This window comes from Psychroserpens sp. XS_ASV72 (genome assembly GCF_041224425.1).
Lineage (GTDB): Bacteria > Bacteroidota > Bacteroidia > Flavobacteriales > Flavobacteriaceae > Psychroserpens.
Genome location: NZ_JBGFGL010000077.1, coordinates 115,344 through 173,014, shown reverse-complemented (window position 1 = coordinate 173,014; position 57,671 = coordinate 115,344). Strand labels below are relative to the sequence as shown.

Sequence of the window (57,671 nt, the reverse complement as noted above, 5' to 3'; positions counted from 1 at the left end):
TTTTCAGCATCAAAACTAGCTTGCAATTCATCAAACTTAAGGGACTTTTCCTTATTATACAGACTATCTGATAACTGCTTATAACTTTCATGTGCTTCAAGTGATTTTCTGTAGTTTCCTATAGCTTTATAAATATCACTTAGCTGTTTTTGTGAAACTATAGTTTGAGGTAAAACTTTGATTCTATTGAAAATATCAAGCGCAGCTTTAGTTCTAGATTCGGCATCTTCAAAATTTTGTTCTAAAAAAAAGATACGTCCCATACCCAATTTAATACGACCTAAACTAAATTCATCTCTAATAACATCAGTTATAAGTTCACTCTCTGAGAAGATTTGTTTTGCTTTTATTAAGTCCTTTTCTTTTAAGAGTAGTTCTCCATATTCATTTAACGATTGCACTTGTAGTAAAGGGACTTTTATTGCTTTAGAAAGGTCTATTGCTCTTTTTAAATAAAACTCAGCACTATCTCGTTCAATAGGAAATTTTCCAGAATATAAAGCACCTATATCCTTAGCTGTATTACACTCATAATAAGTATCTTCAGTAATTTTATATATCTTCATTCCCTCCTTTAAATATTGAATGGCTATATCATTATTGCCTAGCGCTTGATTATTGTTACCAATTAAAACTAAATTGTCTGCATATTGAATACTATCATTAAGTTGCTTAGAGATATCTGCAGCAATTATAGCATTGTCAAGAGATGATAAATATTTGCCTTGTTCCATATAGATTGTTGCTTTAATACTATGTAAATTAATTTCTAACAAGGTGTCATCTTTACAGCAATAGTTTTCTCTGTTCATATAGCTCTCAGACTTGTTCATGTAATGAATTGCGCTGTCATACTGAGCATTGTCCTTAAAATTTATGGCTTGATTCATAATTAAGCTACTCACAAATCTTGGTTTATTAAGCTCTTGATGTAATTTAATCGCGCTTAAATAGGCATCATTAGATTTAGAATATTCTGAAATATTCGAATAGGCAATTCCTAATCGTTCATAAGCTCTAGCAGTTTGAAGCTTTAAATTATTCTCTTGAGCTAATTTAATAGCTTGATTTGCATATTTAATTGCAGACTCTGTATTATCGTATGCTGTAATTTGCCACAATTTTTCTAAAGCCTTAAGCTTGGCTTTAGCAGTTGTAGCTTTTTCCAATTTTTGTTGTAGTTCTGTTATACGTTTCGATTCTTGTGCATAATTTGATAACGAAATTATTAAACACAGCGATACTATTAAAAGTCTCATTATCCTTAAATTTTATTGATAACTAAGTTAATTAAATATGTTAGAGGAAATACATGGTTATTAATGTAAATCTATATCTCAAAAAAGGCCTGTCTAGGCTTTGTCTATAATTTTCTTGTTTAAAACACCCTGTATATTACTGTTAATCAGTTATTTGATTCCGTTTTTCAAATGCTGTTTCTTAACCGAATATATAAAGGAAATTGAAGCTTGTCCATAGTTTGTCCATGCCAAAAATTAGATTTCAGAAGTAATCACACATAGATTTGACATGTCATAATTTATATGACAAAACTATTTTGTGGTGTCTTGCGCTGGTTAGGCTGCAGACTCAACCAGTTGTAAGTCGCTACAAAAATTAAAAACCACAAAATCTTTTTATAATGAAAACACAACTTTTTTATCGCTTAGGCATTTGTCTCTGCATTTTGCTTTTGGCTTCTTGTAGCTCAGAAGATACCGATTCAAATGATCCTCAAGACAATGTCATTACAATTAATATTGAAGAATATCCTTCCAGTGGAGACTTAATTGCAACAATTAATTCTAGTCTAGAGGGTACTTTAACTTACGGAATTGTTTCCCAAACGTCATCGCAAGCAGCAATTATCAACGGCAATGAACTTCGTGTAGGAGATTGGTTAGCCTTTGATTTTGAAACCAATGAAAATTTATTTGTTACTGTTGAAGCAAGTAACGGAACAGATACTGAGGTTTTAGAATATAAGATTGCTATTCAAAACGTTGACGACATTTGGGCTTTTTTGAACACGTCTCGTCAAGACTATGAAAATGCCAATACTGGTGATTGGGTTTGGATTACTGAAAGTGAATACAATGACTTGGCAAATTATCTGTTTGATACCACAAAAAGTGGAGCTTCAGATAATCAAATTTATAACAACACTGCGGTTGAAAGTTCTACAGGTGACAGAACCGTTGCCAATAATAATGATTTGAGTATACCTTCGAACAGTTACCTGTTTGCCTTTAAGTATTACTCATGGATTAACAATGTGTCAACAAGTAGAATAAAACTATCTCAAGGGGATGCTGGTGGCTCTTATGAGGATGTTGGTAATATGTTACCAGAACACAATGATGAATATAACCATTTCGTATTAAAAGGATCAAATAATCCAACCACTTCAGAAGGTTATATTGGGATGTATGCAGGAGGAACCGTTGGCGCTAAAGACGATAACAATAGCAGCTATAAATGGAGAAATGGAAATGTAGACAATTTAGATAATACAGCTAGCGGAAGCGTCTATCTTCATCAAGGACTTAGTACAACCTTAAAACAATGGAACTAATTCATTCATAAAATTTTAAAACCATGTATGTATCAAAAAACTTTAGAAAATCATTCCTTTTAATGGCTTTTGCTTTGACAGTTGTCAATTGTAGCAAACCAGATGATAGTGATGACACCAATGAAAACCCTAATGCATCAAACATCAACGAATATATCTACGGATTAAACTATGATCCAGACGAATTACTCAATGTTAAGGATACAGGTGGCGAACCAAGTAATCGTACACCAATCGGTACGCAAGAAGGGTATACAGATCCAGTTAATGGAACTACTAGGTTTTGTTCAACTACAGAATACTCTTTAGATTCCAATTTTGATGATGTTGCCATATTAAGACCTAATATTGATGCTATTTATCCTGGTGCTTTAGTAGTTGCCAATGATCGCATGCTGGAAGGAAATCCAGATCCGTTAGCAATAGAAAAAGGAAGTTATACAATTCGAGTCAATTTGCCTGGAATGGGACAAAATGGGGTTCTGAATATTGCAAACCCTTCAAAATCTGTAGTAGATACTAAAATTGATGATGCTTTACAATGGTGGTATGCAAACGCCAATCAAAATGTGAATCCTTCTAATTCTATTTTTTCTTCAGCTACACTGTATTCATCAACACAGTTAAGTATGGATATTGGATTAAATCTTGCTTGGGCAGATAACAATGTTGCAGCGCAATTGCAATTTACCAATAACACGGAAAGACGTGTAGCTACCATGTCTTTTAAACAAGTGTTTTTTACAGTGACTTTAGATTCACCAAACTCACCAGCATCCATGCTGGGCAATTCACTTACGGTGAATGATGTTATGGCTAGAATAAATGATGAAAATCCAGCAGCCTATGTAAGTTCAGTTTCGTATGGACGTATTGTGATGCTTCGAATGGAAACCGAATACAGTGAAGAAACAGCTGATGTCGATTTGAGTGCTGCACTAGATTACAGTGTCGATGTTAATGCAACGTTCAATTCAGATTATGAAGCGGTCTTGTCAACATCTACATTTAAATTGTTGACTATTGGAGGAAATGCTGAAGTAGCTGTAAGTCCAATAAACAACACAGACATCGATTCTGGTCCTGGAGGTGTTCGCAATATTATTGTTGGTTCTAATGCGTTGGTAAGCGCAGACAATCCAGGTGTGCCAATTGCTTATACTATGCGCTACTTAAAAGACAATTCGATTGCTAAAATGGGATACAACACATCCTATGCTGTTGAGCAATGTGATCCAAATGCACCTTATGTTCATGAGGAAGTGACAGTTAAAAATAATTCTTATCACGATACGAGATTCTTTTTTAGATACAGACCACAGGAAACCAACTATTTTTATGATGGTCCGAAGTATGAACTAAATCAAGGTTCTCAAACGTCCAAACGTCCGCCACATGGTGCTTATGATGTAAAAATTATTTTTGAAAGTCAGATTGGTTTTGGTGATTTTGATGAGATTGATTCTGAAGATCTTGGATATGTCGAATCTGATATATGTTATGAATTTGTAGGTGGCGATTGGAACGATCATGGAACCGTCAATGATGATTGTAATTAGCTTTTGACCGCCTCAACCAATTCTAATAAATCTATATTAACGTTAGTTGTGAAAATGCCATAGTTTACTATGGCTTTTCCTTTTTCTATGGAATCAATAGTCCCAATAGCTTTACCATCAAACATGCGTACTCGGTCACCTGTTTTAAGCGTTGGCTTTGGTTTTTCAACTTTGATTTCATTTTTTTTCGCCTCTTTTTTCTTCTTTCTGATGACAGCAACTTTCTTTTCGGCTTCCTGCTGAACTCTTTTTTCTTTAGCTTTTTCAGCACGTTTTTGTTTGGCGGAAACCTTTTTCCGTTTGGAATTCTCTATTTGGACCAGTTTAAATAACTCAGCCATCAGTTCCCGCTTGCGCTGATTCTCAAAATAGGTTTCAGCAATATCGTTGAATTTTTGTCCGAGATAAATCAAACGCTGATTACTATCATAAAGTTCTTGGTAGCTTTCCAACTTTTTCTGAACCTTAGCATTGATTTCCTCTAATTTATCTGCTTCAGATTGTTTCTTCTTTTCATTCTCCTTTAACGACCGCTCGGTTTTTTCCAATTTGCTGCGTTCCTTCTGGAGCTTGGCAATGGTCGCATCAAACCGTACTTTACCACGTTCAATCTTTTTCTTAGCGCGATTGATCAAACTGTATGGAATACCATTTTTTTGCGCAACTTCAAAGGTGAACGAACTTCCGGCTTGTCCTAACACCAATTTAAACATAGGTTCCAAACTACGCTCATCAAACATCATATTGGCATTTTGCATGTGAGGCATTTCATTGGCCAATACTTTTAAGTTAGAGTAGTGGGTTGTAATGATTCCATAAGCACCACGATGGTAAAACTCCTCTAGAAATGTTTCGGCTAAAGCACCACCAAGTTCGGGATCACTTCCTGTTCCGAATTCATCAATAAGAAACAAGGTGTTTTTATTGCACTTTTTCAGAAAATAGTTCATTTGCTTTAACCTGTAACTATAGGTACTCAAGTGATTTTCAATAGATTGGTTATCGCCAATATCACTAATAATACGGTCAAAAAAGCAAATGGTGCTTTTCTCATGGACAGGAATTAACAATCCAGATTGCAACATTACCTGAAGTAAGCCTATTGTTTTGAGCGTGATACTTTTTCCACCAGCATTGGGACCACTAATTACAATGATTCTATTTTCAGGATGTAGTTTTATGGTTTGTGGAAATGTCTTTTTGCCTTCCTTTTGATTGGAAATATATAATAGCGGATGGAATGCATCTCTAGCCTCGTAAACCTTGTCAGTATTGATTACAGGTAGAATGGCATTTATAGACTGTGCATATTTTGCCTTGGCATAAATAACATCCAAACGAGTTAAAAAGAGTTGATATTCTTCTAAAGTTGCAGTGTAAGGTCTCACATATTCAGTAAGCTGACGTAGGATGTTTTCTATTTCTTCCTTTTCCTCAAATTCTAAATTGTTGAGCTCTCGAGCATATTGAAAAGTTGATTCAGGTTGAATATAAACAATACTTCCTGTTTTACTGCTTCCCATGATGCTGCCCTTGACCTTTCGCCTGTACATAGCCTTAACAGCCAATACACGCTTGTTTTCAACTACAGATTCTCGGATATCATCAAGATAATCTAAGCCTTGATAGGTATTTAGTGCGGTATTAAAACTTTGGTTGATTTTACCTCTTATGGAATTAATCGATTTTCGTAGCTGAAATAACGTTTCCGTAGCATTGTCCTTTATATCTCCAAAACGATCAATAATAGAATCGATTTCAGAAACCAAATGCATAACCGTTTCCAAAGAAGATGAGTGCAACAATAACTTAGGATAATAATCTTCAAATTTTTTAAAGAATTTTTGGATGCTGTTTACCGTTATTGTGATGGATGCTATTTTTTTAAAACTGGATGTGTCCAGATAGGAGTTTTCTATCTTCAACAACTTCAATTCCTTAGAGATAGGATCAAAGCCATGATTAGGTATGCGATTGTCATTGTAAAAAGAGGATACGAATTCGTTGGTAAACTCTAAAGATTCCATTGCAGATTCCTCAGCCGAAAACGGGCGAATCTCAAGTGCTTCAAGTCTCCCCAAATTAGTAACACAGAGGTCTGACACTTGTTCTAAAACCGTGTAAAATTCTAAATCTTGTAATGTTTTATCGTGAATACGAATCATGTGTCCTGAGTCAACCCTTTTAAAGCATTGCAAAGGTACTTAAATAATGGGATAGAAATTAAACTGAAAATCGGTTTATCGTTTAACGCGTTTTCCTTCTTCATTGACGTAATGGCAAACGCAATCTTTTCGACCATAAAGACCAACACTATGAAGTTTACGCTTGATCAGTTCAGAGGATTTCATTTTAAAATTATCTAGAGGCGTAAAAGCAAAGTTGTTAGAGCTTATGGAGATGTCTAAGCCATAGACACAATGCCACCATGTTTGCGGAATGAAGAGCATTTCTCCTGGATGGATAATCGTATATTGTACATTAGCATTCTTGAACATCGGGTGAGCGGCTTCATCAAAATCTTCCATATTGACATCGCTCAATCGTGATCCTGGTTCGTATTTCTGACTTGGATACATCTTCTCAGATTCTTTTGGACTGACTAAAAATACTAATTTCCTACCTTCAATCAATGCTAGAATATTATTCGCTAAGCGATCTGTATGCCAACCTGTTAGCGTGCCACTTGGACCAATCCATAATGAGGTTGAATTTCTAACAGTATTTTTTGAGATCAATGAAAAATCGACATGTTCCAATAGCTCAGGAAACATTTTAGCAATTGGCATGTTGCCTAAATAGGTTTCCGTTTCGGTATTTCGTATTTCATCCAAATACTCCTTGAAGGCACCAAATTGCCAATTGGTATCATTTTGCCTGATATTTCCTTTGTATGTATAGGTTTCCTTATCTTTTCCGATTTTCTCAAAATAATCCAATGACCAAAGTTCTCTAGCTTTCCAATGATCCATCATTTTAGTAATCTTGACAGGAGCGTTTTTTTTGATATGTTCCTTAAAGAACACATCATGATCTATTTCTTCAATAGTTTTGATGTCTTGCAAGGGCTTATTTAAGATGCCTTGAACTTTATCTATGATTGCTTCTGCCATAGTTGTAGGATTTTGATAAAACGAATATAGTACATTTGAATATACAATTTTATGACATAATTCATATTTTAGACGATACGATTTTTTTTTAGATAAAATGAATGTTGATATACATAAAAGCTGGAAAAACCATCTAAACAACGAGTTTGACGAACCCTATTTTGAAAATTTGGTACACTTTTTAAAAAATGAGTACAAAACTTTTGATTGCTATCCACCTGGAAAGCAGATTTTTTCTGCTTTTGATTATTGCCATTTTGATGATGTAAAAGTTGTCATCATAGGTCAAGATCCATATCATGGATTTCGACAAGCAAACGGATTGTGCTTCTCAGTTAACGATGGAATTCCACATCCTCCATCATTGATTAATATTTTCAAGGAAATAGAATCCGATATTGGAAAGCCTTATCCTAAATCGGGAAACCTTGAGCGTTGGGCACAGCAAGGCGTACTACTTTTAAACGCCACCTTAACCGTTAGAGCTAATCAAGCTGGAAGTCACCAAAATAAAGGTTGGGAACAATTCACCAATGCAGTAATTAAGCTAATAAGCGAAAATAGAGAAGGTGTTGTGTTTTTGCTATGGGGAGGTTTTGCCAAACAAAAGGCTAAATTAATTGCTTCTGAAAAACATCATATTTTAACTTCTGGTCATCCATCACCATTAAGTGCCAATAGAGGATATTGGTTTGGTAATAAGCATTTCAGTAAAACGAATACTTATTTAATTGAAAAAGGATTAGAACCTATAGAATGGTAAACGTAGATTAACTTCCCGTAGGAGCTAATCTGGTACTGGTAAGCTGTTTTGTAGGAACTACACTCGTTTGGGTTTTGATTACTGTAGGTCGCTTGGTAGGTTTTCTTTTAACTGCTTTGTTGCAACTGAACTTTAAAAGTAAAAAATTAAAAGCTACAAGGAAAGCGATAATTAGCGTAATAATCATTATCATATACTTTAAGTTTTGTTAAGGTAATAGCACGATCAGGTATTAACAAATGTAATTAAATTTTTGAAAAATAGAAACTTAACTCAAAAAACATTAAAATTTTGTTAAAACCTATTTGATTATATAACAAGTACTTATTAAAATTTCCTACCTGTATTTCTTAAATTTTATGTACCAAATCCTCATAATCTACTTGCTTTGAAATTATCCCTAAATCTAGCAGTTTATGTTGCACCAAGGCAATGGTTTTCTTGTCAATAACTTCTTGCGACCATTCTGTTAAAGCAAGCCATTCTTGGACATCTTCAAGTTTTTGGTCATAGCGATTGGAAATGGTTGCATCGATACTTGGTATTGATTTGAAGTCTAGTGTCGTTGTGTTAATGATATCTAGGATTGTTTTGACATCACTTTCATTGTCTTTTAAAAATGCCTCATTAACAGCAATCACAAAGCATGGCCATGGTGTAGGGCTTTCATCGATTCTTCTAAAAACGCCACTGTCGACCAAAGGTTTCGTTGTGAACTTTTCCCACATAAAATAGTCAGCTTTGCCTTCAGTCAATCCATCAACAGCACCATCAAGATTTCTAATGACCTCAAAGTTTAGATCTTTATCTAAATCCCAATCGTTGTTTTCAGCATTGATATAAGCCATTAAATGAGAACCAGAACCATAACGGCTTATAGCAGCCTTAGTGCCTTTTAAGTCTTCAATTGTTTTATAAGGAGAATCTTTTGCAACGTGAATTCCCCAAATAAGAGGTGACTGTACAAAAGTTTGGATAATTTTACTTGGATTTCCCTCAATGATGTCTTTGATAATGCCTTCAGTTAGAATAACTGCCATATCGATCTCTCCATCGCGAAGTGCTTTGTTCATTGCACCAGTACCTCCAAAGAAGTCTTTCCATCGAAGATTAATGCCTTCTCTTTTATATTCTCCATTTTTTAGTGTTAAGTACCAAGCTAGGTTAAAATGCTCTGGAACACCTCCAATATTAATTATTTTCATGATTCTAATTTAGAAATATAAACAAACACTTAAACATTGATAATGCGATCAAGCGCATATAGAATTAGGTTTTCAACTGTTTGTTTTGGGTCTTTACTAAAATTACCGTTTGGTCTATTGGCAATTATGGCATTAAGTGAAAGCGCTTCATGACCTAGTAATTTTGACAATCCATAAATGACCGAAGTCTCCATTTCAAAATTGGTGATTCTAAAGTCCTTATATTGAAATGAATCTAATTTTGAGTTAAGCGTTGCATCTTGAAGAGGCAATCTTAAAACACGACCTTGAGGACCATAAAAACCACCAGCTGTTCCTGTCATGCCCTTATGAACTTTCTTACTATCAAAATAGTTTTCAAGATAAGAACTGTTATTGATGACAATTGGACGTGCTTTATTTTTATCCCAATTGGTATGCTTGATAAAAGCATTTTCAATATCTGGATTGCTAATATCATCTATTTGATAGAAGTGAAGCATACCGTTAATATCCAATCCGTGAGTACTTATCACAAACGAATCTACCGGAATATCCTTTTGAAGCGAACCAGAAGTACCAATACGTATAATGTTCAAGCTGGTTAGATCTGATTTTGGCTGACGCGTTTTTAGGTCAATATTCACCAAAGCATCTAGTTCATTGAGGACAATATCAATATTATCTGGGCCGATTCCAGTGGAAATAACCGTTAACAACTTATCTCTATAATATCCCGTTTGGGTTTTGAACTCACGCTTTTGGGTCGTAAATTCTATGCTGTCAAAATGTTTAGTGATTTTTTCAACTCGATCCTGATCACCTACAAAAATGATGGTATCAGAAATGTTTTCAGGCTTGAGGTTCAAATGGTAAACACTGCCATCTGGATTTAAAATTAATTCAGAATCTTTAATAGACATTAATATTGGTTTTAACGAGTTTGTTTTGGTCTTTGTTGTATTGATAGTCAAGACGTTTTAGCCCTCCGTAAGTCATATTGTTATTGATTTCCAACGACACGTTTTTAATTTTCAATAAGGCTTCATGACCAGTTCTACTCAAAGTCAGCTTCTCAACTGAAGTTTCAAAGTATACAGACAAATTATCAATCATCCGTTCCAGTTGTAAATCGCCATAACCATAATAACCTTGATAATTTAGGATGTAGCCCAACAAATGATGCTTGGACTTAATGTCTTTGTCCCGAACTATTTCTAAAATATTCTTTTCCAAAATATTGAGTCCAGATTTTGAATCAGGAAAGCGTCTTAAATGTGCTTTCAGGCAATTACTCATATACTTAAAAGACGAATTTTGAACAATGTAGGGTTTAAATAAGTTATGGTCTTTGCCACAATAAGTTCTCCAAAGTGACAAAGCTAAATCTTTATCATCTTTGGTTAATTCAATTTTATTCTGATAATGATTAAGCAACTGATCAGAAGTGAGTTCGGCTAAACCCTTGAAGTGTTTTTCACCTTCGATTCGTCCGCTACAAACTAAATAGAGTGGAAGCTTGATTTCCTTTTGATGTAGTAAACTGATCACACCCAGCATGTTGATATGACAAAACAAGTCGTATTCAAACCAAAGGACTATTTCGTCGTATTTATCAGCATCATTTAGTTTTGCAAGTTCTTGTTTGAGTTCATTTTCATTGATTTCAATGTCATAGTACTCGTTTAAAAATTCCTTTCGAATCATAAAGAATTCCTCAGAATTGATATGAGCAATAGTCGGTCCTTCGCAGAGCATTTCCTGCCAAGTAAGAAATTCGCCTTGAACATCTAATTCACGAAGGTACTTTGTTAAAACACTTCCATTGGTGATATGTAAAATCTCAGCCATGGTTATCCTCCAACACGTTTAACTGAAAATCCTTTTGCTTTGAGTATTTCCATGATTTTATCTCTGTAATCACCTTGAATGATGATTTTTTCATTTTTATAACTACCACCAACGCTAAGTTTTTGCTTGAGTTCTTTCGCTAGGGATTTAAAGTCATCTTCAGCACCATTATAACCTTCGAGAATTGTGATTGGCTTTCCCTTTCTTTTTTCATACTTACAGATAATAGGATCATCTTGAATCCAAATATCATTGGTATTATCCTGTAATTCTTCAGAAGGTTCTTCAGAAATATGGTCGGGAAACAAGTGCTTTAATTGATCTTTTAAATCCATGGATAATTAATTGACTATTTTTTTAATCCCAATTCAATTAAACGCTCATTTAAAAATTCGCCAGCAGTAATATCGTCGTACTGTTTTGGGTTGTCTTCGTCAACACAACTATCTAATACATTCAATTTCATTTCGCTTATAGGATGCATAAAGAACGGAATGGAATAACGAGAGGTTCCCCAAAGTTCTCTTGGTGGATTTACAACACGGTGAATTGTAGATTTCAATTTATTGTTAGAATGACGCGAAAGCATATCACCAACATTAATCATCAATTCGTCTGGTTCAGCAATAGCATCAATCCATTCACCTTTATGGTTTTGAACTTGCAATCCACGTCCTTGCGCTCCCATTAGTAAAGTAATGAGGTTAATGTCGCCATGGGCTGCAGCGCGAACCGCATTCTTTGGTTCTTCAGTAATTGGTGGATAATGGATTGGCCTTAGAATGGAGTTGCCATTATGGATATAATGATCAAAATAAGTTTCTTCTAAACCAAGATGCAAAGCCAAAGCCCTTAGGACATACTTCGCCGTTTTTTCAAGCATTTTATAGGTTTCCTTTCCAACTTTGTTGAACTCAGGAACTTCTTTAACCTCTACATTTTCAGGATATTCTTTAGCACGTTCTGGGTCATCATCAACATATTGGCCAAAATGCCAAAACTCTTTCAAGTCACCTTCTTTTTTTCCTTTAGCACTTTCTTTTCCAAAAGACACATAGCCACGTTGTCCACCAATGCCCTCAATTTCATATTTACGCTTGGTTTCAACCGGTAGGTCGAAAAAATTCTTAACCTCCGCGTAGAGCTTATCTACTAAAGCATCATCGAGGAAATGACCTTTAAGGGCAACAAAGCCAATCTCTTCATAAGCTTTACCAATTTCATTAATAAATTTTTGCTTTCTATTTGGGTCTCCAGAAATAAAATCTTCAAGGTTGACACTAGGTATTCTATCCATATTAAAATAGTTTGATATTACTGTATACTACAAAAATAACGAAAATAGCGGTAAAATCATATTGATACTTTAGTTCAAAAAAAAATGGGTTTGCAGGCAATTCATTCAAATTTTAGCTACATTTGATTCTCTATATCTAATTTGAATACTATGTTAACTTCAATGCGAAGTACAATAACTTACGATAAAAAAAATCTAGACGACCAAACCCTTCTCAAGCTTTATAAAAACATGCTCAAACCTCGTCTTATTGAGGAGAAGATGTTGATTTTATTGAGACAAGGCAAGATTTCCAAATGGTTTTCTGGAATTGGTCAAGAAGCCATCGCTGTAGGCGTAACCATGGCATTAAAACCAGAAGAATACATCTTACCAATGCATAGGAATTTAGGGGTTTTTACCACTCGAGAGATCCCATTACATAGATTATTCGGTCAATGGCAAGGTAAGGCTAGCGGATTTACTAAAGGGCGTGATCGTTCGTTTCATTTTGGAACACAAGACTACAATATCGTGGGCATGATTTCGCATCTCGGACCACAATTAGGTGTTGCCGATGGGATAGCACTTGCAAGTCTTCTCAAAAACAAAAATGAAGTCACAGCAGTGTTTACTGGAGAAGGAGGCACGAGTGAAGGTGATTTTCATGAAGCCTTAAATGTTGCTTCTGTCTGGCAACTTCCTGTACTATTTTGTATCGAGAATAATGGATATGGATTATCGACACCAACAAGTGAACAGTATCGCTGTAAGGATTTGGCAGATAGAGGTAGAGGTTATGGTATGGAATCCTTTGTTCTAGATGGAAATAACGTCATTGAGGTTTATACTAAGATTAAAAAATTAGTAGAAAGTATTCGTAAGCGTCCAAGACCAATTTTAGTCGAATTTAAGACTTTTCGAGTTCGCGGACATGAAGAGGCTAGTGGAACCAAGTATGTTCCTAAGGAATTAATGCAGCAATGGATCAAAAAAGATCCTGTTGAAAATTTTCAAGCCTTTTTAATTGAGCAAAAAATTCTAAATGAAAAGCAGGAAGTTGCAATCAAGGAAGGCATCATGCATGAAATACATGAAAATCTTCAAATTGCCTTTGACGAAGAACCAATTACGTCAGATATAGAGTCAGAGCTTAGTGATGTTTATAAAGCATTTGATTACAAAGAGATTAAACCCAATACTGAAACTGAAGAAAAACGATTGGTTGACGCGATTTCTGAAGGTTTAAGACAGTCCATGGAACAGCATAATGATCTTGTGCTTATGGGTCAGGATATTGCTGAATATGGTGGTGTTTTTAAAATTACGGAAGGATTTGTAGAGACCTTTGGCAAAGATCGGGTTAGAAACACGCCAATTTGTGAATCGGCCATTGTAGAAGCTGCTATGGGATTGTCAATAGCAGGAATGAAAGCAGTTGTTGAAATGCAATTCTCAGATTTTGTGACTTCTGGTTTCAATCCTGTGGTGAACTATTTGGCAAAGGTTCATTACCGCTGGAACCAAAATGCTGATGTTGTAGTAAGAATGCCTTGTGGTGGAGGTGTGGCCGCTGGACCTTTTCATTCGCAAACCAACGAAGCTTGGTTCACTAAAACACCTGGACTAAAAGTTGTGTATCCAGCATTTCCGTATGACGCAAAAGGCTTATTGGCAACAGCCATCAATGACCCGAATCCAGTATTATTTTTTGAACACAAAGCACTATATAGAAGTGTAAGGCAAGAAGTGCCAACAGATTACTATACATTGCCATTTGGAAAAGCTTCAATTTTAAGGGAAGGAAATTCTGTAACCGTTATTTCTTATGGTGCTGGTGTGCATTGGGCACTCGAAACATTGGATAAACATTCAGACATTAAGGCAGATCTCATTGATTTGAGAACCCTAAACCCATTAGATACTGAAACCATTTTCAACTCGGTTAGAAAAACAGGAAAGGCCATCATCCTTCAAGAGGATTCTTTGTTTGGAGGAATTGCTAGTGACATTTCAGCCTTAATTATGGAACATTGTTTTGAGTCGCTGGATGCTCCTGTAAAACGTGTTGGCAGTTTAGAAACACCGATTCCATTCATTAACCAATTGGAAGATCAGTATCTGGCTAAAGCTCGTTTTGAAAGTGCATTATTAGATTTGATATCTTATTAACTATGGATAACAACAAAACACATTTTTCAGAGAAAGCATTTGTCTATGCCATCATTACAATTGTTTTGTTTATTGTGTTCATCGTTCTTAAAAAGCTGGTTGGAGCCGAAGCTGTGCCATCAAAAAACTATGCATTTATCAGTGCAGTGGTGATGTTTTTAGTGGTTTTGTTCTCGTTTATCGGATTTATCTATAACCTAAGAGGCATTAAAGAGCCTAAATCCTTTAAAAAAATTAGTAGTTTTATTGTCAATGGTATTTTAATGATTTTGTTTGTGATCACGACCGTTGTTAATTTGATTGAAATCTACCAAACGTCTGCATCGCTATAATAGCTTATTTTTTTATAGTATCTTTAGCTATGGCTATAGATGTTTTAAAAAAAGTCTTTCTACTTTCTTTACTAGCACTGGTATTTTTTCAATGCAAGAATGATGAGTCTAATCTTTATGAATGGAAAACGATTGAGGTTAGAGCCACAGCTTATAATTCCTTATCATATCAAACTGATGCAGATCCTCACATCACAGCATTTGGAGATAGTCTGAAACCTGGTTTAAAATACATTGCGGTTTCTAGGGATTTACTGCAATTAGGTTTAGTCCATAACACTTTGGTAAAGGTGGATGGTTTAGATGGCACCTATCTAGTTAAGGATAAAATGCACAGACGTTGGCGAAAAACCATAGATATTTATATGGGAACTGATGTTGAGTCTGCAAAGGAATGGGGTAGACGAAAAGTCAACATCAGTTACAGAGTTAAACGCCAGATAGATAGTTTAAAAAACGAATAGCATTAATCCACTTCAGATAAAATAAACGGATAAGCTTCCCGAACTTGTTTTAATTCAGAGTTTGTAAGTTTGTTGACATCTTTATTCAAGAGTTCCATGGCATATCTTGATCGTAAATCATAATACGCTTTAGTCAGAGCATCCTGAATTTTGATATAAAATTCATAGGAAGCATTGGGATCACTTTTAAGTGAAATGATAGCAGTTGTTGGATTATCAGATGACGAAGCAGATTGGTTTCCTTGACAATAAACACAACTTCCATCGCCATTATTATCCAAAAAATCCTTCGTAATTTTTGTTAATAACTCTACTTTAATGAGTTCCTTCTCTAAAAAAAGCTCATTATTTGAGTTGATGCTAATCGCTAAAATATTGCGTTCATGAATCGGTGTGTCACAATTTTCATTTTTTGGACAGGGCTCAGGTAGGGTATGTTTGATACCCTTATCATTAGGAATCATTGCGGTTACTAAAAAGAAAATCAGTAGTAAGAATGCAATATCTGCCATAGAACCTGCATTGACTTGAGGAGAAGTTTGTCTTGAGCGTACCATGAGGAATCGTTTTTATGGTTTTCCAAATGGCCACAACAATAATACCATATTTAAAAATATAAGAAAAGCACTCAAGATTTGGGTCTTGAATGCCTTTCCTAATTTAAAACTAACACTAACTATTCTTATGAATTTATTTTACGGTTTCTAGATCGTCATTGACCGTATGCGACGTGTTGATAATTTTAGTTAAAGCTTTCATGGTAGATTGATTTTTTCGATTGATGATTATTGTTCTGAAAAATTTCAGTGAAGTTCTTACAAAGACATTTATCTGTAACGTCTTTTTGAGTTCCAAGTATAAATCCTTGTTTCTGTATTTGTACTTGACAATTGATTGTTGTGTAATGTTCTCATGATTATTCGTTTTTTATTTGATTGTTATACTAGATAGACGACATATTTTTAAAAATGTTACAGTACTATGCAATACAAAGTAGTTATTTAACAAATTTTAACACTTAATAAGTTGATATCAAATAGAGTAGAGGTTTTCAGTAAAATGTCAAAATGACTTAATTACTATTGAATACGGTTGAAAAATTGTCAGATTTAAGGTTGATTTCAGGCTTGGTATTTAATTTGCTATTAACTTTTTGAGTTTAAAACAAATGTTTAACTTAAATAGATTTACAATGAGTACACTAATGAAATCACCTTCAAAAGGTCAAGAACTTTCAACTCAAAACAGTTTATCATCATGGTTTGACAACTTTTTCGACAACGGAATCGGAACAGGATTTTTATCTAACTTCAATACAGGAATTACACTCCCAGCGGTAAACATAAAAGATAACGCTGAAGAATATATTTTGGAATTGGCAATTCCTGGAATGAAGAAATCAGATTTTGACATCGATTTAGATAATAAAGTGCTATCGATTTCTTCAGAAACTCAAACCGAAGATGAAGACATTAATGAAAACTATACACGTAGAGAATTTGGATATTCTGCATTTAAACGTACATTTTCATTACCAGATTCAGTGGAAACTGAAAAAGTAGAAGCCACTTACAATGATGGTATCTTAAAAGTGATACTTCCTAAGCGTGAAGAAGCGAAACAAAAACCTCCTAAACGCATTGAAGTATCATAAATAAACTTCTGGGTTTTGAAGAAAAAGAATGGAAGCGTTATACACGCTTCCATTTTTTTTCAATTGTTGTTAACAACATGCTCAGATAACCTCATAAAAGCTTAATTTTGTGAGAATTTTTTTTTAAAGAAGTACTAAATATATGTCGTCAACTCTAGAAATAGATCAACAAAAATTTTCTAAAAAACGTCTTTACGATTATCAAATCGCAGATCTCAATCGAATTTTCGATGTTCTAGAGAGTGCTCCAGACAATTACAATTTATTGTACCAACTTCCTACAGGTGGTGGAAAAACCGTTATCTTTTCTGAGATCGTTAGACGCTATATCAAGAACCATAAAAAAAAGGTGGTTATTTTGACACATCGTATCGAGCTGTGCAAACAAACTTCTAAAGTACTTCAAGGGTTTGGCGTAAAAAACAAGATCATTAATAGTAAGGTTAAGGAACTGCATGACCAAGATCAGTTTCAATGTTTTGTTGCCATGGTTGAGACCTTGAATAACCGTCTTAATGATGACAAATTGAAGCTAGAGGATATTGGTTTAGTAATTATTGACGAAGCGCATTACAACTCCTTTAGAAAACTCTTCAAGTTTTTTGACAATTGTTTTATTCTCGGTGTTACCGCTACGCCTTTGAGCAGCAATATCAAGCTTCCAATGAAGGATAATTACAAAGAGCTTATCGTTGGAGACAATATTTCTACCTTAATTAAAAATGGATTTCTGGCTTCTGCTGAAATCTATAATTACGATGTATCGCTTACCAGTTTGAAAATTGGTATCAATGGCGATTATACGGTAAAGTCTTCCGAAGCACTTTATACTAATGCAAGTATGCAAGGCAAGTTGCTGTTTGCTTATGAAGAATTGACTAAAGGTAAAAAGACCCTTATTTTTAATAATGGTATCAATACTTCCAAAGAGGTCTATTACACCTTTAAGCGTGCTGGTTATAATATCAGACACTTAGATAACACAGCATCAAAACAAGAACGAAAAGACATTTTAAAATGGTTTAAAAGTACTCCTGATGGAATTTTGACCTCAGTAAGTATCTTGACGACAGGATTTGATGAGCCTTCCGTAGAATCAATTATCCTTAACAGAGCTACCAGATCGTTGACGCTTTATTTTCAAATGATTGGTAGAGGGTCGCGTATTGATGGTGATAAGACAACTTTTAAAGTCATCGATTTAGGAAATAATATCATCCGTTTCGGACCTTGGGATCAACCCGTAGATTGGCAACACATTTTTAAAAATCCAGATTATTATCTAGAGAACCTTAGAAATGATGAAGATATCGAGCGTGACTTTGTATATGAAATGCCAGAATCTCTCAGACAACGTTTTAAGAAAAACCCGAATGATGATTTTGATATTAAGGAAGAATACAAAAAAGTGATTCGCCAAGGGCATAAGTCTATGAAAGCCATCGAGAACTCAATTCAGCAACATTCTGAATTGGTGATTGCCAATAGTGAAGATGTTTTTGAAGCTCGTGAGCTGGCAAAACTATTGCATGATGATATTTGTTATCGCATCAAGCAATATTGCTATTGTATCATGAATAGCACTAAAAATTACAAAGATTGGCTTTTAGAGGAATATACTCGTAAGCTTAGATTAAGCTTCAACGGTAAGTTTTAAGAATTAACTGCGACTACCATTTAGTTCTAATTTATTGTTAATGTTGAAATTTTCTTTACTTATTTCCGTTAATTTGAATTAAGGAATAATTTTTGATTTGTTTAAGCTATCAAGCCTTTTAAAGATGAAATTAAAATTTACACTTATCTTTCTATGCTGCGTTGTTCTCAGTTTTTATGGACAGTCGCAAACCAAAACAGATCCTGATGGTGAAAAAAAATCAATAAAGATTCCAGCCAAGCCTAAGGAAAACGATTCTACGCCACAGCCTTCAAAGATTGAAATCAAGCCTAATTCTGAAAATTCCATTACAAAAACCGATAAAAACATCAATGGGATTCCTGTAAAGGTAAGAGAACTAAAGCCTGAAGAAGAGCAATTCTCGATGTTTCCGAAAAGTAAGTTGAGAGATCCAGGTGAGATTTTCGAAAAGCGCTACAATGCTAAGATGGAAGATCAAGGCATTAAAATAAAAACCATGCCTGATCTATTTTTGGGAGATGTAAGAGTTAGAGGGCAAATTGCTAACATTAGATGTCGTGATCACGAGTATCCTGATGGTGATATGGTTCAGGTGGTTGTTAACGATGAAGTTTACATTCCGCAATTATTGTTAACCTCAAATTTCAAATCTTTTGATGTACCTTTAAAAGAAGGTATCAACACCGTAGTGTTTATTGCCTTAAACCAAGGTGAATCTGGTCCGAATACTGCTGAATTTGAAGTTTACAATGATGAAAAGGTCTTAGTGTCTTCCAAACGTTGGAACTTGTTAACTGGCGTTAAGGCAAAGATTTTAGTTATTAAAGATTCCAAATTACCGCAATTAAATCCGCAGCCAAACAATACCAATGCACAAACCTCAGAAGAGGAAGCTAAAAACAACAATTGATTTATTTACAGGTTTTCTAAGTCTTTTGCTAAACTATTGAACAACTTAGCTTTGGTCTTCAAATATTTGTTTTGCAAATCAATAGCCTTCAATTGTGAATCAATTAAATAGCGCTCTCTGGAATTGATCAAGAAAATAGAACTTTCTCCAAAACTAAATTTTCGTTCTTCGGCATTCAGCATCGTTTTATAATCTGTTACGATGTCGTCAATCAACTGATTTTGGGTTTCAAATGATTCCAATTCCCTGTATATCGCTAATATTTTATTTTGAATGGTGATGCGCGCATTATCAATTTCAAATTCCATATCCTGTAGTTTGAATTTTGCCAACTTCAAATCACCTCGCTCTTTTCTTAAAAATAACGGAAATGCAATATTGAAACCTCCTTTGTAGGCATTGGTGTTGAATGAGTTGGATATATCTGGATCTTCGGTTAAAAAGTTATATTGAACATCAACTTTTGGCAGCAATTTGTTTGCTTTCAATCGTTTATCGACTTCCAGACCTTTGTATTTAAATTCCAATGATTTGAGTTTGGGATGATTTTCCAAAGTAAATTCTGAAAGCGGTAAACCTGAAATCTCCAACACTTCGTCAATAGTATTTTCTATAGTAGTATCTGGAACCACATTGTCTTGAATCTCTACTGGAATATCATCATTGAGCCATAAGAAAGTTGATAATTCTAATGCCGCTTTCATCAGTTTTACTTTGGCTTGTTCTAATCCTAAAGTTCTGTTTTTAACAGTAATATTAGCTTCAACAAGATCAATTTCAGCCATATCACCCGCATCAACACTTTTTCTAACGCCCTGTGTTCTAATTTTTGCATTCTCCAGAAAACGCTCATAGGTTCTAACTTCAGAATACGATTGCAACCAATCAAAATAGGCAATGGAAGCATCGTAAAGTATTTGGTTGATTAGTAATTCGCGATCAGCAAGCGACTGCTCTCTAAAGAACTTGGCTTTTCTTAAATCGGCCATACGTTTGTTGATAAACAACCCTTGACCTAAAGAGGCAGATATCCCAGCACTGTAGAGTCCGTCATCTGGAACTGTGTATTCCGGATTTAAAAATGTGCCTTCATTTTGTTCGAAATTCCCTTTTAATTCGATTCCATACCAAGTTGGGATTTTAAATGTCGCATTCAGTTTATCATAATATTCGGTATTCTTGAATGTTTTACGATTCTGATCCACCTCAATTTTAGGATCAAATCCACCACGCGCTTTCATTAAATTAGCTTGTCCTATCTGAATGGCTAATTCGGCTTGTTTGGCAATTGGATGAAACTTTTTTACATAACCTAAATACTCACTAAAGCTAAGCATCAATGTATCCTGTTGTTTCATTTGCGATTCAGTTTGTGCTGATGCAAAAAAAGTTATGAGAGAAAAGCATAACCATGCATATGTTTTCATTCTGTGTTTCATTTCGAATCTTTGGTACTTGCGTTATTGTTTTCAGGTTGATAGTAATTAGGAGGGAAGCCATTGAGTTTTCGCCATAACTCAAACCAAATAGGCACATCTTCCAAAAGTGCTATAGTCATAGCACCAGAACCTACACGAATATCCTTTGGCCATTCTTGTTCTGATTCGTCTGGAGCCAATAGCACGCGGAATTTCCCATTTGGACTTATAAAATTCTCGATGGCTACAACTTTTGCACCATAGGTTCCATAGGATGCATTTGGCCAACCACTAAATACAATAGCAGGCCAACCATCAAATTGAACTCGTACTTTCTCATCAATATGTATTAATGGCAAATCAATAGGCTCAACATACATTTCTACAGCAATATCATAGTTTGTAGGCATGATACCAACCAATTGTTCACCTTCCTTAAAGGTTTCTCCAATTCCACCTTTAATAGCTTTGTTGATGACACCATCTTGAGGAGCAGTGATGTAATACAGTTTATTTCTAATTTCATAATTGGTGAAATCACTTTCCAACTTGGTGACTTGTGCTTCAGCATCAAATTGATTGGACTGAGCCGTGAATTTGTCACTTTCTGCCTTCGATATTTTATCGGTATATTCTGCTTGAACACGATTGATTTCCACTTGGGCATTGATCACTTCATTTTTGGCCGCTAGGTATTTGTTTTCCTGAGAAATCAATTTAGCTTGCATCTCTTGGAATTTGGATCGCTTGGCCTCAAGCTGCGTAAGCGATTTTAAACCTTCTTCATATAAATCTTGAAACGCATTGATTTGACGTTGTGCAATTGAAAGATCTATTTTTACAGCTTCTAAATCGATACTATCACTCTTTACTTTAAGTTTGGCTTGGGTTAGCTTGTTTTTGGCTTGTTCAAGTTTTAACAAGCGCTCATTTTGTAAAGCTGCAATTTGATTGTTTAAGGCTTTAACTTTACCATTGTATGAGGAAACAGCTGCTTCTTTGGCTTTTATTTGTTGTCCTGTTCGACTCACCAAGTTAGGGTCAAAATATTCGTTTTTTATTTCAGAGATGTATAAAATGGTGTCGCCTTTTTTTACATTGTCACCTTCTCTAACAAACCATTTTTCAATTCTACCTGGAATTGGCGATTGAATGGTCTGCGGACGTTGGTCTGGAGTTAAAGTGGTTACATTTCCACGACTGTTGATGTTCTGCGTCCATGGTAAAAACAATATGATGACACCTACAATAGCAAAAGCAGCCAAAAAACGATTGAAATGTTTATAGTCACGTTTATGAAATACTTTTATTCCCGACTCGAAAATCGTTAAGTCAACCTTTTTATTTAATTGATTATTTGAAATATTTAACATGGTGTTCTTTTTTAATTTACAATTTTCCCGTCTTCTAACTGTATCACTCTAGTACATTGTTTTTTCCATTCCATATTATAGCTAACCACAACTAATGCCCATGGATGTTCAGGATTGGTTAAAAAATTTATGATACGCTCTGCTTCCTGCTTTTCAAATTGCTCTAAGGGATCTTTTAACAAGAGTATTTTAGGTCTTTTTAAAATACTCCTTGCCAATATTATTTTTTTGCCATCAGTTTGCGATAATTTTTTGCCTTCAGGATATAAGATGGTTCTAAGACCTTGAGGTTGTGATTTTACAAAATCTACCAACCCAATATGTTTTAAAGCCCACTGAATGTCTTTTTCAGAAATAGAAGGATCACCAAAAGTCAGGTTTTCCCTTATGGTACCTTCAAAGGGTGTTTCCTCGGGAAGTGATTGACCAACTATAGACCTGTAGTCGTTGAGCTTAATGCCTTTTAAATTTGTATCGTTTACATAAACAGAACCGTTAGAAGGTTCTAAAATACCTGCAATAAGCTTTAGTAATGTAGACTTTCCAGAGCCATTGGAACCAAAAATCATAATGCGGTCTTTAGGTTTAATTTCCATAGACACATTGGAAATGAGTGGTTTCACTCGATCAGAAACCACATAGCTCACATCTTCTAATTCGACTTTAAAGGTTTCGTCATTCTCTGATATAATTTCACCTTCATGCGACTCCAAAGTTCTATCAACAACTTGACCTAATTTTTCCATGGATGTCAGTACATCATATACAGATTCCAATCCGAGTATGAGTTTTTCAACCGAGTTGATGACTAAAAGGATAATGATTTCCGCCGCAACAAATTGTCCGATATTCATTTGTTGATTGAGTACTAAAAACCCTCCAATGATTAATAATCCTGCTGTCACAAGAACCTTAAAGCCTATAAGTTTCAAGAACTGTTGTATCAAGATTTTGAAATGACTTTCCCTAGCATCAAGATAATGAGAGGTCAAGCTGTCATTCTTCTGAAGGGCTAAATCTGTTCTACCTGAGAGTTTAAAGCTTAAAACTGACCGAGCAATTTCCTGAAGCCAGTGAGCCACTTTATATTTTTGATTTGATTCTTTCAAACTGGTGTTCAATCCATTTTGAGCGGAAAACTTAAATACAATATAAACGAGGCCAATCAATAAAATACCATAAATGATAAAGAATGGATGGTAGAAGGACAGTAAGATCAATCCGAAAATAATCTGTAAAATGGCAGATGGGAAATCGATCAAGATTTTTGATAACCCCTTTTGAACGGTTAACGTATCAAAAAAACGATTCGCCAATTCTGGCGGATAGTAATCTCTGAGTTCACTCATTTTGATTTTAGGGAAACGGTATGCAAACTCAAAAGAAGATCTGGTAAATATCTTTTGTTGGATGTTTTCTATAATGCGCATCTGCATGACCTGTAATAATCCTGCAAAAGCAACACCCAATGTCACAAGAATAACCAATACAACCCAAGAACTGCTTACCTGTGCACCTTGAATCAGGTTAATTATGGCTTGAACTCCTAAAGGAAGTGATAGATTTACAACTCCAGCAAAAATAGCATAGTAAAAAACCTGCTTCACATCCTTGCGTTCCAATTTCAATAAGCCGATTAAGCGTTGCCAAGACGTCAATATTTTAGTCATTCGTTTCTGGGTTTAAGACATTAAACACTAAATCTTTGAAGTAAACAGAGGGAAGGGTTTTCTCGTTACAATCTGTTATGGTTTTGAAATGATCTATCAAAAAGTGCTGATGTAAAGCACCTTCAACAATCGTACTTGCCAAACTATGAGGAAAATCGTACTTGCCATCAACTTCAATAATCATGTCTTTTAACCTCTTAATTAAACGCTTGTAAATTGAAAAATAGCCTTCCTTGTTTTCGGAATCGACTTCCTTAGTGAGGTAAGATTTTGAATTTTCATTAATCACGACTCTATTCAAAATCACTTCATCAATATGAGCAAAAGTTGAATCGGATTCAGTAGTTCTGGTTAAAACATCAATAGCTGTCTCTAGCTTATGCTTAGAATTAGATATGTTAGTGGTCGAAAAAACCAGTTGATATTCCAACCAAGCCCAATACCACGAGGTTAGATAGAGAAGCAATTTATGTTTGCTATCAAAATAGCGATATATGGAACTTTCATTAGATCCAATAAGTTGACCTAGCTTTTTGAATGTGAAATTTTCAAAGCCAATCTCGTCTATAAGCGTAATGCTATTGGATATAATCCGCTTTCCTAAATCAGAAGATTCTGGATCTTTATGATAAATTTTATCATTGATCGTAATCTTGATACTTGACAATAATGATTTCATTTTAATAATATTTACACGCGAATATAATAGTAATACTATTAAAATTAAAAATCTTAACTTATGATTAACTTTTTAGCAAAAACATGAAACAAAATGAAATAATTACAGATCTATTTTCAAGACTTCTCCCATCTTTAATGGATAAAGATGAATAGATCCTACACGAACTCTTACCAATCTTAGGGTAGGGAAACCGACTTTAGCAGTCATTTTCCTGACTTGTCGAAATTTCCCTTCAGTAATAGTTATTGAAATCCATGAGGTTTTGCCATGGCGTTCATCACGTATTTTTTTTATCCTTGGAGGAAAGTTTGGAGTCGTTTCAAGTTTGAAAACCTGACAAGGTTGTGTGGTGTAAAATGTGCCATTGTAACTAAGTGTAACGCCTTTTGTTAAATCTGATAGTGCAGTTTCAGAAATATCACCATCAACTTGTACATAGTATTCTTTTTCGGTTTTATTGCTAGTGATTTCTGCACTTATTTTACCATCGGTTGTTAAAAGTAATAGGCCTTCAGAGTCTTTATCTAATCGACCAATTGCCATGGTTCCTTCTGGAAAATCATACAACTCACCTAAAAATTTTTTATTGCGTTCGTGCTTGGCATTAGTTATAAACTGACTTAAATAGCCATAAGGTTTAAATAGTTTAAAATGACGATGCTGCATCATTTTGCTTTTCCTGTTAGAATTGCATAAACCAAATCTTTTGTCAAAGTCTTGTCTTTTGCTTTGCTACGAATGGCATCAAATGACATTCTAAAATCACAACCCGATTTAAATCCAGAACAACCATAAGCAGTTTTACCTTTGATAATGGTTCCATTTTGGCATTTCGGACATTTGGGTGACTGGTCTTGATGTGATATTACAGATTTAGAATTTTTGGCTTCAGGTTTAAGCTTAAGACGAAAATTATCATCAAAAATCAAGACACCATCTGTTGTCCCTTCATCAACAGAGAAACCTTTGAGCTTGACTGTTGCACCCTTTTGAAGCAGTCTGATATATTGCTTTTCTGAAATCTTTTTTCCATAAAACTTATAAGGTAACACAAAATCACAACCTGACTTAAAAGCGCTACAGCCAAAAGCTTTTTTACCTTTTAGGATGTTTCCTTTTTGGCATTTCGGACAAGGTTCAATTAGAATGCCTGCCTTTTCTATTGCTTTCGCTTTGGCTTCTCGCTGCTTTTTTACGTGTTCTTGTGAAATTTTCGCACGAGCTTTTTCAGTTCGAACTTCATAAACCAACTGATCAACCATAACTTTCATGTTCTTTATAAACTCTCCTGCATTGTAAGCTCCTTTTTCAATGTCTTTGAGTTGTTTTTCCCATAAGCCTGTAAGTTCAGCCGATTTTAGTAGTTCATTTTGAATAGTATCAATTAATGCAATACCAGTAACTGTTGGAAGAATCTGTTTCTTATTACGCTTTATGTATTGACGTTTGAATAGTGTTTCAATAATATTGGCACGAGTTGAAGGTCTGCCAATTCCATTCTCTTTCATCAAATCCCTTAGCTCATCATCATCGACTTGTTTTCCCGCTGTTTCCATAGCACGTAGGAGAGAGGCTTCCGTAAAATGTTTAGGAGGTTTTGTTTGTTTTTCTATAAAGGAAGGCTGATGTGGCCCTTTTTCACCTTTAGAGAAAGTTGGTAAAACGTCTTTGCTTTTGTTGCTATCAGAATCTGAATAAATGACTTTTCGCCAGCCTTGCTTTATAATTTCCTTTCCTGTGGTTTTAAACTTTACATCAGCAGCTTTTCCGATAACCGTTGTGTTGGAAACATCACAGTCTGGATAAAACACCGCAATGAAACGTTTCACGATAATATCATAAACTTGTTGTTGCTTCTGGTGAAGTTTGGTTTCCATTCCTGTTGGAATAATGGCATGGTGATCGGTTACTTTTTTATCATTAAAAACTTTAGACGATTTCTTGATCTTCTTATTTAGAAGTGGTTCGGTTAGTTTTGAATAGGCAGTCAGTTTTTTTAGTATTCCAGAAACCTTAGGATATAAATCTGAAGGTAAAAAAGTAGTGTCTACTCTAGGATAGGTCACCACTTTCAGTTCATATAATTGTTGTGCGATTTTTAATGTATCTTCAGCAGACATACCAAATTTAGTATTGCAATACACCTGCAAACCTGTTAAGTCAAAAAGCTTGGGCGCGTATTCTTTACCTTTCTTTTTAGTAACCGAAACTATCTCAAAATCGTGCAGCTTTACTTTGTCAGCTAAAACTTGACCATCCTCAACATTAAAAAAGCGACCATCTTCATAGGCAAACAACGTGTCTCTGTATAAGGTTTGCAATTCCCAATAAGGTTGTGGCTTAAAGTCTTCAATTTCTTTAAAACGATTCACAACCATAGCTAAGGTAGGCGTTTGTACTCTACCAACTGACAATACTTGTTTGTAACCACCATGTTTTACAGTGTACAGTCTGGTAGCATTAATGCCTAAAAGCCAATCACCAATTGCTCTTGAAAAACCAGCGTAATACAAGTTGTTGTAGGATTCGGAATCTTTCAGGTTTTCAAAACCTTCTTTAATGGCTTCTTCAGTAAGAGAGGAAATCCAAAGCCGTTTTACTTTTCCTGAATAATTAGCCTGTTCTAACACCCAACGTTGAATGAGCTCTCCTTCTTGTCCAGCATCACCACAGTTAATGACTTCATCAGCTTGATCGAAAAGCGATTTTATAATTTTAAACTGTTTTTGTATTCCAGAATTTTCAACCACTTTGGTCTTAAACTTCTCAGGAAGCATTGGTAAGTTGTTCAGGTCCCAACTCTTCCAATAAGGCTTGTAATCATTAGGTTCCAATAAAGTACATAAATGTCCGAAAGTATAGGTTACAGCATAACCATTCCCCTCAAAATAGCCATCGTACTTGGTATTGGCACCAAGGATTTTAGCAATTTCTCGAGCGACACTAGGTTTTTCTGCAATACAGACTTTCAATATTTTGAAGATTTATATTAGGGCATGCAAAATAGAAAATTGAAGTAAGTTTTTAAACTGAATTGGCAATGAGTTATTAACGATGCCTACCACCATACTACAAAACACTTATGCAATGATTTATCAGAGGTTTTTATCCATAGCAAAGGCGACTTTTTGACAGCTATGAATTTCATGATTTCAGGTAGAATTTCTTTAAACGACTTCCAGTCTTTATTTAGATTTGGCTTTAATAGCCAGTCTATTTTACTCGGTAAATAAAATAAATACTTATCAAATGTATCTAAACTATCAATAGAAATGTAAAATCCTTCAATACAGTTCGAATTGAGATGATTAAACTCGGCTTTCATTCCATAGGGAACAAACAATTGTGCTTTAAACCAAACCCGTTGTTTAAAATGATTTGTATAGATGTTTAGCTTTGATAGTTGTTGTCTGCAAGCATCGGAATAGAGCAGTGGCAACTGATGGGTTTTTAGTTTTTGGATTTTTTGAATTAAGCTATCATTTCTATTGGGACCAACCCAACGGTTAATTTCAGCTTTTCCAAGCGATACATCATACAGATAAAATTTATAGACCATTTCAACATGAAAAAACTCTTGATTTATTTTAATAAGAGCATCTAATTCACCTAAGGTTTGCTTCTGAGCTTTGATTTGAACATTTTCAGCTAAAATTTTAATATCTGGATGTTGTTTCAACTCATCAAGAGCAAACTGTTCTGCTAATTGTCCTAAGCGTAAATGTTGTTTTACAGAACGTTTAAAAGCGTTATCAAAAGAATGGAAGCTAAGTTGCTTTAAACCATAAAATTCAGAATCCTTCCAGAGGAAATGCGTTGCGTTATAGCCTTCAGAAAGGGATTCTAGATGTAACTTTGTATAAGGCATGTTCACAAAATTAGCAATAAGAATTAAAATACTTTCAGGTCATAATTAAATGATAAAATTTACTGAAATTTTATATGGTACAAGTTCAATTTCCTATATTTGAAAACCAACTATTTTAACACAATCATTCATGAAATTACTAGAAGGAAAAACAGCTATCGTTACTGGCGCGAGTCGAGGAATCGGTAAAGGTATTGCTGAAATTTTTGCGCAACATGGTGCCAATGTGGCGTTTACATACAGTTCATCTGTTGAAGCAGCAAATGCTTTGGAAAAAGAGCTGAACGATTTGGGTGTCAAGGCCAAAGGATATCAGAGTAATGCAGCAAGTTTTGAGGAAGCACAACAATTGGCTGATGATGTTTTAGCTGAATTTGGTAGCATTGATATATTGGTTAATAACGCTGGAATTACAAAAGACAACCTTTTGATGCGTATGGGAGAAGAGGATTTTGATAAGGTTATAGAGGTCAATTTGAAGTCGGTTTTTAATATGACGAAAGCCGTACAGCGTACCATGTTAAAACAACGCAAGGGATCGATAATTAATATGAGTTCTGTTGTTGGTGTTAAAGGAAATGCTGGACAGACGAATTATGCGGCATCAAAAGCAGGAATTATCGGATTTTCGAAATCGGTAGCTCTGGAATTAGGCTCTAGAAACATTCGAAGTAATGTGATTGCACCTGGCTTTATTGAAACGGAAATGACCGCTAAACTTGATGAAGATACAGTTAAAGGTTGGCGTGATGCCATTCCTTTAAAGCGTGGAGGAACTCCAGAAGATATAGCCAATGCTTGTGTGTTTTTGGCAAGTGACATGAGTGCTTACGTTACTGGTCAGACACTTCATGTGGATGGAGGCATGTTAACCTAATCAATGGATTTCTATAAAAAAGAATCTATTAAAACTTTATGAAAGCTTAGCTTTTAATGCAGGAAAAAGTCATTTTTTATATCATATTATCTGGAATTATAGCGCTAGTATTAGCGCTTTTTCAGTATGTATATAAGTCAAAGAATCGCTCTAAGACAACATGGATGCTTACATTTCTTAGGTTCTTCAGCATTTTTTTGGTGTTACTTCTGTTAATCAATCCAAAGTTTAATAAGGTATCTTATTTTGATGAAAAGCCTAATCTGATCATTGCCGTAGACAATTCTGAGTCAATTGCATATCTCAATCAAGATCAAAATGTTGCTGAGCTAATTGAACGCTTAAAGCAAAGTACAGAACTTAATGAGGCCTTTAATGTAGAATACTATAGCTTCGGAAAATCATTCCGTGAAGTGGACTCCCTAAATTTTGATGAGCGACAATCTGATATCTCTCAAGTATTTGATCGTTTATCTGAAGTGTATAGCAATTCAGTGTCTCCAACGGTTTTGATTAGTGACGGTAACCAAACTTTCGGAAATGATTATCAGTACCTGACCAATCGATTCAAACAGTCGGTTTTTCCTGTAATCTTAGGTGATACCATAACCTATACCGATTTGCGTATTGAACAGTTAAATGTGAATCGCTATGTGTATTTAAAAAATAAGTTTCCCATAGAAATTATTGCTACCTATAGTGGTAATTCCAATATAAATACGTCTTTGAAGATTACATCAGGCAGTACAGTCGTTTATTCTCAACCGTTGACGTTCAGTAAAACAAAAACATCTGAAATTGTATCTTTTACATTACCTGCAAATAGAGTTGGCATTCAAAGTTTTAAAGCAGAAATTGTTCCAATTGAAAATGAAAAAAACAAGGTTAACAATGTAAAGGATTTTGCGGTTGAAGTTATTGATCAAAAAACAAATGTGGCTATTGTTTCAGATATTTTGCATCCAGATTTAGGAGCCTTTAAAAAAGCTATTGAGAGTAATCAGCAACGTAAAGCTGAAATTTTAAATCCAAATACATTTTTAAATCAATCTAATGATTTTCAAATGATTGTAGTATATCAACCAACTAATAGCTTTAAACAAGTTTTTGTTGAAATAAACCGATTGAAATTGAATTCATTTATCGTAGCTGGTCCAAAAACGAATTGGTCCTTACTACATCAAAATCAAAACCATTTCAAGCAGCAAGTAACACTGCAGAAAGAAAATTACCTGCCAGTCATCAATCAAAATTATAACACTTTTATTATTGATGCGCTCGATGTTGAAAATTTCCCTCCAATAACATCAGAGTTTGGTGAACTATCTTTTAGCGTACCATATCAAACTTTGATGTATAAATCCGTAAATGGAACACAATTAGATGAACCTCTATTGGTAACTTATGAAATTGATTCTAAACGTGAGGCTGTTCTTTTTGGTGAAGGCATTTGGAAATGGCGAGCCCAAAATTATTTAGATCAGAAATCCTTCAATTCGTTTGATAATTTTATTGGAAAAATCGTACAATATCTAAGCTCTAAGCAACGTCGGACTCGACTCAGTATTAATTACGAGTCATTTTACAATGGGAATGATGATGTTAAGATTACAGCTCAGTACTTCAATAAAAATTATGAATTTGATGCCAATACGAATCTAAATATCCAAATAAAAAATAAACTCACAAATGCTACTACGACGTATCCATTTGTCTTAAAAAATACCAATTATGAAATCGACCTTAGCGGATTGGAAGCTGGAGATTATGATTTTACGGTCAGTGCTTCAAACGCTAATGTTGCATCATCAGGTTCATTCAAGGTATTAGATTATAATGTTGAACAGCAGTTTTTAAATGCCAATGTTGAAAAGCTGACAAATGTTGCTGAAAACAGTAATGGAAATGCATACTTCATTGATAATACGGCTAACTTGGTATCAGACTTAGTTTCTGATTCTCGATTTAAAACCGTCCAAAAAAGCAGTAAAAAAATCGTACCTTTGATAGATTGGAAATACTTACTCGGTTTGCTTGTTTTGAGTTTGGCCTTGGAGTGGTTTATCAGAAAATATAACGGACTAATTTAAAAATAAAAACTATGGAAAAATTACCAAAAATTGCACTACCAGTTGTTTTTGGCGCAATTGTACTACTTATACTTTTAGCAAAATCTGCTGTGACTATCGGTTCTGGTGAAGCCGGTGTTCTATATAAAACATTTGGAGGAGGAGTCGTTACCGATGAGCCGCCTTTAGGTGAAGGGTTTCATATTGTAGCACCATGGAATAAGGTTTATGTTTATGAAGTGAGACGTCAAGAGATTTTTGAAAAAATGAAGGTGTTGTCTTCTAACGGATTAGACATTCAATTAGATGCTTCAGCGTGGTATAAGCCTGATGAAGCCAACCTTGGAAAATTACACCAGGAGATTGGAGAGAACTACTTAAACCGAATTATTCTACCAACTATTCGATCTGCTGCTCGTAGTGTTGTGGGACGTTATACGCCAGAACAATTATACTCAAGTAAGCGTGATGCGATTCAACGTGAAATTTTTGAGGAAACCAAAAAAATCGTTGATGACCAATACATTGTTTTAGATGAAATACTTGTTAGGGACGTCACCTTGCCACCTACGATTAAAGATGCCATCGAACGTAAATTAAAGCAAGAGCAAGAATCCTTGGAATACGAATTTAGATTGGTTACTGCTGAAAAAGAAGCGCAACGCCAACGTATCGAAGCGCAAGGTAAAGCAGATGCCAATAGAATTTTAAGCGCATCTTTAACAGATAAAATTCTACAGGATAAAGGTATTGAAGCTACCATTAAATTATCAGAATCTAATAACAGTAAGGTTGTTGTCATTGGTTCTGGTGACTCTGGAATGCCTATAATTTTAGGGAATCAATAATTTTAACAGGTATTTAATATCTTCCTATTTGGAATTTTAAATTTTATTTTGCAAAATTTGTTACAACAAAACAATTATGAGTTTTATTCAATTACATCATCATCATTTTCTATCTGGCACTCAGGCGAGATGAAAATGTGTTGAATAAAGTCAAGATATTTAAAAACCGTTTGAGTATGTTCTCAGACGGTTTTTTCTTTTGTACATATTGAGAAACAGACCTGAAAGAATTTACTCAAACACAATAAACCATTACATGAGTAAATTAAAAATTGCTGTACAAAAATCAGGTCGTCTTCATGATGATTCCATGAAACTTTTAAAGGATATTGGGATTTCCATTGACAATGGAAGGGACCAACTCAAGGCGTCTGCAAGAAACTTTCCTTTGGAAGTCTTTTATCTGCGAAATGGAGATATACCACAATATCTAAAAGATGGTGTTGTAGATGTTGCCATAATTGGCGAAAATGTTTTGATAGAAAAAGGAAATGGCATTACTGTTATTGAAAAATTAGGGTTTTCTTCCTGTCGTGTCTCTGTCGCTATTCCTAAAGGAAAAAAATATGTATCGGTTCAAGATCTTGAAGGAAAGCGTATCGCAACCTCATATCCCAATACAGTAAAAACATTTTTAGAGCAACATCAAGTTAATGCTAACCTACATATTATCAATGGTTCTGTTGAAATTGCACCAAATATTGGTTTGGCAGATGCTATAGTAGACATTGTTTCCAGTGGAAGCACCTTATTTAAAAACGGTTTAAAGGAAGTTGATGTATTATTAAATTCTGAAGCGGTTCTCGCAATCTCACCTTTAATAACTGAAGCGAATAAGACGTTATTAGATCAGTTACAGTTTCGGTTGAAATCAGTTTTAAGAGCGCAGCAACACAAGTATGTGCTACTTAATGTTCAGAATGAAAAATTGGAAATCATTCAAAACATTCTTCCAGGAATGAACAGTCCGACAATTTTACCCTTAGCCAAAGAAGGATGGAGCTCATTACACTCTGTTATCAATAAAAATCAATTTTGGGAAGTCATTGACGAATTAAAACGAAATGGGGCAGAAGGAATCCTGGTTTGTCCAATAGAAAACATGGTACTATGATCACAACTATTAAAAATCCAAAACAAGAAGATTGGTTAGAACTGTTAAAGCGACCAACACAAAGTATAGATAATATTGAAGATACCGTTAACGAGATCTTTAACGATGTGCAACGACGAGGCGATAGAGCCATTAAAAAGTATACAGACTTATTTGATGGAGTTAAATTAGACTCCTTTCAAGTCAGTGAAGCAGAATTTGATAAAGCGTGTTCAAAAGTTTCTACGGACTTAAAACAAGCTATTGCTATCGCCAAATCAAATATTGAAACTTTTCATAGCGCTCAAAAAACAGATCGTGTAAGAGTTAAAACCATGCAAGGTGTAGAGTGCTGGCAAGAAAAGCGTCCAATTCAGAAAGTTGGATTATACATTCCAGGTGGTACAGCGCCATTACTTTCAACTGTATTGATGCTGGCTGTTCCGGCACAAATTGCAGGATGCCAAGACATTATTTTGTGTTCACCTCCAGATAAAAATGGTGATATAGCTAATGAAATTTTATATGCAGCAAAATCCTGTGGTGTTTCAAAAGTGTTTAAAGTTGGTGGTATACAAGCCATTGCAGCGTTGACCTTTGGAACACAAACCATACCTCAAGTGTATAAGATTTTCGGACCAGGAAACCAATTCGTTACAGTGGCCAAACAGTTAGCTACAAAATATGGTGTTGCTATTGATATGCCAGCAGGACCGAGTGAATTGTTGGTTATGGCTGACGATTCAGCTGATGCAAGTTATGTGGCATCCGATTTATTAAGTCAGGCAGAACATGGTCTCGATAGCCAAGTCGTATTGGTTTCAACTTCTGAAAAGTTGATTGAAGAAGTCAAAAGTGAAATTATTTTACAACGTGAAGCATTACCCAGAAAAGATATTGCTGCTCAAGCGATTCAAAATTCTAAATGTATTTATGTCAACACCAATGAAGACGCTTTAAGATTGATCAATGCTTATGCGCCTGAACATTTTATAGTTTGTACTAACAACAATGATTTTTTCGTTCAAGGCATCCAAAATGCAGGTTCTGTTTTTATAGGAAATTTTACACCTGAAAGTGCTGGCGATTATGCTTCTGGAACAAACCACACTTTACCTACAAATGGTTTCAGTAAAGCCTATTCTGGTGTCAATTTAGATAGCTTTTTGAAAAGCATCACCTTTCAAAAAATATCTGAAAATGGTCTTTTGAATATTGGTAATGCCATTGAAACTATGGCACAGGCTGAAGGTTTGCAAGCTCACAAAAATGCCGTGACGATTCGTTTAAAGGATTTAAAAAACAATTTGAAATGATAACTAGAGAATTCAACATTCAAAGTATGGTAAGAGATAATATCATCACATTAAAACCGTATGCTTCAGCAAGAGACGAATTTGCTGGTCAAAGTGAACACATGGTTTTCATGGATGCCAATGAAAACCCTTTTAATTCTATTGTGAATCGCTATCCGGATCCTAAGCAAACTGAATTAAGAGTGCGAATTTCGCAACTTAAGAATGTTTCACCCAGCCAAATAATCTTAGGAAATGGTAGTGATGAGCTATTGGATTTATTATTTAGAGCATTTTGTAACCCTGGAAAAGATCATGTAATAACGTTGCCTCCAACATATGGAATGTACGAGGTTTTAGCGCAAATCAATGATATCGAAGTAGTTTCTATTGAATTGGATTCAGATTTTGAACCTCAGGTAAGTAAGATTCTTGAGAATCAAAATGAATCCTCAAAGCTTTTGTTTTTATGCTCACCCAACAATCCAACTGCAAATAACTTTAATACAAATACTATTGAAACACTCATTCTAAATTTTAATGGCATTGTAGTTATTGATGAAGCTTATATTGATTTCAGCAAAAGAGAGAGTTGGTTGAATAGGCTCGATGAATTTCCAAATCTAATCGTGTTACAAACTTTTTCAAAAGCCTATGGAATGGCAGGAATTAGATTAGGAATGTGTTTTGCTTCAGAAACCGTCATCTCAATTTTAAATTCCATTAAACTGCCATACAACATCAATGTATTAACACAAATGAAAGCATTGGATAGACTTTCGAAAACAGAAATTATCCAAACTGAAATCAAGCGCATTATCGAACAACGTGAATGGTTAAAAATAGAATTAGATGCAATACCTTGGATTACGATTGTTTATCCATCAGATACCAATTTTTTATTGATTAAAGTAGATAACGCCAATAAGCGTTATACAGAATTGATAAGCAAAGGAATCGTGGTAAGAAACAGAACTTCGCAACCTGGTTGTGATAATTGCCTAAGAATAACAGTGGGTACAGCAATAGAAAATTTAAAACTCATAAAGACTTTAAAAACGATATCATGAAACGCGTATTATTTATAGATAGAGATGGTACTTTGATTAAAGAACCAGCCGATGAGCAAATTGATAGTTTTGAAAAATTAGACTTCTATCCTCAAGTCTTTGAGTATCTCGGTAGGATTGCTAGAGAATTAAATTATGAACTTGTGATGGTGACCAATCAAGATGGTTTAGGTACTGAGGTCTATCCAGAAAATTTGTTTTGGCCTATTCACAATTTTATGATAAGGACCTTTGACTCCCAAGGTATTGTATTCAGTGAACAATATATAGACAAGACATTTGCAAACGAGAACGCAATGACACGGAAGCCCAATATAGGCTTATTGACGCGTTATTTTTCTGAAGATTATGATTTAGTGAACTCATTTGTCATAGGTGATCGTTTAACAGATGTGGAACTCGCCAAAAACCTTGGCACAAAAGGCATCTTTATGAATGATAAAAGGGGTCTTGGCACTGATGAAATTACAGTACAAAAGGAAGCTCTTGAACAATACATCGCTTTGGAAACGACAAGTTGGAAGGCTATTTATGAGTTTTTGAAATTAGGACAAAGACAATCCTCAATTGAACGACAAACCAACGAAACACAAATAAAAATAGATTTAAACCTCGATGGTACAGGAAAGAGCAACATTGATACTGGAATTGCATTTTTTGATCACATGTTAGATCAGTTATCACGTCATGGCGGATTAGATTTAACGATTGAAGTTTCTGGAGATCTAGATGTTGATGAACACCATACGATTGAAGATACAGCTATTGCTCTGGGTGAAGTTTTCAGTAAAGCTCTTGCAGACAAAAGAGGCATCGAGCGTTACGGATTTACATTGCCAATGGATGATTGCCTAGCGCAAGTAGCCATAGATTTTGGTGGCAGAAATTGGCTGGTTTGGGAAGCTGATTTCAAACGTGAAATGATTGGTAAAATGCCTACGGAAATGTTTTTCCATTTTTTCAAATCGTTTACTGATGGTGCCAAATGCAACCTTAACATCAAAGCTGAAGGACAAAACGAGCACCATAAGATTGAAGCCATTTTTAAAGCTTTCGCAAAGGCTATCAAAATGGCAACCACACGAAATATTGAAAATATGATTTTACCATCAACTAAAGGGGTTTTATAATGAAAGTAGCAATAATAGATTATGGTGCAGGTAACATTAAAAGCATTCAGTTTGCCTTTGCACGATTGGACATAAATGCAATTTTAACAAAAGACAAAGACCTAATTAGCGCAGCTGACAAAGTGATATTTCCTGGTGTAGGAGAAGCGAGTTCGGCTATGAACATGCTAAAAAAAAGTAAACTAAATGATTTGATTCCCAATTTAAAGCAACCGGTTTTGGGTATATGTTTGGGCATGCAATTGATGTGCGAGTATACAGAAGAAGGTAATACAAAGGGTCTAGGAATTTTTAATACTAAGATTAAACGCTTTAGTAAACGCGTCAAAGTGCCACAAATGGGATGGAACACTATAACAAATTTAAAGTCAGAACTGTTTAAGGGTTTAAATACCAGCCCATACATGTATTCAGTTCACAGCTTTTATGCTGAATGTTGTAATGAAATGATTGCGAGCACTCATTATGACATTAGTTATGCCTCGGCATTACAGAAAGATAATTTTTACGGTGTTCAATTCCATCCTGAAAAAAGCAGTACAGCTGGAGAACAAATTTTAAAAAACTTTATAGCCTTATGAGAATAATACCTGCAATAGACATTATCGATGGTAAATGCGTGAGATTGACCAAAGGCGATTACAATGCCAAAACCATTTACAGTGAAAGTCCACTCGAAGTTGCTAAAGAGTTTGAAGCAGCCGGAATTCAATATTTACATTTAGTAGATTTAGATGGTGCCAAAGCCCAGCACATTGTCAATTATAAAGTTTTGGAACAAATCGCTTCAAAAACCAGCTTAAAAATAGACTTTGGAGGTGGCATAAAATCTGATGAAGACTTGCATATAGCCTTTAATTCTGGAGCGAAACAAATCACAGGAGGCAGCATTGCAGTAAAATCACCTGAAACGTTTAGCAAATGGTTGGCAACGTATGGTGGAACCAAAATCATTTTAGGAGCAGACTGTTATCAAGGTAAAATAGCTGTAAATGGTTGGCAAGAAGATAGTAATTGTGAGGTTTTGTCCTTTATAGAATCCTATCAAGACAAAGGTGCCCAATATGTGATTTGTACAGATATAGACAAGGATGGTATGTTAGAAGGTCCTTCCTTTGAATTATACCAAAATATTTTAAAACAATCCTCACACATCAAACTAATTGCGTCTGGAGGTATTAGGTCTATTGACGATTTAAATCGACTAGAGGACTTGGGCTGTGAAGGTGCCATCATAGGCAAAGCGTTATACGAAGGACACATTAATTTAAGAGATTTAGAAACACAATTGTAATATGCTAACAAAACGAATCATTCCTTGTTTGGATATAAAAGATGGTAGAACCGTGAAAGGTGTCAACTTTAAAGGACTGAAGGATGCTGGTAATCCTGTAGAACTTGCAAAGCGATATGCAGACCTAGGCGCAGATGAATTAGTGTTTTTAGATATTTCTGCAACCTTGGAAAACCGTAAAACCATGCATGATATGGTTCTTAAGGTTGCTGAACAAATCAATATTCCATTTACGGTTGGTGGTGGCATTTCGTCTGTTAAAGATGTTTCTGATATGCTGCTTTGTGGAGCAGATAAAGTTTCAGTAAACTCAAGTGCTGTAAGACGTCCACAGCTCATCAATGAATTGTCTGATAAATTCGGAAGTCAATCTATAGTGGTTGCTATCGATGCAAAGCGAATAGATAATGAATGGATCGTACATCTTTCAGGAGGTACAAAACCAACACAACGCACACTTTTTGAATGGGCTGAAGATGTTGAAGCGAGAGGTGCAGGCGAAATCTTATTTACATCAATGAATAACGATGGGACCAAATCAGGTTTTGCTAATGACGCTTTATCAAAATTATCACAGCGCGTCAATATTCCAATCATTGCTTCAGGTGGTGCTGGAGCGATTCAGCATTTTGTTGATGCATTCCAAAAGGGAAATGCTGATGCAGCACTGGCTGCTAGTGTTTTCCATTTCGAAGATATTGATATAATTCAATTAAAAAAACAATTAAGACAACACCACATAAACATAAGATTATGACAGTAGATTTCAAAAAAAATAATGGCTTAGTGCCTGCAATAGTCCAAGATTCAGTAACTAAAAAGGTGTTGATGCTTGGATATATGAACAAAGAAGCCTTAGACAAAACCATTAGCACGCAACAAGTGACATTTTACAGTAGGTCTAAAAAGCGATTATGGACCAAAGGAGAAACCAGTGGTAATACGCTCACATTAGAAGATATCAAACTAGATTGTGATAATGATAGTTTGCTACTGCAAGTCAAACCTCAGGGTCCAACTTGTCACAATGGTTCAGATACTTGCTGGAATGAAAATAATATTCAAACCTATGGATTTCTAACAAAATTGGAATCAATTATTGATGAACGAAAGAATTCTGAACAAAATTCTAATTCTTATGTTAATTCGTTAGTCTCGAAAGGTATTAATGCAATTGCTCAAAAAGTTGGAGAAGAGGCTGTAGAAACTATCATTGAAGCCAAAGATTCAAATGATGATCTTTTTTTAAATGAAAGTGCAGATCTCATATTTCATTTACTGATTTTACTCAAATTCAAGGGCTTTTCTATTCAAAATGTAGTAAAAGTATTACACAAAAGACACGAATCATCTAATTAATGTGCATTTTATAGTAAAAAAATTCTATTTTAGGCTTGCTATTATGGCGAATTAATCTATTTTAGCTCTAATAATCAACTAAATACAAATTTATGAAGCCTCAATCATATCTTTTTTTATTCTTTTTTATTCTATTTTCAGTAACCATTCAAGCGCAAGAATGTGCATTTGATACTCAAAGAAATATACTGAGACAGAATCCAGCATTTGTCGAACAAGAAAATGCCTTTGAAGCAAAAATTAAAGAGCGAATAGCCTCTGAATCTTTCTTGAATAGAAATGGGAGTAATTTGATTCAGATTCCTATTGTTGTTCATGTTTTACACTTAGGGGAATCTGTTGGAACTGGTACCAATATCTCTGATGCTCAAATACAGAGTAGTATTGATAATCTTAATGATTTTTATAGAGGTTTAACACCTTCAAGTCCTATAGATTTTGAAATTGAATTTACCCTTGCTCAGCGTGACCCAAATTGTAATGCCACAACTGGAATCAATAGAATAGATGCCTCAGGCGTCACTGGTTATGCTGCCAATGGTGTGGCGTTTTTTGGTCCAGGTGCAGACGAAACCACGCTTAAAGATTTAAGTCGTTGGCCAGAAACAGACTATTTCAATGTATGGATCGTTACTGAAATTGATGGTAACAATGGAGGCTCTGGCTTTCAAGGATATGCTAACTTTTTTAATGGAAATGCTTATGAAGGTTCCGTAATGATGCATAGTGTTTTTGGGTATGATCCTACCAATGCGAATCCTTCATGGCCTTTAAATTTTGCAAGAGATAATAGTACAGTTGTTCATGAAGTTGGTCATTACTTTCATTTATACCATACGTTTCAAGGAGATGATGCTAATAATGATGGTGTTTCAGACCAATGTCCACCAGATGTTACAGTTGGTGTAGATAGTGATGGTTGTGCCGATACGGTTCCACATTTAAGGGAAACCAGTACTTGTCCATCAACAAATTCATGTACAGGAAGTGCTTGGGTTGATGACAATACCATCAATAATATTATGAGTTATTATTGGTGTACTGATTTGCTAACCAATGATCAAAAAACAAGAGTTAGAGCTGCTATGGAAGGAACATCTATCAGTAATTCTAAAGGAGGTGATCCTGTAGACCCGACCTTTGCTGCTCCTGTTGCTGCTTGTACAACTAACACTGCAGCTTCAAATAATTTCGCAGGAATTTTTAGTGTGGAACTTAACGGTGTCACGTTTGGCTCTTCAACCAATGGAGTTGATGGTGGAAATATTGATCTAACAGGTAATTGTTCTAATTATTTTGAAATAGATGCGTCAATCTCAAATACATTAAATATTGGAGTGGGTCCTAACTTTAATCAAGTTGGTGTTTGGATAGATTGGAATGATGATGGTGATTTTGATGATGACGCTGAACAACAGTCCTATGTTCAGGATATAGCAGGTTATACTATAGAGCCTTTTGTTTTGAGCTACCCAACAGTTATTCCTTATGGTGATTATGTGAGGTTACGTATTATTGAAGATTTAGATGATAGATATGGTCCCGGACTTATAAACTCGGCTTGCTATGCTTCTTTGGTATATGGACAATCAGAAGACTATACCATCTATGTGATGCCAGCTTCTGCAACAACTTATACCTTTAACAATGGTTGGCTTCCAAGTGATCCTACAGGTGTTTCTACAATGTTAGATGATATAGATGTGGTTTCAGGTAATGTTACGTTTTCAGCGAATACGCAATGTAATCAGTTAACCGTTTCTGGAGGTGCTTCCGTAACGGTCAATTCTGGTGTGACGCTTACAACTGGAACTACAGAATTAAACTCTACATCACAACAATATTCTAGTCTTATTCTAGATGGAACACTCATTGGAACGGTAAACTATAATAGACATGCGGCACAGGTTGGCCCTGTTGGAACAAATGATTTAATTTCAGCTCCTTTATCTGGACAAACGTTTGGTGCTTTCGAAACAAATAATCCAAATTTGCCAGCATCTGGAACTCTTAGGGCTTTTGCACCTTATAATACTGCAACAGGTGCTTATGAAAATTATGACACCTCAGCTAACTCAGGAACAGTAATAACTTCTGGAGTAGGTTATAGAACGGCTTCCACCGACAATAGCGCCTTAACGTTTACTGGAACTGTTTTAAGTTCCGATGTGTTAGATGTTCCTATTTCTGATGCAGCTGCAGGTGATGCTTGGAATCTAATTGGGAATCCATACTCAAGCTATTTGGACTTTAATGATTTCTTTGTCGCCAACCAATCACAGTTCGATTCTGCCAGTGCGTATCAAGCCATATATGGATATGATGGTGACGCTTTAAATGGTTGGACCGTTTGGAACCAAGCTAGTATATTGGATAATTCTATTACTGAAATTATCGCTCCAGGACAAGCCTTTTTTGTTAAAGCAAAAAGTGGAGGAGGTTTAGTCGATTTTACAACGAGTATGCGACGAACAGGTTCTGATGATGATTTTATTTTAGGTCGATCTGCTAGCAGTATCAATATTGCCTTAAGCAAACTCAAGTTATCTAGCTCTGAAACGGAAGCCAATACGAATATTTACTTTTTAGATGGAGCTACTAGAGGTTTGGACGATGGATTTGATGCTGGTTCTTACCAAGGTATTGCTGGTGAATTCTCAATTTTCACCAATCTTATCGAAGACAATGAAGGTTTGGATATTGCCATTCAATCCTTACCATATAATGACTTTAATGACGTAGTGGTTCCGTTGGGTGTTAAGGCGCAGCCAGGCATTCCTTTAACCATTGAAATTGATGGAAATTCTTCGCTTCCAAGTAATGTTAATGTCTATTTAGAAGATACCCAAGAAAACACCTTAACCTTATTGAATAACGAAAATTATAGCTTTGTGTTAACCAGCGGCATGATAGGTATCGGGCGATTCTTCTTGAGATATTCTGCTGAAACCCTATCAACTAACCAAAATGTTCTGGAAAAGCTACTGATTTATGTAAATCAAGAGTTAGATTTGATTCATATCAAAGGACAACTATTTGATCAAACAAAAACAGAACTTTATGACATTCAAGGAAGGTTGGTATTGTCAAAAGACCTTGAGTCTAATAATTCTTTTAATACTATTGATGTTACTACACTAAGTTCAGGTATTTATATTATAAAAGTGAAGAATGAGCGCTTTACAAAAACAAAGAAACTGATCATAAAATAATATAGTTTTTAGATATTTTAAAAACAGTCACGACTTTTGTTGTGACTGTTTTGCTTTAAGCTTGATTTATTTTGTAATCCATTTAAAAATAGTAATCTTGCCATTATGTTTGATAAGCGATTTTACTATCTCATAAAAATCCAATATTTAGGATACCGATTTCATGGTTGGCAAAAACAACCAAAATTGAAAACCATTCATTTTATGGTTGATAGAACCTTGAATTATGTTTTAGAAGGAAAAACCTTTAAAACTTTAGGTTCTGGTCGGACAGATGCAATGGTATCGGCCAATGAATCTGCTTTTGAGTTATTTGTTCATGAGAAAATTGAGGATGAACGTACCTTTTTAGAGTACTTCAATCAAAATCTCCCTCAAGATATAAGAGCCTTGGCAATTGAAGAGGTTGATGACAGCTTTAATATCATTCAGCATTCTAAGGTTAAGGAATATGTTTACTTATTTACATTCGGACAAAAATGTCATCCATTTTGCGCACCAATATTGACAACAATTCTAGATGAGTTAGATATTGATCTCATGAAAAAAGGCGCACTACTTTTTAACGGAACACATAACTTCAAGCCTTATTGTTACAGAGCCACAGATAAAGGTAAATACATCAGGACAATCCTAAACTGTGAATTAACTGAAAACACGATTTATACCGCTAATTTTTTTCCAGAAACAACATATCTTTTAAGAGTCAAAGGGAAAGGATTTGGTAGAAATCAAATTCGATTAATGATGGGAACCTTAATTAAATTGGGTAGAGGAGAGATCGATCTTAATTATATCGAAAACTCTCTGAAACCAGAAAGCACAGAAGTCATGGATTTTATTGCACCTGCTTCTGGATTGATTTTAAACAAAGTGGAATTTAAAAGCTAAACTATAGTTTCAATCGTGCCGAGGCCATCACACTTTGATCAGCGTAGTTCCCTTCCAAATATTTCAAATAACCAACAATAGCAATCATAGCTGCATTATCTGTGGTATATTCAAACTTTGGTATGTAGGTTGTCCATCCAAATTTTTGTTCGCCTTTTTTTAAGGCTTCACGAATTCCTGAGTTGGCCGAAACACCACCACCAATAGCAATATGCTTGATACCTGTTTGCTTTGATGCCAATTTGAGCTTGTCAATTAAGATTCCAATAATAGTATATTGAATGGAAGCACAAATATCATTAAGATGCTCTTCGATAAAATTAGGTTGGGCTTTAACTTCCTTTTGAATAAAATAGAGGATGGCAGTTTTCAATCCTGAAAAACTAAAATCCAGCCCTTCAACTTTAGGTTTAGGAAATTTATAGGCTTTGGGATTTCCAAGTTGTGCTCTTTTGTCAATTTCAGGTCCAGCAGGATAACCCAAACCTAATATCTTTCCACTTTTGTCAAACGCTTCACCAACGGCATCATCAATGGTTTCTCCAATCACTTCCATATCAAAGTAAGAAGTTACTTTAACTATCTGCGTATGTCCGCCAGAAATTGTCATCGCCAAAAAAGGAAAAGGTGGTTTCTCAAAATCTGCCTCTTCAATAAAATGAGCCAGAATATGAGCTTGCATATGATTGACGTCAATTAGCGGAATATCCAAACCATAAGCCATGGATTTAGCAAATGAGGTACCAACCAACAATGAGCCCATTAATCCAGGTCCACGAGTAAAAGCAATAGCATTGAGTTGTGATTTGTCAATTCCTGCCTTTGTTAAGGCTTGCGATACTACTGGTACAATGTTTTGTTGATGAGCTCTCGATGCTAATTCGGGAACAACACCACCATATGCTTCATGAATTTTCTGACTTGCTACAATGTTACTCAAAATTTTACCGTTATGCATGACAGCAGCAGCTGTGTCGTCACAAGATGACTCAATGGCAAGTATGTAGATATTTTCTGAAGACATTAATACAAATTAGGCACAATAATTGTTAATTTTGAGGTCAAAGTTATAACTTTAAAGGCGTATCAAAAAATTCCTAAAAATAGTATCTAAAATAATAGCGATTATTTTGCTATTGTTCATCATATTGGTGTTGATACTTTCTATTCCACCTGTCCAAACCGCCTTAGGAAAATATGCCACCAACCGTATCAATGAAGACTACGGAACCAATATCAATATTGGAAAAATTGGACTGCAATTCAATGGCGATGTAGAGCTTAAGGAAATCTACATTGAAGATCATAAGAAGGACACCTTGATTTCCATTATGGAACTGAACACCTCCATACTTAATTATGGGAATCTCTCTGCCGGAAAATTAAATTTTGGCGATATTGATATCTATGACCTAATTTTTTATGTTAAAACCTATCCTGGTGAAGTTGATACCAATTTAGATGTTTTTGTAGCAAAATTTGATGAAGATCAACCCACTAAGGAAAAAAGTGGTTTCCTTTTATCGTCTAGTGATGTGTCTATCTACAATGGTATCTTTAGTATAAGTGATGAAAACAAAACCAATCCTCAGCTTTTCAAGTTTAGTGATTTAAATATCAATGCAACCAACTTTGTTATTGATGGTAGTGATGTAAGAGCTAGAATCAACACCTTAGCCTTTAAGGATAGTCGAGGAGCTCATATTCAAAATCTTATTACCGATTTTGAATACACATTGTCACACATGGTTTTTGATAACTTGAGCATTAAGACAGAAGAGTCTATATTGAAAGGTAATCTTAGGTTTGATTATGATAGGGAAGACTTTAAGGATTTTGAAGACAAGGTAAAAGTGACTGCTACCTTTGAAGATTCTGAAGTCTATTTGAATGATTTAAACACCTTTTACAATGAATTCGGCGTTGGTCAAAAAACCAAATTCAATGTCAATCTCTCAGGAACGTTAAATGACCTAAATGCCAATAACCTTCAATTAGATGCTGGTGGACAAACCCGAATTTATGGCGACTTAAATTTCAAGAATTTGTTCAGTAAAACACCAGGTGATTTTTCCATGAATGGTCGATTTGATAATCTGAGTTCAAACTATTTCGATTTAAGAGCCTTACTGCCAAATATATTAGGTGAATCCATACCTAGCGTATTTTCAAAACTTGGAAATTTCAAAATCACAGGAACTTCTTATATCACAGACACAACTATAGATGCTGATCTTAATATCAACACTAATATTGGTGTTATCGTTTCCGATATGAAAATGACTCATGTTGACGACATTGATAATGCTAGGTACAAAGGTAATGTGGTGTTTGACGAGTTTGATTTAGGTGTCCTTTTAAACGATCCTGCTGTAAAAACCACCTCATTCAATTTAGATGTAGATGGAAAGGGCTTCACAATTGATAACTTGAGCACGCAAGTCGTAGGAGAGGTTTTCCACATTAATTATAACAATTATGACTATCAAGATGTTGCTGTTTCTGGAAAGCTGGGAAATCAAGTTTTCAATGGCTTATTGGAATCTAATGATGAAAATCTCAAACTAAAATTCAACGGTTTAGCCGATTTATCTAAAGACCTAAAAACGTTTGATTTCAATGCTGATGTTAATTACGCCAACTTAAAAGCTCTTAATTTCTTGGAAAAGGATAGTACATCAGTATTTAAAGGTAAGGTTCATATGTCTATGAAAGCATCAAGCGTTGATGATGCCACTGGAACCTTGAAGTTCCAGAATACAACCTACATTAACGAGCATGATGAGTATTATTTTGAGGACTTTAATATTACGTCAACCTTTACCGACAACATACGAACCGTAACGGTTAATTCTCCGGATATCATTCAAGGAACCATGAAGGGAGATTTCAGATTTAAGGATCTTGGAAAACTAACAGAAAATGCGGTTGGAAGTATCTATACCAATTATTCGCCTTATAAAATTGATACCAATCAATACGTAGAGTTCAATTTCAAGATTTATAACAAGGTCGTCGAAGCTTTTTATCATGACTTGGAATTAGGTCCGAATACATCTATTAAAGGACGTTTGGAAACCAATGAGAAAAATTTCAATGTTACCTTTAGTTCTCCGCAAATTCGTCTGAAGGACTATTTTGCCAATAATATTTCCGTATTGGTCGATAATGGCAATCCTGTATTCAATACCTATGTTGAAATTGATTCTTTGGCAACGGGTTTTTATAATGTGTCTGATTTCAGTCTTATCAACGTTACGCAACGCGATACTCTATTTGTAAAATCCCAATTTAAAGGAGGTGAAGGAAATAAAGATGAATTTGATTTAAACTTCTTCTACACCATCAATGAAAGTCAACAATCGGTTATCGGGTTCAGAAAATCAGAAATTGTTTTTAAGGAAAATTCATGGACGATTAACGAAGAGAAAAACAAAGCGAATAAAATCACCTTTGACAGATCGTTTGAACGTTTTGATATCGATCATATCATAATGACACATTTTGAAGAGAAAATTGAACTGTCTGGCCTCATTAGTGATTCTAAAACCAAAGATATTGACCTTCAGTTCACCGAAGTAGACTTAAGAAAGATCACACCTCGTATCGATAGTTTATCGCTAGATGGAACCGTAAACGGTAATTTAAAACTCTTACAACAAGAAGGTGTTTACCTTCCTAACTCCAGTGTCATAATTAGTGATTTAAAAGCTAATGATTATGAACTAGGAGTACTAAACGCTAATATTTCTGGTAACGAATCTTTGACCAATTATAAAGTTGATCTAAGTTTAAAAAATGACAATCTCAAATCTTTAAATGCACAAGGCAATATTGACGTGAGCGAAAGCAATTCAAATATTGACTTAAATGTTGATTTTGATGAATTTATATTAGACCCTTTAGATCCCTTTGGAGAAGGTGTGATTACAAATATTAGAGGCTTGGTTACAGGAAATGCCAGAGTAACTGGTAGTTTGAAAAATCCGCAAATCAATGGCGATTTATTACTCGACAATGCAGGATTGACCATTCCTTATTTGAATGTTGATTATAGTTTTGATTTTGATTCGAGGGTAAAATTAGAGTCGCAGCGATTCATTTTCCAAGATGTGGAAATTACAGATTCTGAGTATTTTTCCAAAGCCGTGTTAAATGGATACATTGGCCATAGTAATTTTTCAGATTGGAAATTGGGATTAGAAATCGATACCGATCGTCTTTTGGTTTTAGATACCGAATACGATGAAGAAAAGTTATACTACGGAACAAGTTTCGTTAATGGGCAAGCAGAAATTGTTGGTCCGACCGATAATCTTAAAATTCTATTTAATGGAAGCACTGCTGAAGGAACTGTCTTTAAAATTCCTTTAAACGATTTTGAAACCTATGGAGATAACTCCTATGTCCATTTCCTGAGTCCTGAAGAAAAAGAAGCGAAAGTTAAGGGAGAAGTTATTAGGGAAACTGAGATTAAGGGATTGGAATTGGAATTTAATCTTTTTGTCAATCCTTACGCTGATATTGAAATTGTTATCGATAGAAATTCTGGAAGTACCATTCAAGGAAAAGGTAACGGGAATCTCTTGTTTGATATAAATACTAACGGTAAGTTCCAAATGTTTGGTGATTTTCAGATTTCTGAAGGAACCTACAATTTTGCTTATGGTGGATTGGTTCAGAAGAAGTTAACCGTTTTAGAAGGCGGTTCTTTGCGATGGGAAGGTGACCCAATGAAAGCACAAATAGGGTTGACAGCAATGTATAAAACACAGGCCAATCCATCCGTTTTATTGGACAATCCAATAAACAGAAATATTGATGTTGAAGTTAAAATTAATCTTGCCGGACAGTTAGAACAACCTGAACCAGATTTTTCATTTGAGTTCCCTAATGTAGACTCAAACATTCGCTCTGAGCTTGAATATCGCTTGGAAACTAAGGAATCAAGAGAGTTTCAAGCACTTAATGTTTTGTCTTTTGGCTCGTTCGCAAGTGAATTTAATTTAGGCCAAAATGCCTATGGAACCATATCAGATCGTGTGAATTCCTTGTTCAATAGTATTATCGGAAATGATGGTTCTGAAAAAATAAACATTGGTGTGAACTACCAAGCTGGTCAGCAGACCACAGAATATGAAACCAGTGATGAAATTGGTTTGACATTGAGTACAAAGATTAGCGATCGTGTACTTATAAATGGTAAAGTAGGAGTTCCTATTGGAGGTGTTAGTGAAACGGTTATAGCTGGTGATGTACAGATAGATATCTTACTAAATGAAGAAGGAACTTTAACGGCAAAATTCTTCAACAGAGAAAATAACATCCGAAATTTCGGTGAGGAAATAGGCTATACTCAAGGTGTTGGTCTATCGTATAATGTTGAATTTGATAATTTCAGGGAATTAATCAAAACTATTTTTTCTGGAAAAAATAAAAACAAGAATAAGCCTAAGGAAGAAACACCTCAAAAAAATGAGGATGAACTACTGCCAGACTACATCAATATCAAGTCTAAAACCGATAAAAAAAGTAACTGATTTTCAGTTTTTCCATTCTTTATTAAAATAGTTATTAACGAAAACGATTGAGATTTTTTCGTTGCGTGAAATAATAGTAAACACTACGTCTTTTATGGGTTTTGTTTAGTAATTTTACTGTATTAAATTACATTTTCATGTTAAATACCATAAAAAGAATTGGCGTTATGACTTCCGGAGGAGATTCTCCTGGAATGAATGCAGCCATTCGTTCTGTAGTTAGAGCTTCTGCTTTTCACGATATCGAATGCTATGGAATTTATAGAGGATACGAAGGAATGATCGATGGTGATTTTGTGCCGATGGATGCTCGTAGTGTTAAAGATATCATCAACAAAGGTGGCACCATACTCAAGTCTGCTAGATCACAAGAATTTAGAACGGTTGAGGGCCGTAAAAAAGCCCACGAACAATTGGTTAAGGCTGGAATTGATGCCTTTGTTGTGATTGGTGGTGATGGAAGTTTTACTGGTGCCATGATTTTTAGTCAGGAATTTGGAATGCCTGTCATGGGAATTCCTGGAACTATTGATAATGATATTTTTGGAACAACACACACTTTAGGTTACGACACCGCTTTAAATACCGTTGTTGAAGCTATTGATAAAATCAGGGATACAGCTAGTTCACATAACCGACTTTTCTTTATAGAGGTGATGGGACGTGATGTAGGACATATAGCTTTAAATGTAGGTGTTGGAGCTGGAGCAGAGGAAATTTTAATTCCTGAAGAAGACTTAGGTTTAGATCGTTTATTGGAATCTTTAAGACGAAGTAAACAATCTGGAAAGTCTTCAAGTATCGTAGTGGTTGCTGAAGGTGATAAAATAGGAAAAAATGTTTTCGAACTTAAAGACTATGTTGAAGAAAACATGTCAGAATATGAAGTTAGAGTTTCTGTATTAGGTCACATGCAGCGTGGTGGTTCACCATCTTGCTTTGATCGCGTGCTAGCGAGTAGAATGGGCGTAAAAGCCGTTGAAAGCTTAATCACTGGTCAGACAAACTGTATGGTCGGACTTAAAAATGATGTGATGAGCTTAACCCCCTTGGATCAAGCAGTAAAAGGAAAATCAAAAATAAATCTAGAATTATTACGTGTATCTGATATCATGACGATATAGTAATTATAAACGAATACTAACACAAGAAAATTTAAAACAATGAAATTAGGAATAAACGGATTTGGTAGAATAGGAAGAATTGTATTTAGAGCAACTGTTAAACGCAATGATGTTGATGTGGTCGCTATTAATGACTTATTAGATGTTGATCATTTGGCTTACCTTCTAAAATATGATTCTGTCCATGGTAACTTTGATGGCACAGTAGAAGTTGTAGACGGACAATTAATCGTAGATGGAAAAACTATTAGAGTTACTGCTGAAAGAGATCCAAAAAACTTGAAATGGGATGAAGTTGGAGTAGACGTGGTTGCTGAATGTACAGGAATTTTCACAACTATGGAAACTGCTAATTATCACATAGAGGCTGGAGCTAAAAAAGTAGCTATTTCAGCACCAAGCAAGGATGCACCTATGTTTGTTATGGGTGTTAATGACCATGAATTGACAGCAGACCATAAAATCGTTTCCAACGCCTCTTGTACTACAAACTGTTTAGCACCATTGGCAAAAGTTGTAGATGATAACTTTGGTATCGAAGAAGCATTGATGACAACGGTTCATGCAACAACTGCAACTCAATTAACGGTTGACGGACCATCAAAAAAAGATTTTAGAGGTGGACGTAGCGCGTTGTTAAATATCATACCAGCATCAACTGGTGCAGCTAAAGCTGTTGGAAAAGTGATTCCAGAATTGAATGGTAAATTAACTGGAATGGCATTTCGAGTGCCAACTGCTGATGTATCTGTCGTTGATTTAACGGTTAGAACCAAAAAAGAAACGTCTTTGGAAGACATCAAAGCAGCATTCAAAAAGGCTTCAGAAGGCTCCATGAATGGTGTGCTAGGTTATACAGAGGATGCTGTAGTATCTCAAGATTTTGTTAGTGATGATCGCACAAGTATCTTTGATGCAGAAGCTTGTATCGAATTGAATTCGAAATTCTTTAAGCTGGTATCTTGGTACGATAATGAGTTTGGTTACTCTAATAAATTAGTAGACCTAGCTCAGAAAATTCATTCTCTATAATTCTATTGAAGTCCGTAATTAGTCGACATATTTTACTAACTACGGACTTTATTTTTATCTTTTTACAATGATTCTAATAACAGATAGTGGTTCTACGAAATGCGATTGGATTGTCATCGATAAACAAGGAAATCAGACACATCCTAAAATTCGCACCAAAGGACTCAATCCTGCTATCCTATCCCGTAAAAAAATTAATAAGGTCATCAGAAATAGTGATGAACTTATGCAATTTAAAGATCAAGTCACACATCTATTCTTCTATGGCGCAGGTTGTGGAACTTCCAAGCCAAGACTTTTATTGGCTGAAATTTTGGAGTCTATTTTTATCAATGCCGAAATTGATGTTCAAGAAGACACTATGGCTGCCGTTAGAGCCACATTAAATCACAATGATGAAGCTGCTGTCGTTTGCATTATGGGAACTGGTTCCAATTGCAGTTACTACGATGGTTCTAAGCTGCATCAACGTATCGTTTCTCTAGGCTATACTGTTATGGACGAAGCTTCTGGGAATTTTTACGGTAAAGAATTGTTGAAAGAGTACTTCTTTAATAATATGCCTGGTAATCTTAAAGTTGCTTTTGACCATAAGTACAACTTAGATCCAGATTTTATTAAATACAATCTTTACAAACAACCAAATCCGAACGCTTATCTCGCAAATTTTGCTGAGTTTATGTTCTTAAATAAAGATTCAGAATACATAAGGGAATTGATTAAAAAAGGTTTCCGATTGTTCGCTAAAAACATGATTTTTCAATACAAGGAAGAATTAAAATTGGTTCCGGTTCATTTTGCTGGTTCCATAGCATTTTTTGCTGAAAGGGAAATTCGTGAGGTTGCTGAGGAAATGGGATTCAAGGTTGGAAATTTTGAACGTCGACCGATTGAAGGCTTAGTGAGTTATCATATTAGAAATTTATAATTATGGAAATAGCTATCATTGCTCATGATGGAAAAAAAGCTGAAATGGTTCAGTTTTTAAATGAGCATAGAGAATTGCTACAACAGAAAAAAATAACCTTGGTTTCAACAGGAACCACAGGTGAGAAAACTAAAAAAGCTGGATTCGAAGTTGAGAGCTTGTTATCTGGTCCTTTAGGAGGTGATGCACAAATAGCTGCAAGGGTCGCTGAAGGTAAATGTGATATGGTTTTGTTCTTTAGAGATCCCTTAGCAAAACACCCTCATGAACCCGACGTCTTGATGTTAATGCGCTTGTGTGATGTTCATAACGTGCCTCTTGCAACCAATCCTGCAACAGCAGACTTACTCATTAAAGCCATTTAGTGCGAGGACTTCTTTAATGATTTTATAATCACAGCGGTACAAACCATGGTAACGACTAGTAACACAAAAGCTAAACCTGTTTTTCCGTAGATAAAGTTACCTATGGCAAATAACGTACAGTAAACGCCAATAACACCACAGAAAAAACCAAGAATCTTCATACCAAAGCCTTTAAATTTTGAGTCGTTTCCGAAGATTAAGGCGTTAAAAGAGTCTAGCGTTTTATGATCTGTAGGCTTTGTTAATAAGGTGACTAATAACCAGCCTAGTGTGGTAAGGACAACTCCAATGACCAATTGCCAATGACCAGCAATTTCTATTATAGGCGTTTCTAGTTTGCCATTGATGAAAAAGAAAACTGCAATGGCAAAGGATATTACCATAGCAGCTATTTCACTGTAAGGATTGATTCGACTCCAAAACCATCTTAAAATAAAAAGCAAGCCTGTTCCTGCACCTATTTGCAACATCAGGTTAAAAGCGTCTCTGGCTTCTTCTAAAACAGTTGCCAAAAGTGCTGCCATAACCATCATCACGATTGTTGAAATTCTTCCAACGGCCACTTGTTCTTTATCAGAAGCTTCCTTTCTTATAAATCGAGCATAAAAGTCATTTACCACATAAGAACTTCCCCAATTTAAATGGGTTGAGATTGTACTCATAAAAGCAGCAATCAATGAGGTAATAACAATTCCCAAAAGTCCAGCAGGTAAAAATGTTAGCATGGCAGGATAGGAGAGGTCATTTTTAACAAATGATGATTCAAGATTTGGAAAAGCCAATTGAAGACTTTCCAAGTTAGGAAACATAACCAATGAAGCTAGCCCAATAATAATCCATGGCCATGGACGTAAGGCATAATGTGCAAAATTAAAGAACAACACAGCCCAAGTGGCATGGTTCTCATCCTTAGCAGCTAACATTCGCTGCGCAATATATCCACCACCACCAGGTTCAGCTCCAGGATACCAAACACTCCACCATTGCACAGCTAATGGCACAATAAGTAAAGGAATTAATAATTCAGGATTAGAAAAATCTGGGAGCATATCCGTTTTTGAAGCAACTTCAGGAACAGAAAGCAATTTTGACAATCCGCCAATTTCTGGCATTTTTACGATATGAACCGTGGCCCAAATACTTCCGACCATAGCAATAATAAACTGAATGAAATCTGTTAGAAGCACACCCTTAAGTCCGCCTAAAGTTGAATAAATAACCGTTACGACCGAAGCTATAAACAACGTTTGAAAGGTTGTAAAACCAAACATGACGTGACCAATTTTAATAGCAGCCAAACAAACATTGGCCATAATCACAATATTGAAAAAGACACCTAAGTAAAGCGCTCTAAATCCCCTAAGGAAAGCAGCACTTTTTCCACTATAACGTAATTCGTAAAATTCTAAATCTGTAGTTATTCCACTTTTACGCCACAATCGCGCATAAAAAAATACTGTAAGCATTCCGGTCAATAAGAAACTCCACCAAATCCAATTTCCAAATACACCATCCTCACGAATTACACCAGCCACAAAATTGGGTGTATCTGCTGCAAATGTAGTTGCAACCATACTGACACCTAGCAACCACCAAGGCATATTCCTGCCAGAAAGAAAAAAAGCTTTGGAATCTTTACCGGCTTGTTTAGAAACATAAATTCCTATGCCTGCGAAAAGTGCCAAAAAGAAAATTATAATGATCCAATCGAATGTTGAAATTGTCATATGTATATAAAATGAAGCTTTAAAACAAAACTAAGATTTAAATTCAAATAAAATAGGTATCAGTAAAAACCAATACCTATTTACTAATATGTAATCATAAAACTATCGCAGCCATCCTTTTCGAGTGGCATACTTAGAATACCATAATAATAGTACTGCACCAACAATAACAATGCCTGTAAATACAGCTGCCGTTGAGCCCATCATAGCGACTGAATCAATCACAAAATGATTGTGATACGCATGTACCAAAACACCTAATAATGAAAATACAAAGAAGATGGTTGCCAATTTATTCCTCAACAACAAAAATCCAGAGGCGATCAAGCCACCAAAAACGCCAATAGCAAAAGCTGCGGTAGCCCAAGCTGGTACACCAGCAATGACTTCAAGTTGTTCGGTTGTGTATTGGCTTCTAAAACCCTCAGTGTTATAGGCTTTAATTAAGTACTGGTAAACACCCATGCCATTCCAAATAAACGCAACTATTGAAATGACCCAAAACCAAACAGATGGTTTTGAATTTGAATAATCTGTCATAATAAAATCAATTAGTTAGTAATAGTGATCAATTTATGATAAATTAATAGGATTTCATAAAAAAACCTCTCTTGAAATTACAAATAATGTAAAAGCAAAAGAGGTTTTAAAGTATTTTAAATGGAATTTAATCTTCCACTACATGTAGTACAGGTGTTTTATTGACCCATTTTCCATTTTTGGATTCACCATAGATAATAACATCTTTGGTTTGTTCGTATTCCTTTATGGTTCTTAACATCTGTTCTTTGGTGTCTCTATGAAGTTTTATTCCGTTATTCTTACCTTTATTACGTATCTCAATATAAAATCCATCTCTGAATTTTATAGGTTTCGTTGGAGGTCTTCCCATGTATGTAATTTTTTATGTGTATTAAAATGCATATTACTGAAAATAAAACGAATATGCAAACCAACTTTTAAACAACAAAATAATTACTTTTCTATTTCATGAGAAAGAAACCCTTATTGTTACATTTTATAGTTCAATGCAGTCTTTCTATACCAAAAAGTTTTGTTACATTTAGCTTGGTATAATGATACATCTATGAGACAAAAAAGAAAGAAAAGAGCTTTTAAGGCTTCTAATTTACCGCCAGGAACAATGGCATACAAAGGTAAAAAGCAAGCTCTTGAAACCGTTGTTGAAATTATAAATTACTCAACAGACACTTATACCAAAATAGATTCCAATAAGGTAGAAGACGGTTTTAATTTTAAAGGGAATGATCAGGTTACATGGATTAACATTAACGGACTCAACAACATAGAAGATATTGAAAAACTTGGAAAACATTATAATCTTCACGCTTTAACCCTTGAAGACATTGTTAATACCAACCAAAGGCCTAAAATAGAGGAGTTCGAAAACTATCTTTTTATCGTTTTCAAAATGCTCTACTTTAAAGACAACGAAGAACTGCAATATGAGCATTTAAGTATGGTAGTCGGACAAGATTATGTTCTCACTTTTCAAGAAGCCGATGGTGATGTTTTTGATGACCTTAGAGACCGTATAGCAACTTCAAAAGGTCGTATAAGAGCTCAAAGTGCCGATTATCTTATGTATACGATCCTCGATGCCATAGTCGACAATTATCTAAACGTTATTGAATCTATAGGCGATCGTATTGAAGAACTTGAATCAGTTATATTCGAGGTCAAATCTGATAATGAAATGACACCAAATCGCATTCAAGAACTAAAGCAAGAGGTCTTAAAAATAAGACGTTCGGTTTTTCCTTTACGTGAAGTAATTAACCGATTGGAAAAATCAGAAAACCAAATTATTGATCCTAAGTCTCAAACGTACCTTAGGGATTTATACGATCATATTCTACAAGTCAACGAATCAATAGACTTATATCGTGAAATGGTCTGGAGTTTAATGGATATGTACATGACCGTTATCAGTAATAAAATGAATGAAGTCATGAAGGTACTGACCATTATTGCTACCATTTTTATTCCACTTACGTTTATTGCTGGTATATACGGAATGAACTTCAATTATATGCCAGAACTACAATACAAATATAGCTACCACATACTTTTAGGAGTGATGGTGGTTTTATTCATTTTAATGTTAATTTATTTTAGAAAGAAGAAATGGCTTTAACATAAATTATGTTAAACTTTTCCTAAGGAAGTTAAAGCCTGTTAAATCACTTGACAAACGCTCATATAGCCATAGTTTATATATAGAATTTTTAATTAAAAAAACCTATAAACATGAGCTATTTAAATATGAAAGATGAAAAGTTGATTCCAGTGGTTGTTGAATTAAATACGCTACTGGCAAACTATCACATCTATTACCAAAAGCTGAGAAATTTTCACTGGAACATCTTAGGTGAAAACTTCTTTGACTTACATAACAAATTCGAAGAACTTTACACTGACGCTAGAACTAAAATTGATGAAATTGCAGAGCGCATTCTAACGCTTCGCCATCATCCAATGAGTAAGTTGAGCGATTATTTGGAAATCTCTAAGGTCAAAGAAGTATCGCCTTTAAAATCTGATAAGGATATGGTACTTGAGATATTGAAAGACCATAAAATTTTGCTACAGCAAATGAGTGAAGTTGTGAAAAAAGCTGATGAAGCTTCAGATGAAGGTACAATCGATTTAATTGGTGCCTACATTAGAGAATTGGAAAAAGTTAGTTGGATGCTGAATGCATGGACTAAAAAAACCTCAGAAACCCTAAAAAACAGTATGGTCGAGTCATAAGTAATTTAAGTTTAATTCAATATTAATTTTTAAAAACAAAACTTATGAAAGAACAACTCAATCAAGCATTTAGCAACCTAGTAAGCAAATTATTAGGTTGGTTAGATGCCATCATACAAAATTTACCAAATCTTGCACTTGCAATCCTTGTATTGATTACAGCATTTTTTGTAGCTAAATATGTCAATAAATTCACATTTAAATTAGCTTCTAAACGTGTTAGTCAAACCTCAATAAGTAGAACCATTGCCAGAATAAGTGCAGTCATTGTCGTCATGGCAGGATTGTTCCTAGCCTTGGGAATATTAAACCTGAATAAAACACTAACCTCGTTATTGACTGGTGCTGGTGTTGCTGGTTTAGTAATTGGTTTAGCCCTTCAAGGAACCTTATCGAATACCATTGCAGGTATTGTCATTTCTTTCAGAAAGAAAATCCAAATTGGGCATTGGGTCGAGACTAATGGGTATTCAGGTGAGATTATTGATATCAACCTTAAGGATTTCACGCTAAAGGAAGCAGATAATAATATGGTGGTA

50 protein-coding genes (2 of these 50 cut by a window edge) are annotated in these 57,671 nt (G+C 35.0%); 30 read left to right on the top strand and 20 right to left on the bottom strand.

Annotated elements, in window-relative coordinates:
• Positions 1–1,259, bottom strand: the 5' portion of a protein-coding gene (locus AB9K26_RS09625; RefSeq protein WP_369972353.1) for a hypothetical protein. It extends 634 nt beyond the left edge of the window; 1,259 of the gene's 1,893 nt are visible here — the first part of the coding sequence; the start codon lies at positions 1,257–1,259; the stop codon falls past the left edge of the window.
• A 383-nt stretch (positions 1,260–1,642) separates the two neighbouring features.
• Between AB9K26_RS09625 and AB9K26_RS09620 the strand changes: the two genes are divergently transcribed.
• Together AB9K26_RS09620 and AB9K26_RS09615 are read left to right on the top strand one after the other, a co-directional pair.
• Complete coding sequence (locus tag AB9K26_RS09620; protein WP_369972352.1) at positions 1,643–2,575, top strand: hypothetical protein; 933 nt, start codon at positions 1,643–1,645, stop codon at positions 2,573–2,575.
• A gap of 23 nt (positions 2,576–2,598) precedes the next feature.
• On the top strand, positions 2,599–4,134 hold the full coding sequence (locus tag AB9K26_RS09615) for a thiol-activated cytolysin family protein (protein ID WP_369972351.1): 1,536 nt from the start codon (positions 2,599–2,601) through the stop codon (positions 4,132–4,134).
• Here the strand turns inward: AB9K26_RS09615 and AB9K26_RS09610 are convergent.
• Positions 4,131–6,299, bottom strand: coding sequence for a DNA mismatch repair protein MutS (locus AB9K26_RS09610; RefSeq protein ID WP_369972350.1), 2,169 nt, complete (start codon positions 6,297–6,299; stop codon positions 4,131–4,133). The two genes, AB9K26_RS09615 and AB9K26_RS09610, sit on opposite strands and share 4 nt — an antisense overlap.
• Positions 6,300–6,374: 75 nt before the next feature.
• Positions 6,375–7,247 carry a cupin-like domain-containing protein gene (locus tag AB9K26_RS09605; protein WP_369972349.1) on the bottom strand — a complete coding sequence of 291 codons (873 nt, stop codon included), beginning with the start codon at positions 7,245–7,247 and terminating at the stop codon, positions 6,375–6,377.
• A gap of 97 nt (positions 7,248–7,344) precedes the next feature.
• Here AB9K26_RS09605 and AB9K26_RS09600 point away from each other — a divergent pair, with 97 nt between their 5' ends.
• On the top strand, positions 7,345–8,010 hold the full coding sequence (locus tag AB9K26_RS09600; RefSeq protein ID WP_369972348.1) for a uracil-DNA glycosylase: 666 nt from the start codon (positions 7,345–7,347) through the stop codon (positions 8,008–8,010).
• A gap of 350 nt (positions 8,011–8,360) precedes the next feature.
• Here AB9K26_RS09600 and AB9K26_RS09595 read toward each other — a convergent pair whose 3' ends face one another.
• Genes AB9K26_RS09595 through AB9K26_RS09575 form a run of 5 tightly spaced genes read right to left on the bottom strand, consistent with a single transcriptional unit; the run spans position 8,361 to position 12,342 of the window.
• Entirely contained in the window at positions 8,361–9,215 is an 855-nt protein-coding gene (locus tag AB9K26_RS09595) for a substrate-binding domain-containing protein (RefSeq protein ID WP_369972347.1), read from the bottom strand.
• 29 nt (positions 9,216–9,244) lie between these two features.
• Positions 9,245–10,117: a nucleoside phosphorylase gene (locus tag AB9K26_RS09590; RefSeq protein WP_369972346.1), complete on the bottom strand. Its 873-nt coding sequence runs from the start codon at positions 10,115–10,117 to the stop codon at positions 9,245–9,247.
• Positions 10,107–11,045 (bottom strand): DUF1835 domain-containing protein, encoded by a 939-nt coding sequence (locus AB9K26_RS09585; RefSeq protein ID WP_369972345.1) that lies wholly within the window; start codon positions 11,043–11,045, stop codon positions 10,107–10,109. The genes AB9K26_RS09590 and AB9K26_RS09585 overlap by 11 nt, the downstream gene beginning before the upstream one ends.
• 2 nt (positions 11,046–11,047) lie before the next feature.
• The gene (locus tag AB9K26_RS09580) at positions 11,048–11,380 is read right to left on the bottom strand and encodes a translation initiation factor (protein WP_369972344.1); all 333 of its coding nucleotides are present in this window, start codon (positions 11,378–11,380) and stop codon (positions 11,048–11,050) included.
• A gap of 14 nt (positions 11,381–11,394) precedes the next feature.
• Positions 11,395–12,342, bottom strand: coding sequence for an isopenicillin N synthase family dioxygenase (locus tag AB9K26_RS09575; RefSeq protein ID WP_369972343.1), 948 nt, complete (start codon positions 12,340–12,342; stop codon positions 11,395–11,397).
• Positions 12,343–12,504: 162 nt separating this feature from the next.
• On the opposite strand from AB9K26_RS09575, the gene AB9K26_RS09570 reads away from it, so the two are divergent.
• Genes AB9K26_RS09570 through AB9K26_RS09560 form a run of 3 tightly spaced genes read left to right on the top strand, consistent with a single transcriptional unit; the run spans position 12,505 to position 15,289 of the window.
• Positions 12,505–14,493 (top strand): thiamine pyrophosphate-dependent enzyme, encoded by a 1,989-nt coding sequence (locus AB9K26_RS09570; RefSeq protein WP_369972342.1) that lies wholly within the window; start codon positions 12,505–12,507, stop codon positions 14,491–14,493.
• A gap of 2 nt (positions 14,494–14,495) precedes the next feature.
• A complete protein-coding gene (locus AB9K26_RS09565; RefSeq protein WP_369972341.1) occupies positions 14,496–14,825 on the top strand; it encodes a hypothetical protein in 330 nt (109 codons plus the stop codon).
• 29 nt (positions 14,826–14,854) lie between these two features.
• A complete protein-coding gene (locus tag AB9K26_RS09560) occupies positions 14,855–15,289 on the top strand; it encodes a 3D domain-containing protein (RefSeq protein WP_369972340.1) in 435 nt (144 codons plus the stop codon).
• A gap of 2 nt (positions 15,290–15,291) precedes the next feature.
• On the opposite strand, the gene AB9K26_RS09555 is transcribed toward AB9K26_RS09560, so the two are convergent.
• Positions 15,292–15,846 carry an ExbD/TolR family protein gene (locus AB9K26_RS09555; protein WP_369972339.1) on the bottom strand — a complete coding sequence of 185 codons (555 nt, stop codon included), beginning with the start codon at positions 15,844–15,846 and terminating at the stop codon, positions 15,292–15,294.
• A 635-nt stretch (positions 15,847–16,481) separates the two neighbouring features.
• On the opposite strand from AB9K26_RS09555, the gene AB9K26_RS09550 reads away from it, so the two are divergent.
• The 3 genes from AB9K26_RS09550 to AB9K26_RS09540 all read left to right on the top strand — a co-directional run bounded on the left by AB9K26_RS09550 (position 16,482) and on the right by AB9K26_RS09540 (position 19,492).
• The gene (locus AB9K26_RS09550) at positions 16,482–16,943 is read left to right on the top strand and encodes an Hsp20/alpha crystallin family protein (protein ID WP_369972338.1); all 462 of its coding nucleotides are present in this window, start codon (positions 16,482–16,484) and stop codon (positions 16,941–16,943) included.
• Positions 16,944–17,085: 142 nt separating this feature from the next.
• Positions 17,086–18,600, top strand: a complete 1,515-nt coding sequence (locus AB9K26_RS09545) for a DEAD/DEAH box helicase (RefSeq protein WP_369972337.1) — start codon at positions 17,086–17,088, stop codon at positions 18,598–18,600.
• 124 nt (positions 18,601–18,724) lie between these two features.
• On the top strand, positions 18,725–19,492 hold the full coding sequence (locus AB9K26_RS09540) for a hypothetical protein (RefSeq protein WP_369972336.1): 768 nt from the start codon (positions 18,725–18,727) through the stop codon (positions 19,490–19,492).
• Between the two features lie 5 nt (positions 19,493–19,497).
• Here AB9K26_RS09540 and AB9K26_RS09535 read toward each other — a convergent pair whose 3' ends face one another.
• The 7 genes from AB9K26_RS09535 to AB9K26_RS09505 all read right to left on the bottom strand — a co-directional run bounded on the left by AB9K26_RS09535 (position 19,498) and on the right by AB9K26_RS09505 (position 28,503).
• The gene (locus AB9K26_RS09535; RefSeq protein ID WP_369972335.1) at positions 19,498–20,850 is read right to left on the bottom strand and encodes a TolC family protein; all 1,353 of its coding nucleotides are present in this window, start codon (positions 20,848–20,850) and stop codon (positions 19,498–19,500) included.
• Between the two features lie 77 nt (positions 20,851–20,927).
• Positions 20,928–22,283, bottom strand: a complete 1,356-nt coding sequence (locus AB9K26_RS09530; RefSeq protein WP_369972334.1) for an HlyD family secretion protein — start codon at positions 22,281–22,283, stop codon at positions 20,928–20,930.
• 11 nt (positions 22,284–22,294) lie between these two features.
• Positions 22,295–23,953 (bottom strand): peptidase domain-containing ABC transporter, encoded by a 1,659-nt coding sequence (locus tag AB9K26_RS09525; protein ID WP_369972333.1) that lies wholly within the window; start codon positions 23,951–23,953, stop codon positions 22,295–22,297.
• Positions 23,946–24,632 carry a TetR/AcrR family transcriptional regulator gene (locus tag AB9K26_RS09520; RefSeq protein WP_369972332.1) on the bottom strand — a complete coding sequence of 229 codons (687 nt, stop codon included), beginning with the start codon at positions 24,630–24,632 and terminating at the stop codon, positions 23,946–23,948. The genes AB9K26_RS09525 and AB9K26_RS09520 overlap by 8 nt, the downstream gene beginning before the upstream one ends.
• Before the next feature lie 102 nt (positions 24,633–24,734).
• Entirely contained in the window at positions 24,735–25,304 is a 570-nt protein-coding gene (locus AB9K26_RS09515; RefSeq protein WP_369972331.1) for a pseudouridine synthase, read from the bottom strand.
• Positions 25,301–27,607 carry a DNA topoisomerase 3 gene (locus tag AB9K26_RS09510; protein WP_369972330.1) on the bottom strand — a complete coding sequence of 769 codons (2,307 nt, stop codon included), beginning with the start codon at positions 27,605–27,607 and terminating at the stop codon, positions 25,301–25,303. Before AB9K26_RS09510 ends, AB9K26_RS09515 begins: the two co-directional genes overlap by 4 nt.
• A gap of 86 nt (positions 27,608–27,693) precedes the next feature.
• Positions 27,694–28,503, bottom strand: a complete 810-nt coding sequence (locus tag AB9K26_RS09505; RefSeq protein WP_369972329.1) for a DUF1853 family protein — start codon at positions 28,501–28,503, stop codon at positions 27,694–27,696.
• A gap of 130 nt (positions 28,504–28,633) precedes the next feature.
• Here AB9K26_RS09505 and fabG point away from each other — a divergent pair, with 130 nt between their 5' ends.
• The 13 genes from fabG (at position 28,634) to AB9K26_RS09440 (ending at position 43,641) form a co-directional block, all read left to right on the top strand.
• Positions 28,634–29,380 (top strand): 3-oxoacyl-[acyl-carrier-protein] reductase, encoded by a 747-nt coding sequence (gene fabG / locus AB9K26_RS09500; protein ID WP_369972328.1) that lies wholly within the window; start codon positions 28,634–28,636, stop codon positions 29,378–29,380.
• Positions 29,381–29,544: 164 nt separating this feature from the next.
• A complete protein-coding gene (locus AB9K26_RS09495; RefSeq protein ID WP_369972327.1) occupies positions 29,545–31,470 on the top strand; it encodes a VWA domain-containing protein in 1,926 nt (641 codons plus the stop codon).
• 11 nt (positions 31,471–31,481) lie between these two features.
• The gene (locus AB9K26_RS09490) at positions 31,482–32,297 is read left to right on the top strand and encodes a prohibitin family protein (RefSeq protein ID WP_369972326.1); all 816 of its coding nucleotides are present in this window, start codon (positions 31,482–31,484) and stop codon (positions 32,295–32,297) included.
• Positions 32,298–32,553: 256 nt separating this feature from the next.
• Entirely contained in the window at positions 32,554–33,411 is an 858-nt protein-coding gene (hisG, locus tag AB9K26_RS09485; protein WP_369972325.1) for an ATP phosphoribosyltransferase, read from the top strand.
• Positions 33,411–34,706 carry a histidinol dehydrogenase gene (gene hisD / locus AB9K26_RS09480; protein WP_369972593.1) on the top strand — a complete coding sequence of 432 codons (1,296 nt, stop codon included), beginning with the start codon at positions 33,411–33,413 and terminating at the stop codon, positions 34,704–34,706. Before hisG ends, hisD begins: the two co-directional genes overlap by 1 nt.
• Positions 34,703–35,755: a histidinol-phosphate transaminase gene (gene hisC, locus AB9K26_RS09475; RefSeq protein ID WP_369972324.1), complete on the top strand. Its 1,053-nt coding sequence runs from the start codon at positions 34,703–34,705 to the stop codon at positions 35,753–35,755. The genes hisD and hisC overlap by 4 nt, the downstream gene beginning before the upstream one ends.
• Positions 35,752–36,885 (top strand): bifunctional histidinol-phosphatase/imidazoleglycerol-phosphate dehydratase HisB, encoded by a 1,134-nt coding sequence (hisB, locus tag AB9K26_RS09470; protein WP_369972323.1) that lies wholly within the window; start codon positions 35,752–35,754, stop codon positions 36,883–36,885. Before hisC ends, hisB begins: the two co-directional genes overlap by 4 nt.
• Complete coding sequence (gene hisH / locus AB9K26_RS09465; protein ID WP_369972322.1) at positions 36,885–37,466, top strand: imidazole glycerol phosphate synthase subunit HisH; 582 nt, start codon at positions 36,885–36,887, stop codon at positions 37,464–37,466. Before hisB ends, hisH begins: the two co-directional genes overlap by 1 nt.
• The gene (hisA, locus tag AB9K26_RS09460; RefSeq protein ID WP_369972321.1) at positions 37,463–38,179 is read left to right on the top strand and encodes a 1-(5-phosphoribosyl)-5-[(5-phosphoribosylamino)methylideneamino]imidazole-4-carboxamide isomerase; all 717 of its coding nucleotides are present in this window, start codon (positions 37,463–37,465) and stop codon (positions 38,177–38,179) included. Before hisH ends, hisA begins: the two co-directional genes overlap by 4 nt.
• Position 38,180: 1 nt before the next feature.
• Positions 38,181–38,936, top strand: coding sequence for an imidazole glycerol phosphate synthase subunit HisF (gene hisF / locus AB9K26_RS09455; RefSeq protein WP_369972320.1), 756 nt, complete (start codon positions 38,181–38,183; stop codon positions 38,934–38,936).
• On the top strand, positions 38,933–39,538 hold the full coding sequence (hisIE, locus tag AB9K26_RS09450) for a bifunctional phosphoribosyl-AMP cyclohydrolase/phosphoribosyl-ATP diphosphatase HisIE (RefSeq protein ID WP_369972319.1): 606 nt from the start codon (positions 38,933–38,935) through the stop codon (positions 39,536–39,538). The genes hisF and hisIE overlap by 4 nt, the downstream gene beginning before the upstream one ends.
• 92 nt (positions 39,539–39,630) lie before the next feature.
• Positions 39,631–42,750: a T9SS type A sorting domain-containing protein gene (locus AB9K26_RS09445; RefSeq protein ID WP_369972318.1), complete on the top strand. Its 3,120-nt coding sequence runs from the start codon at positions 39,631–39,633 to the stop codon at positions 42,748–42,750.
• Between the two features lie 105 nt (positions 42,751–42,855).
• Entirely contained in the window at positions 42,856–43,641 is a 786-nt protein-coding gene (locus AB9K26_RS09440; protein ID WP_369972317.1) for a tRNA pseudouridine(38-40) synthase TruA, read from the top strand.
• Between the two features lies 1 nt (position 43,642).
• On the opposite strand, the gene tsaD is transcribed toward AB9K26_RS09440, so the two are convergent.
• Positions 43,643–44,665: a tRNA (adenosine(37)-N6)-threonylcarbamoyltransferase complex transferase subunit TsaD gene (gene tsaD / locus AB9K26_RS09435; protein ID WP_369972316.1), complete on the bottom strand. Its 1,023-nt coding sequence runs from the start codon at positions 44,663–44,665 to the stop codon at positions 43,643–43,645.
• Between the two features lie 106 nt (positions 44,666–44,771).
• On the opposite strand from tsaD, the gene AB9K26_RS09430 reads away from it, so the two are divergent.
• From AB9K26_RS09430 to AB9K26_RS09410, 5 genes are all read left to right on the top strand, one after another.
• Complete coding sequence (locus AB9K26_RS09430) at positions 44,772–49,181, top strand: translocation/assembly module TamB domain-containing protein (RefSeq protein ID WP_369972315.1); 4,410 nt, start codon at positions 44,772–44,774, stop codon at positions 49,179–49,181.
• 137 nt (positions 49,182–49,318) lie between these two features.
• Complete coding sequence (gene pfkA, locus AB9K26_RS09425) at positions 49,319–50,305, top strand: 6-phosphofructokinase (RefSeq protein WP_369972314.1); 987 nt, start codon at positions 49,319–49,321, stop codon at positions 50,303–50,305.
• A 39-nt stretch (positions 50,306–50,344) separates the two neighbouring features.
• Positions 50,345–51,337, top strand: a complete 993-nt coding sequence (gap, locus tag AB9K26_RS09420; protein WP_369972313.1) for a type I glyceraldehyde-3-phosphate dehydrogenase — start codon at positions 50,345–50,347, stop codon at positions 51,335–51,337.
• Between the two features lie 67 nt (positions 51,338–51,404).
• Complete coding sequence (locus tag AB9K26_RS09415; RefSeq protein ID WP_369972312.1) at positions 51,405–52,265, top strand: N-acetylglucosamine kinase; 861 nt, start codon at positions 51,405–51,407, stop codon at positions 52,263–52,265.
• Between the two features lie 2 nt (positions 52,266–52,267).
• Positions 52,268–52,630, top strand: coding sequence for a methylglyoxal synthase (locus tag AB9K26_RS09410; RefSeq protein ID WP_369972311.1), 363 nt, complete (start codon positions 52,268–52,270; stop codon positions 52,628–52,630).
• Here the strand turns inward: AB9K26_RS09410 and AB9K26_RS09405 are convergent.
• From AB9K26_RS09405 to AB9K26_RS09395, 3 genes are all read right to left on the bottom strand, one after another.
• Positions 52,627–54,357 carry a sodium:solute symporter family protein gene (locus AB9K26_RS09405; protein WP_369972310.1) on the bottom strand — a complete coding sequence of 577 codons (1,731 nt, stop codon included), beginning with the start codon at positions 54,355–54,357 and terminating at the stop codon, positions 52,627–52,629. The two genes, AB9K26_RS09410 and AB9K26_RS09405, sit on opposite strands and share 4 nt — an antisense overlap.
• Positions 54,358–54,459: 102 nt before the next feature.
• Complete coding sequence (locus AB9K26_RS09400; RefSeq protein WP_369972309.1) at positions 54,460–54,897, bottom strand: hypothetical protein; 438 nt, start codon at positions 54,895–54,897, stop codon at positions 54,460–54,462.
• A gap of 127 nt (positions 54,898–55,024) precedes the next feature.
• Positions 55,025–55,249, bottom strand: coding sequence for a hypothetical protein (locus AB9K26_RS09395; protein WP_369972308.1), 225 nt, complete (start codon positions 55,247–55,249; stop codon positions 55,025–55,027).
• Positions 55,250–55,444: 195 nt separating this feature from the next.
• Between AB9K26_RS09395 and corA the strand changes: the two genes are divergently transcribed.
• The 3 genes from corA to AB9K26_RS09380 form a co-directional block, all read left to right on the top strand.
• The gene (gene corA, locus AB9K26_RS09390) at positions 55,445–56,515 is read left to right on the top strand and encodes a magnesium/cobalt transporter CorA (RefSeq protein ID WP_369972307.1); all 1,071 of its coding nucleotides are present in this window, start codon (positions 55,445–55,447) and stop codon (positions 56,513–56,515) included.
• Between the two features lie 113 nt (positions 56,516–56,628).
• Positions 56,629–57,132 carry a Dps family protein gene (locus tag AB9K26_RS09385; RefSeq protein ID WP_369972306.1) on the top strand — a complete coding sequence of 168 codons (504 nt, stop codon included), beginning with the start codon at positions 56,629–56,631 and terminating at the stop codon, positions 57,130–57,132.
• Between the two features lie 44 nt (positions 57,133–57,176).
• Positions 57,177–57,671, top strand: partial view of a mechanosensitive ion channel family protein gene (locus AB9K26_RS09380; protein WP_369972305.1) — the 5' portion only. 408 nt of this gene lie beyond the right edge of the window; 495 of the gene's 903 nt are visible here — the first part of the coding sequence; it begins with the start codon at positions 57,177–57,179; its stop codon lies off the right edge, out of view.

Coding starts and splice junctions, on each gene's coding strand:
- AB9K26_RS09620 (WP_369972352.1), top strand. CDS start 1,643: ATGAAAACACAACTTTTTTATCGCTTAGGCATTTGTCTCTGCATTTTG.
- AB9K26_RS09615 (WP_369972351.1), top strand. CDS start 2,599: ATGTATGTATCAAAAAACTTTAGAAAATCATTCCTTTTAATGGCTTTT.
- AB9K26_RS09610 (WP_369972350.1), bottom strand. CDS start 6,299: ATGATTCGTATTCACGATAAAACATTACAAGATTTAGAATTTTACACG.
- AB9K26_RS09605 (WP_369972349.1), bottom strand. CDS start 7,247: ATGGCAGAAGCAATCATAGATAAAGTTCAAGGCATCTTAAATAAGCCC.
- AB9K26_RS09600 (WP_369972348.1), top strand. CDS start 7,345: ATGAATGTTGATATACATAAAAGCTGGAAAAACCATCTAAACAACGAG.
- AB9K26_RS09595 (WP_369972347.1), bottom strand. CDS start 9,215: ATGAAAATAATTAATATTGGAGGTGTTCCAGAGCATTTTAACCTAGCT.
- AB9K26_RS09590 (WP_369972346.1), bottom strand. CDS start 10,117: ATGTCTATTAAAGATTCTGAATTAATTTTAAATCCAGATGGCAGTGTT.
- AB9K26_RS09585 (WP_369972345.1), bottom strand. CDS start 11,045: ATGGCTGAGATTTTACATATCACCAATGGAAGTGTTTTAACAAAGTAC.
- AB9K26_RS09580 (WP_369972344.1), bottom strand. CDS start 11,380: ATGGATTTAAAAGATCAATTAAAGCACTTGTTTCCCGACCATATTTCT.
- AB9K26_RS09575 (WP_369972343.1), bottom strand. CDS start 12,342: ATGGATAGAATACCTAGTGTCAACCTTGAAGATTTTATTTCTGGAGAC.
- AB9K26_RS09570 (WP_369972342.1), top strand. CDS start 12,505: ATGCGAAGTACAATAACTTACGATAAAAAAAATCTAGACGACCAAACC.
- AB9K26_RS09565 (WP_369972341.1), top strand. CDS start 14,496: ATGGATAACAACAAAACACATTTTTCAGAGAAAGCATTTGTCTATGCC.
- AB9K26_RS09560 (WP_369972340.1), top strand. CDS start 14,855: ATGGCTATAGATGTTTTAAAAAAAGTCTTTCTACTTTCTTTACTAGCA.
- AB9K26_RS09555 (WP_369972339.1), bottom strand. CDS start 15,846: ATGGTACGCTCAAGACAAACTTCTCCTCAAGTCAATGCAGGTTCTATG.
- AB9K26_RS09550 (WP_369972338.1), top strand. CDS start 16,482: ATGAGTACACTAATGAAATCACCTTCAAAAGGTCAAGAACTTTCAACT.
- AB9K26_RS09545 (WP_369972337.1), top strand. CDS start 17,086: ATGTCGTCAACTCTAGAAATAGATCAACAAAAATTTTCTAAAAAACGT.
- AB9K26_RS09540 (WP_369972336.1), top strand. CDS start 18,725: ATGAAATTAAAATTTACACTTATCTTTCTATGCTGCGTTGTTCTCAGT.
- AB9K26_RS09535 (WP_369972335.1), bottom strand. CDS start 20,850: ATGAAACAACAGGATACATTGATGCTTAGCTTTAGTGAGTATTTAGGT.
- AB9K26_RS09530 (WP_369972334.1), bottom strand. CDS start 22,283: ATGTTAAATATTTCAAATAATCAATTAAATAAAAAGGTTGACTTAACG.
- AB9K26_RS09525 (WP_369972333.1), bottom strand. CDS start 23,953: ATGACTAAAATATTGACGTCTTGGCAACGCTTAATCGGCTTATTGAAA.
- AB9K26_RS09520 (WP_369972332.1), bottom strand. CDS start 24,632: ATGAAATCATTATTGTCAAGTATCAAGATTACGATCAATGATAAAATT.
- AB9K26_RS09515 (WP_369972331.1), bottom strand. CDS start 25,304: ATGATGCAGCATCGTCATTTTAAACTATTTAAACCTTATGGCTATTTA.
- AB9K26_RS09505 (WP_369972329.1), bottom strand. CDS start 28,503: ATGCCTTATACAAAGTTACATCTAGAATCCCTTTCTGAAGGCTATAAC.
- fabG (WP_369972328.1), top strand. CDS start 28,634: ATGAAATTACTAGAAGGAAAAACAGCTATCGTTACTGGCGCGAGTCGA.
- AB9K26_RS09495 (WP_369972327.1), top strand. CDS start 29,545: ATGCTTACATTTCTTAGGTTCTTCAGCATTTTTTTGGTGTTACTTCTG.
- AB9K26_RS09490 (WP_369972326.1), top strand. CDS start 31,482: ATGGAAAAATTACCAAAAATTGCACTACCAGTTGTTTTTGGCGCAATT.
- hisG (WP_369972325.1), top strand. CDS start 32,554: ATGAGTAAATTAAAAATTGCTGTACAAAAATCAGGTCGTCTTCATGAT.
- hisC (WP_369972324.1), top strand. CDS start 34,703: ATGATAACTAGAGAATTCAACATTCAAAGTATGGTAAGAGATAATATC.
- hisB (WP_369972323.1), top strand. CDS start 35,752: ATGAAACGCGTATTATTTATAGATAGAGATGGTACTTTGATTAAAGAA.
- hisH (WP_369972322.1), top strand. CDS start 36,885: ATGAAAGTAGCAATAATAGATTATGGTGCAGGTAACATTAAAAGCATT.
- hisA (WP_369972321.1), top strand. CDS start 37,463: ATGAGAATAATACCTGCAATAGACATTATCGATGGTAAATGCGTGAGA.
- hisF (WP_369972320.1), top strand. CDS start 38,181: ATGCTAACAAAACGAATCATTCCTTGTTTGGATATAAAAGATGGTAGA.
- hisIE (WP_369972319.1), top strand. CDS start 38,933: ATGACAGTAGATTTCAAAAAAAATAATGGCTTAGTGCCTGCAATAGTC.
- AB9K26_RS09445 (WP_369972318.1), top strand. CDS start 39,631: ATGAAGCCTCAATCATATCTTTTTTTATTCTTTTTTATTCTATTTTCA.
- AB9K26_RS09440 (WP_369972317.1), top strand. CDS start 42,856: ATGTTTGATAAGCGATTTTACTATCTCATAAAAATCCAATATTTAGGA.
- tsaD (WP_369972316.1), bottom strand. CDS start 44,665: ATGTCTTCAGAAAATATCTACATACTTGCCATTGAGTCATCTTGTGAC.
- pfkA (WP_369972314.1), top strand. CDS start 49,319: ATGTTAAATACCATAAAAAGAATTGGCGTTATGACTTCCGGAGGAGAT.
- gap (WP_369972313.1), top strand. CDS start 50,345: ATGAAATTAGGAATAAACGGATTTGGTAGAATAGGAAGAATTGTATTT.
- AB9K26_RS09415 (WP_369972312.1), top strand. CDS start 51,405: ATGATTCTAATAACAGATAGTGGTTCTACGAAATGCGATTGGATTGTC.
- AB9K26_RS09410 (WP_369972311.1), top strand. CDS start 52,268: ATGGAAATAGCTATCATTGCTCATGATGGAAAAAAAGCTGAAATGGTT.
- AB9K26_RS09405 (WP_369972310.1), bottom strand. CDS start 54,357: ATGACAATTTCAACATTCGATTGGATCATTATAATTTTCTTTTTGGCA.
- AB9K26_RS09400 (WP_369972309.1), bottom strand. CDS start 54,897: ATGACAGATTATTCAAATTCAAAACCATCTGTTTGGTTTTGGGTCATT.
- AB9K26_RS09395 (WP_369972308.1), bottom strand. CDS start 55,249: ATGGGAAGACCTCCAACGAAACCTATAAAATTCAGAGATGGATTTTAT.
- corA (WP_369972307.1), top strand. CDS start 55,445: ATGAGACAAAAAAGAAAGAAAAGAGCTTTTAAGGCTTCTAATTTACCG.
- AB9K26_RS09385 (WP_369972306.1), top strand. CDS start 56,629: ATGAGCTATTTAAATATGAAAGATGAAAAGTTGATTCCAGTGGTTGTT.